Origin of the sequence: Marinicrinis lubricantis, from assembly GCF_042658665.1 — a bacterium.
Taxonomy (GTDB): domain Bacteria; phylum Bacillota; class Bacilli; order Paenibacillales; family KCTC-33676; genus Marinicrinis; species Marinicrinis lubricantis.
This window is the reverse complement of sequence record NZ_JBHSQV010000001.1, coordinates 1-47,048: the sequence shown is the minus strand read 5'-3', so window position 1 is coordinate 47,048 and position 47,048 is coordinate 1. Positions and strand designations below refer to the sequence as shown.

The following is a 47,048-nucleotide window of genomic DNA, read 5'->3' as shown; positions in this document are numbered from 1 at the left end:
AACTCTCCAATAAAGTTTGTCTTGCTCATTTCGATGCTAAGCATCATTTGTTCCGAATGGTATTCGGGGTTCCCTTAAGGGAACGTAATAGACTTATTCGCTCGCTGTTCAGTTTTCAAGGATCAATTCGCATCATTCATCGCATCATTCAATGCTCATGACGCTTCTTTTTTTATCATCGCTTTAGGTTATTGCCCTTGAGCGACTTTATTAATATATCACATCTTAGTATTTCTTTGCAAGTACTGATTTTTTCCAATTCAATCTATACCGATGTGATTCAGAACCTGTCTGCACTATACAAAAAAAATCCCGCCTGCTTCGCAATTGCCTCTCGAAGCGGCGAGAAATAATATATCACGAATGATTTGTTTATGTCAACCTTTTTTAATCACTTCTTCAATATGCAGATGACTTTCTTGGATGAGATTAATGACTTCCCCATTTACTTTTACCCATGGCAGCGTCAGACTTGAACGATCTGTAAAAACAATTTCACCGATAGCTCCATTACTCAAACGAACTAAAGTTCCGTTGTGGAATTGCGTTACTTTTTGAATAAATGTCTGTACGATCGCCGGATCCAGTTTACCAAAAGAATCGTTCAACAGCTGCTCTAAAACTAAATAAGGTGATGAGGCCTTCTTATAAAATCGATTGCTGGACATTGCATGATAAATATCAGCAACAGCAACCACTTTGGCATAGGGATGTATTTTAGAGGCATCCAACTTGAGCGGATATCCGCTGCCATCCTCTCGCTCATGATGCTGAAGAGCAGTGAGCTTTACTCCTTCGTTGATTCCTGGGACTGCTTTCAGCAAATTATACCCCTCAATCGTGTGTTTTCGAACCTCGGCGTTTTCCTCTTCCGTCAGCTTCGCTTTCTTTTGCAAAAGTGCAGGGTCTATTTTTACATTGCCTATATCATGAAATAGTCCTGCGATCCCGATCGGAATCCAGTCCTTTTCCGGAAAGCCATGCCATTTGGCTAATTGATATGACGTTAGTCCAATCGTAATGCTGCTATGAACTAAGTAATTCTCTAATTGATCTTTCGGAGGGACGAACGTTAAAATATTGTACTCTTTGATATAATCGATAAGCTTTTTGAATTGCTGTCTAATGACGATTAGCGGTATGGGCAGCGCATGAATATTATTCAGCGTATTTTGAATCAAGAAGAACATTGCTTCATACTCTTCTTGGAAAGGTGTCTTTTCCAAGACTCCTTCTTGATTATCCACGTTTTTCCGATCATCATCCTGCTTACTCGCTGCTGTTTTCATATCTTCAATCTTGGCTTTTTGAATTAAAAAGGAATGCATAATTTCCAGATCATGCTCGGTTAACATTTTTCCTTTTTTAAAAAGTACATTGCCCAATCCCGTTTGCAAGTCTTCTTCTAGTATGTAGCCTGGTTTTATGCGGCCTATCGTCATTTCCGGCATAATCAATCACCTATACCTATCGTATTGGAATTCCTTAAGTACCATTTCGTTCTTATTCATCATGTTTTTTTATATTGTAAAACAAAAAGGGTTGGGGTAAAAGCCCAACCCTTCGATATTATTCATCGACTTCTTCCGTAAATTCTTCGTCAACCAATTCATCTTCCACATGCTTCTTCACACGGGCAACCGTTGCTACGCCGTCTTCTTCACGGATATTGATAATTCTTACACCTTGAGCGTAACGGCCCATGGTAGATATACCATCCATACTTGTACGGATTAATGTTCCCGATGTCGTAATGACCATCAGATCCTCATCATCTTTCACAACTTTTAGTCCCGCCACATAGCCGTTTTTCTCCGTGACGTTGATCGTCTTAATTCCCTTCCCTCCGCGGGATTGGATGCGATATTCAGACATTGGCGTACGTTTTCCGTAACCCTTGTTCGTAATGATCAGCACGTCATCCTGCTCGTCGACCACGTCCATATCGATTACGATATCGTCATCTACCAGCGTGATTCCTTTCACGCCTGTTGCGGAACGCCCCATCGTACGTACATCATCCTCAGGGAAACGAATGGACAAGCCATGACTTGTTCCCATAATGATCTGCTTGTTGCCGTCCGTCAGCTTCACACCGACCAACTCGTCATCATCACGCAGGTTGACTGCGATGAGTCCACCCTTGCGAATATTGACGAAATCCTGAAGCGGAGTTTTCTTCACAATACCGTGTTTGGTTGCAAAGAACAGGTTCAGGTTTTCATCAAAGGCTTCAACCTCAATGACCGCATTGATGTTTTCCCCTTGTTCAATCTGAATCAGATTGATGATCGGAGTACCCCGTGCAGCACGCCCCAATTCGGGGATTTCATATGCCTTCAGTCGGTAAGCCTTTCCTTTGTTCGTAAAGAACAGCAGGTAATGATGCGTATTGGTAACGAACAGATGCTCGACGAAATCATCATCCTTCGTATCCATTCCAATGACGCCTTTCCCTCCGCGTCTTTGGCTGCGGTACGTGTTAACAGGCAGACGCTTGATATACCCCGTGTGGGTAATCGTCACGACCACGTCTTCTCTCGGAATGAGATCTTCATCAAGAATATGATCATCGCCGATCGTAATCTCTGTTCTGCGCTCATCGCCGTACTTCTCTTTAATCTCTGTCAACTCTTCGCCGATGATGTTCAGAACAAGCTGTTCGTCTGCGAGAATGGCTTTATATTCCGCAATTTTCTTTTGCAGCTCAGCATATTCATTTTCAATCTTCTCCCGCTCTAATGCGGTTAAACGCTGCAGACGCATGTCCAAAATCGCCTGAGCTTGATCAAAGCTGAGGTTGAAATTGTTCATTAATCCTTCACGCGCAGCTTCCGTATTCGGGGAAGAACGAATAAGCGCGATCACCTCATCCAGGTGATCCAAGGCGATGCGCAAGCCTTCCAAAATATGCGCTCTCGCTTCTGCTTTGCGCAGATCAAATTCGGTTCTGCGTCGAATGACTTCGATTTGATGCTGAATGTAATAGTGCAATACATCTTTAATATTCAGGATCTTCGGCTCTTTGTCGACGATCGCCAGTGTATTGATACCAAACGTCGTTTGCAGCGCAGTATGCTTATATAAATTGTTCAACACGACATTCGGATTGACATCCCGTCTCAGTTCAATAACGATGCGCATGCCTGTGCGATCCGATTCATCCCTTAAATCGGTAATCCCGTCCAGCCTTTTCTCTCTTACCAGCTCGGCAATTTTTTCGATAAGACGGGCTTTAATGACTTGGTAAGGGAGCTCCGTAACAATAATTCTTGCCTTATTGCCAGTTTCCTCAATTTCCGCCTTAGCACGAACAGTAATACTGCCCCGTCCGGTCGCATAGGCCTGCTTAATTCCTTCTCTGCCTAAAATATAACCTCCAGTAGGGAAATCAGGACCTTTAATATATTGCATTAATTCCATCGAGGTAATTTCCGGATTGGCAATCAATGCCAGCGTTCCGTCGATGACCTCACCTAAATTGTGAGGTGGAATATTCGTTGCCATCCCTACCGCGATCCCGGATACCCCGTTGACCAATAAGTTCGGAAAACGAGCAGGCAGAACGGCCGGTTCCTTTTCTTCACCGTCATAGTTTGGCACGAAATCGATCGTTTCTTTGTTTATATCACGCAGCAGCTCCATTGCAATTTTCGATAACCTTGCTTCGGTGTAACGCATCGCTGCCGCTGAGTCCCCGTCGATCGAACCGAAGTTACCATGTCCATCAACCAGCATATAGCGCAGGGAGAAATCCTGTGCCATCCGGACCATCGTTTCATAAACGGCGGAGTCCCCGTGGGGATGATACTTACCGATCACTTCCCCTACGATTCTCGCCGATTTCTTAAAAGGCTTGTCCGGTGACATGCCCAATTCCGACATGGCATACAATATTCTACGATGCACCGGCTTTAAGCCGTCTCTAACATCTGGCAGGGCGCGGCTTACGATGATGCTCATGGCATAGTCCATAAACGAGCTTCGCATCTCAGCACTGATGTCGCGGCCTTCCACACTTGGACGTATTTCTTCCGCCATGCTCTACCTCCTCAAATTCAAAATTCCCTTTATCCTTGATTGTTCTAACGAGATTCGTTCTATGTCCATGCGTTATCGTTAATATAACTGCAGCCGCCGCCTATTCAAGCTGAAGCTCCATTTCCGAATGGATGATTACAGCTGCGGCGGCTATTTCTGTTAAATATCTAAATTTTCTACGTAACGAGCATGCTCTTGGATAAAATCGCGTCTCGGTTCTACGTTATCTCCCATCAAGGTATCGAAGATCATATCCGCTTCGATCGCATCTTGTATGGTGACCTGCAGCAGCGTTCTGCTCTCCGGATCCATTGTTGTCTCCCACAGCTGTCCCGGATTCATCTCGCCAAGACCCTTATAACGCTGTACATTTGCCTTCTGGCCAGCGTCTCCCATCTCGGCGATGATACTGTCACGCTGCTTTTCGTTGTATGCGTAGCGAATCGTTTTATTCTTCTCGATCTTATAGAGCGGCGGCTGTGCAATATAAATATAACCCGCATCGATAATTTTGCGCATATAACGATAAAAGAAGGTTAACAATAAGGTTCGAATGTGGGCGCCGTCAACGTCCGCATCGGTCATAATAATGACCTTGTGGTATCGGGCCTTTTCCAAATCGAAATCTTCACCAATGCCTGTACCGAGCGCGGTAATAATCGCCCGAATTTCGGCATTCCCCAAAATTCGGTCCAGACGCGCCTTCTCCACGTTCAAAATCTTACCACGCAATGGCAAAATAGCTTGAAAGTGCCGGTCTCTTCCCTGCTTCGCCGACCCGCCTGCGGAGTCCCCCTCAACGATATACAATTCGCTGATGGTCGCATCCTTGGAGGAACAATCGGCTAGTTTCCCTGGCAGCGAGCTGACTTCGAGAGCGCTCTTTCTACGGGTCAATTCCCTTGCCTTACGTGCTGCCTCTCGCGCGCGCTGCGCCTGCAGTGCCTTCTCCATGATCCGTTTGGAGACGGACGGGTTCTCGATCAAAAATTCCTGCAGCTTATCCGAGAAAAGCGATTCAACAATCCCTCTCACTTCACTGTTGCCTAGCTTCGTCTTCGTTTGACCTTCGAATTGCGGCTCCGGTATTTTGACAGAAATGACGGCCGTCAAGCCTTCTCTTACGTCTTCACCCGAAAGATTCGAATCATTGTCCTTTAGAAAATTCAATCTTCTCGCATATTCATTAATAATTCTCGTCAAAGCGCTTTTGAAGCCGGACTCATGCGTACCGCCTTCATGTGTATTGATGTTATTGGCAAACGAATGAATATTCTCTGTATAGCTGTCATTGTACTGAATGGCTATCTCTACGGTAATTTGTTCCTTCTCCCCCTCTACATAGATCGGGGATTCATGAACGACTTCTTTGTTTTTATTCAAATACTCAACGAACGACTTGATGCCGCCCTCGTAATGATATTCCTTCGAAGTTCCAGTCCGTTCGTCCAATAGTGAAATATGGATTCCTTTATTGAGGAATGCAAGCTCCCGAATCCGGGTTTGAAGTGTATCGAAATCGTACTCTACGGTTTCCGTGAAGATCTCGCGATCCGGTCTAAATGTGACGGTCGTACCCGTCTTTTCCGTTGTTCCCACTTCTCTAACAGCGAATTGCGGTACACCTCTGCGGTATTCCTGCTCATAAACGGTTCCGTCACGATGAACGCGTACCTGCACCCATTCGGATAATGCGTTGACAACGGAAACCCCTACACCGTGCAAGCCGCCCGATACTTTATAGCCTTCTCCGCCGAATTTACCGCCTGCGTGAAGCACCGTTAAGACGACTTCCAGTGTTGGCTTTTGCAGCTTCGGGTGAATCCCGACAGGAATTCCCCTCCCGTTATCGACAACGGTCACACTATTATCCTCATGAACAATCACTTGAATATGTGAACAGTATCCGGCCAACGCCTCATCGATACTGTTGTCTACAACTTCCCATACCAAATGATGCAAGCCTTTGGCACTCGTCGAGCCGATGTACATGCCTGGACGTTTTCTTACGGCTTCTAAGCCTTCCAGTACCTGTATCTGACTCTCATCATAGGTATGTTGTTGATTCTCAGACATCCCTTTCACCCGCTTCTACATGATCTGACACTAGTTGTTGGATCATCTGTTACGACGATAAGTTCGTTAACAGATTTTTAGCTCTTTTCTTCAACGTGGTAGAAGAGATTGGAGAGTAATAGACTTTATCCAAGGCAACAACCAGTGACTTCGGCTCTTCTTCCCCAATCGTTTCCACGAATTGATTTGCATGGGCATACTCAACAAACTGTTTCGAGATTTTCGAAATCTCCTCAATCGACACATCGAAAATGCCAATCAGCTCTGTCGCCCGAATCACTTTTTCTCCGCCCAAATGAATGAACATTCGTCCACCACTCCCGTTTATGAATTTGCAAATCCGCTGCTGACAATACTTCCAGATTCCACGTTGAAAATTTTAGCTTCCTGCAGTTTCTGCAAATTTACACTTTCCAGCCCCGTTGTCGTAATGAAGGTCTGGACTTTGCTTTGAAACGTTTCTATGAGTTGCGTTTGACGATTCCGATCTAATTCAGACAAAACATCATCGAGCAGAAGTATCGGATATTCCCCTACTTCCTGATGAATCAATTCAATTTCAGCCAGCTTAACGGATAAGGCTGTTGTCCTTTGCTGTCCTTGGGAACCGTACGTATGAGCTTCTTTGTCATTGATGAAAAATTCAATATCGTCCCGATGGGGTCCAACTAAGGTCGTCCCTCTTCTGATCTCCTGTTCCTTCATCTGTGTTAACTTTACCATAAATTGCTCAAAAACCATAGATTCATCATCAAAGGATTCTACGCTAAACGACGGACGATAAACGATATCAAGCTTTTCCGCCCCTGCTGTGATTCCGGAATGAATATGATCCGCCCATTTCTGGAGTTTATATATGAATTGTTGACGTTTTTGCATGATTTTAGTACCGCTTGCAGCGATTTGCTGATTCCATATGTCCAGCATCGCATCAGAACTCGCATTCGATTTGCCGAATTGCTGCTTTAAATATTGGTTTCGTTGAGCGAGTATTTTCTGAAATTGCCCCAGTTGGTGGACATACCCCGGATAAACCTGAGCGATTTCCATATCCAAAAAGCGGCGTCTCGTACTTGGCGAACCTTTAACAATTTCTAAATCTTCCGGAGCAAACATCACGACGTTCAGCGAACCGATATAGTTGCTCAGCTTTTTCTGCTCTAATCCATTGAGCTTTGCTTTCTTCCCGTGATTTGTAATCATCAGGTCAAGCCGGCATGCGCCGTATCTTCGTTCAAGCTCTCCCTGGATGATCGCCCTCTCTTCATTCCACTGTACGAGTTCCTTATCTTTATGCGTACGGTGAGACTTGGTCAAGGCCAACACATAAATCGATTCCAGCAGATTCGTCTTGCCTTGCGCATTCGGTCCAATGAAAATGTTGACCTGCGGAGAAGCTTCCAGTTCGATATGACCATAGTTTCGGTAATGCTGCAATTTCATCTGTTTTAAATACAAGGCGGTTTCCCCCTAGCTAAATAAACCGCGTAAGGTTCCAGTAGGCGTTGAGATGAAGCAGCATGCCGTTCATTGTGGCCGCTGCTGCACAATATCACGCTTAAGACCGAATGCTGATGTGATTTCACTTTTCAATTTTGATCGTTTCATATCCTTCAATTTCGATTTCGTCACCAGGAAACAGCTTTTTCCCTCTGCGGTTCTCAGGAGATTTGTTCACAAGAATGCTCGTTTCCTCTAAAAAAAATTTAACTTGGCCTCCTGTAGAAACCAAGTCCAACTTTTTAGCTAATTGACCGAGCGTTATATATTCGTCTTTGATCGTTACGTTCTTCATTCCTATACTCCTTTGTTCTTATTCGGCATACCGGCAGCATGCTCGAAGGGAACACTCGCCTTTATCCGGTTGTCCGATAAGGAAGAATGACATAGACGAGCTCGACATGGTCTGAAGGTTTGAGAACAATTGGACTCATTGCTCCGGTAAAACCTATATGAATTTTTTCACAATCCATCGCTTTCAATGCATCCAGCATATATTTCGAGTTGAAAGAGATTTTAAAAGCTTCTCCGCTGTAAGATTCCGTTTCAATTTCCTCTTTAATTTTACCTAGTTCTGTTTGACTGGAGGAAATTTCAACAAGTCCGCTTTCTTCTGCAACTAAGCGTACGATGTTGGTTTTTTCTTCTCTCGAAAGCAGATAAGCTCGATCGACAGCATTCAATAACGATTTAGTTGAAATGACCATTTCCGTTTTGAATGACTGCGGGATAATTTTGGATGTATCAGGATACAGTCCATCCAAAATACGTGTATAGAATAAATTCGTATCAATTTTGAACAGCACTTGGCTTTCGGCAACGACAATTTGCACGGGTTCATTTTGATCCGGCAAAATTTTGTTTAACTCGTTCAAATTTTTACCGGAAATAACGATGTTTTTGAATTGAAGCTGCTCTACATCCGGAATTTGAGCTTGTCTTGTGGCTAAGCGGTGGCGGTCTGTAGCGATCAGCTTTAGCTTGCCTTCAGCCATCTGCCATTGAACTCCGGTTAATATCGGAGTGCTCTCATTCGTCGATACGCAGAAAAGAGTTTGTCGAATCATCGATTTCAATAAATCGCTTTGAACCGTAAAGGTTTCGTTTTGTTCTAATTGAGGCAGCAGAGGATATTCCTCAGGATCGAGCCCGATCATATGAATTTCTGATTTCCCTGAGCGAATCCAAGTTTGGAATTGATCCTTTACTTCAATTTCCACTTCATCGTCAGGCAGCTTCTTAATGATTTCCACGAAAAATTTAGCCGGTAAAACAACACTGCCTTGTGTCTCCAACTGAATGATATGGCTGCCATCCTTTTCGGTTGGAATAAAGCTTTGAATTGAAATATCCGTATCGCTTGCCGTTAATGTAATTCCGCTGGCGTTAGCGTCAATTTTTATACCGCTTAGAATCGGAATCGTCGTGCGGCTGGAGACCGCTTTGGATACGTGCTGTATAGACTCATTCAATTCATTTTTTAATATTTTTAATTTCATGGGCTCCTCCTTCGTTACATCTTGCTATACATGCTGGCCTGATATCAGAAATTTTTAGTCATATATGATGCATATGCTGAATAGCTTTAAAGTAAGACGATGAAAAGGTAGAGGATTATTGTCTTTTCGAATCCTATTAATATTATATCTTTTATTTAGTAATAGTAGTAGGGGCCGTGAATATGTGAATAAGTATAGAAATGACGGAAAGATTCAGCCTATCCACATGTGAATAAATTGTGCATAGGCTGAGTGTAATTACGAATGATTTTTGATCTTGTTGATAAGCGTATTGATTGCTTTATATAACTCTTGATCCTCCTTCAATGCGGTGGAGATTTTGTCATGCGCGTGAATAACCGTCGTATGGTCTCTTCCGCCGAAGGCTTCACCGATTTTAGGAAGTGAGAAATCCGTCAATTCTCTGGACAAATACATGGCGACTTGTCTAGGGAAGGCGACGGCTTTGGTGCGTTTGCGCGCTTTAAATTCATCGAGCCGAATTCCGTAATATTCTCCGACCTTCTCCTGAATGTCCTGGATCGTAATGACCTTCGGACGGCTGGACGGAATAATATCCTTTAGAGCTTCTGCAGCCAGATGTGCCGTAATATCTTGGTTCGTTAACGATGAATAGGCAACGACACGAATGAGCGCACCTTCCAATTCTCTGATGTTCGTATCGATTTGTCCCGCGATGTACATCATCGCTTCGTTTGGAATGTCCAACTGATCGGCTTTTGCCTTTTTGCGGAGAATCGCAATTCGGGTTTCTAGATCAGGGGGCTGAATATCCGTAATTAATCCCCATTCGAAGCGGGAACGAAGCCGCTCTTCCAGCGTAGGTATTTCTTTCGGTGGACGGTCACTGGATATAATAATCTGCTTTCGTTCTTCATGCAGTGCATTGAACGTATGGAAAAATTCCTCCTGCGTCGATTCTTTTCCGGCGATGAATTGGATATCGTCGATGAGCAGAATATCGACATTACGATATTTGTTGCGGAAGTTTTCACCGCGGTTATCTCGAATAGAGTTAATGAATTCGTTCGTGAATTTTTCCGAGGAAATGTAAACGACTTTTGCAGACGGATTATGTTCCAGAATATAGTGGCCAATCGCATGCATAAGATGGGTTTTGCCTAATCCTACACCCCCGTATAAAAACAAAGGATTATAGGCTTTGGCCGGTGCTTCAGCGACGGCCAGCGAAGCTGCATGCGCGAAACGGTTTCCTGAACCGATAACGAATGTTTCGAACGTATATTTTGGGTTTAACATGTGGGACAGCGGTTCTTCGGCAATGATCGCTTTTTCGTCCGGTACGCTCTCCGGTACAATTTGTTCGATCTCCTCTCGATCCTCGTCCTCTTCGCTTATGATCTTCAGCTGCAGCGATTTCCCCATAAACTCGGAAACCGTTGTGCTGATCAGCTTGGTATAGCGGCTTTCAAGCCAATCCCTGGCAAAAACGGTAGGAGCGCTGATGACAAGCATCGTGTCATTCAAAACGACAGCCTTTGTCGATTTAAGCCAAGTGTCAAAGCTGGGTTTACTAACTTTCGTTTGAATGATATCCAATACTTGCTGCCAGAGCTGCTGCTTATGGCTTTCCAAAAAGGTCACTCCTTTAACAACAAAAAGCTGCGAGAAACAATATTGACACTTCGGTTTTTGGCCGAAAAAAAATTATGTCGGAAAAAGGGAATGAAAGGCTCAGCTTTTCCTGACATAAGATCGAAGAAAAAAAGATCTTGTCGAAATTTATCCACACAACTAATATATAGTGAATAAACATATACAAGATATAAAACAGTTGTTCACATTATTATCCACAGGCTGTGTATAATATTTATGATTGAATTCTTATATCCACATTGAAAACAACATAATCATATCAGATTAACGCTTGTATTTCAATGGATTCCGGCAATTTATCCACAACCACTAGAAATTGTGAATAAAAGTTATCTACAACACTACATATTGTTTATATTTTGTTGAGAATTCGACAGAAGCTTTGGAGTCCCGTCAAAATTATACACATGTGAATAATGAAATGGTGCTAAAAATGTTGTATGTTGCAATTGTGGATAGGATGACAGGTGCGCCCGGTTTAGAAATTCATCCACAAGTGGATTGGAAAATAGATGCGCCATGTCAAAATGAGGAATAGGATAGGCTGTGGATGAATCAGAGGATGATATATATGAGGGGAAATATGGTCGGGACAAAGGGATGGAGAAAAAGAGAGAGGGATGCAGAAAAAGAGGAAGAGTCCTGGTACGGATTGTCATATTGACTTTTTTGCAGGATGATGATTTAATTAAAAAAGGTGTTTTTTTGGCAAGCCGACTTTGTAGTGGTAAGATCAGCCTCGCAATTGAAGCTGCTCAAGCCCATGAAATACGGCAAGGAAATAAGCCGCATTAGGGGGTGCAAATCAATGAAACCAACATTCAAACCGAATGTGAGCAAGCGTAAGAAGGTTCACGGGTTCCGTAAGAGAATGAGCACGAAGAACGGTCGTAAAGTTTTGGCTGCGCGCCGTCAAAAAGGAAGAAAAGTATTATCTGCTTAATAAGACCACTGCACGTGGTCTTTTTGTCATTTAGGCAGCTGTTTGTCCAATTGTAAACGGGTATATCCTGATGCGGTTTGGAGAGAATGTTTGAAAATTGCTTTGGTGCTGGAGAGAACATTGTGCAAAAGAAGTATAGATTAGCGAAAAGAGAACATTTTCATATCGTTTTTAAATACGGAAAATCGGTAGTGAACCATCAGTTTGTGCTGTACTACCGATCTAGCCGGCATATTGAACACTTTCGATTGGGTGTTTCCGTGAGCAAAAAAATTGGAAATGCCGTTGTGCGAAATCGAATCCGCCGTAAAATGAAGGAGATTGTGCGACTGCATAAGGATGAGGTCGCCCGCGGGTATGATTTGATCATGATTGCAAGAAAGCCTGTGACCGAGATGGATTATCATCAGATGGAGAAGAGTATCCTTCATATATTAAGGAAGGCTTCTATTATTAATATCGGTAAAAAAAACACGCATCGAAAGTCGTCAACTTTATCTGCTGATGAGACGACTACATAGCATCTTTATCCGATGGCCTGAAGATTCACTTTGATCCCTGAGAGCGTTATGGGTATGCAGCTCATATGTTAGGTACGATTATTCAGAATATGTAGCTTTGCAGAGTGCCTGCAGGGATTGGTTTTCTTATAGATAGAAAAGTTTTTTTTGCACCTCAAGTATGTTATATTTTATGTTGGCGGCAACGTTTTAGCTGTGACCCGAATGATAGGAGGAATATTGTTGTCTCGTAGAAAAAAGTGGTACATACTATCGGCTATGCTCCTGATCGTAATGGTGCTGTCAGGCTGCAGTCCGACGGGTACTCAAACAACGACGGAGGATATGCTGGAGGGCGGATTCTGGTCGAAGTTCTTTGTGTATCCGATTTCATATTTGTTAGATTTGTTCGCAGACCTGTTCGGCAATCAGTACGGATTGTCCATCTTACTGTTAACGCTGATTATTCGCTTCTTGGTGCTGCCTCTTAATATTAAGCAGTATCGGAGTTCAAAAGCGATGCAGGCACTACAGCCTGAAGTGAAGGAAATTCAAGCGAAATATAAGGATGATCCGAGAAAACAGCAAGAAGAGACGATGAAGCTGTTCCAAAAGCATGGGGTGAATCCTCTAGCTGGATGTTTCCCGATCTTGATTCAAATGCCGATTCTCTTTGCTTTGTTCCATGCCATCAGCTGGAATAGTGAAATTGCTGAGCATACATTCCTTTGGCTCCAATTAGGGGAGAAAGATCCATACTTTGTTCTGCCTTTGTTAGCGGCGCTGGCGACTTATGTTCAACAGAAGGTTATGCAGGCTAGCATGCCTACAACACAAAAAAATCCAATGCAGAACATTATGTTCATCTTCCCGATATTGATTTTCGTCATGGGGATGTCTTTACCTTCTGCATTACCGTTATACTGGTTCTACAGTAACCTATTCACCATTGTACAGACTTACTTTTTATATGGCAGACCTGCTAAACAGGAGGAGGTTCCCCAAACTCAGCCGCAAGGCAAGAAAGGGCCGAAGAAATCAAAATCTCCTGGACGCAAGAAAAAGTAAGGGGGGTTTGACCTCATGAAAACAATGACAGTATCCGGAAAAACGATTGAGGAAGCCATTCGTTCGGGCTTGTCTCGGTGGAATGTTTCAGAGGATCGAGTGAAGGTCCAAGTCTTGGAGCATCCTTCGAAAGGATTGTTCGGTTTTATTGGTTCGAAGGAAGCGAAGGTGCAGCTTGAATTGCTTCCAGATCCGATTGAAGAAGCGCTTCAATTTGTTCAAGATATTATTCGTTCGATTTCGCTCCATGTTCAAGTCGTCCGGGAGGAACGGGGAGGTCAGACGGTTCTCCATTTGACTGGACCAGAACTGGGCATTTTAATCGGACGCCGCGGACAAACTTTGGATTCTCTGCAATATTTAGTGAATATCGTGGCAAACCGTTACTCGGACAAGCATCTTCGAATCGTGGTGGATGCAGAGCATTTTCGTGAGCGTCGAACTCAAACTTTGATAGAGCTGTCTCAAAGACTGGCGGATAAAGTGATTCGAACGGGCAGGGATGTGGTTCTTGAGCCGATGACTCCTCAAGAACGCCGCATTATTCATACGCATCTGCAAAACCATCCGCAGGTCAGAACGTTCAGCAAAGGTGAAGAACCTAATCGGAGAATTGTCATTACATTAAAATAGAGGTTTCCATGGTCCGTTCACATCAACGGAATGCAATGACTAAGGTGTATTTTATAGTCATTGCATTTTTTCTTTTTTTGCGGGCCATTTGTGTTATACAATATTGAAATAAGAAACAATAATGATAATGAATTCATGGTTATTGTAAACATAACCTGTGTGTTTCAAAATAGAATGGATAACGTCCCGTGAAGAGGGCTGGAGATTGTTTTTTAACGATCTCATTGGAGGTGTGGTTATGGTATCCGATACGATCGCAGCCGTTGCTACTGCTGTAGGAGAAGGAAGCATCGCGGTCATTCGGGTCAGCGGTCCTGATTCGATAGATGTAGTAGATCGGGTGTTCAAGACGAAACGGTCTTTGAAAGACGCCGATACGCATACGATTCATTATGGACATATCTGGGATCCGGATACGAATGAATCGATAGATGAAGTGTTAGTCAGTGTCATGAGAGCACCTCGTTCGTTTACGATGGAGGATGTGGTTGAAATCAGCTGTCATGGCGGTATTGTATCCATGAAAAAAGTGCTTGATGTTGTGCTTCAACATGGAGCCCGTCTTGCGGAGCCCGGAGAATTTACAAAACGGGCATTTTTGAATGGCCGCATTGACCTGACACAAGCGGAAGCTGTCATGGATTTGATTCGCTCAAAATCGGATCGGGCGTTTGGTATTGCACGTAAGCAATCGGAGGGATCGCTCTCCAAGCAAATTCAAGCTCTCAGACATGTACTCGTAGAAACGATGGCACATATTGAGGTCAATATTGATTATCCGGAGCACGATGTCGAAGAATTGACCAATGCATTTATTCGGGATAAATGTACGGAGGCGCAGGCTGAGATTGAACGATTGCTAAAGACGGCTGGCCAAGGGAAAATGCTGAGGGAAGGGATCACGACTGCGATTGTTGGACGTCCTAACGTAGGAAAATCGTCGTTGTTAAATGCACTGACACAGGAGAATCGGGCGATCGTAACAGATATTCCCGGAACGACAAGAGATGTCATTGAGGAATTTATTACTATAAATGGAATTCCCTTGAAGTTATTAGACACTGCCGGTATCCGTGAAACTTCGGATGTGGTCGAGAAAATTGGGGTTGAACGCTCCAAGAGCGCATTATCAGAAGCGGATTTGATTTTATTCGTACTGAATCATAATGAGCCTCTCAGTTCTGAAGAGCTTGAATTAATGGAGCAAATCCGCCATCGTCCGGTGATCGTTATTGTGAATAAATCGGATTTGCCTCGCCGCCTCGGTCTAGAACAGATTCAGAATACGTTAGGCGAGCATCAGATGGTTCTGATGTCGATGAAGGAACAGAAGGGAATGGAGCAGCTGGAGATGGCTATATCGGATCTGTTCTTCAGCGGTCAGCTTGAAAGCAACGATTTGACATATGTCACTAATTCTAGACATATAGCGCTCTTGAAACAGGCTTATCAGTCTTTATCGGATGCGATTCATGGTGTGGATATGATGGTACCGATTGATATGATTCAAATCGATGTCAGAAATGCATGGGAACAACTAGGTGAAATTACAGGAGATACGGCAGCTGAATCCCTGCTGGATCAAATTTTTACGCAATTTTGTTTGGGAAAATAGATGTTGGGAGGTATTTCGGATGGAACAATATGTAGCCGGTCAATATGATGTCATCGTTATCGGCGCGGGTCATGCGGGGTGTGAAGCCGCGCTCGCCGCTGCCCGAATGGGCTGTGAAACATTGCTGCTCACCATAAATCTGGATATGTTGGCTTTCATGCCTTGTAATCCGTCTATTGGCGGTCCGGCCAAAGGTCATGTTGTGCGGGAAATTGACGCGTTAGGCGGAGAAATGGGTAAAAATATCGATAAAACCTTTATTCAGATGCGAATGCTGAATACGGGCAAAGGGCCTGCTGTACATGCACTGCGTGCTCAGGCGGACAAGTTTTTGTATCAACACATGATGAAAGAAACCATTGAACGGACAGAGCATCTGACGCTGCGCCAAGGAATGGTTGAAGAGCTCATCGTAGAGGATGGCTCGTGCAAAGGGGTTGTCACGAAGACCGGAGCACAATACTTGGGTAAAGCAATCGTATTGACGACTGGGACGTATTTACGCGGTAAAGTAATTATGGGTGAATTAATGTATGAAAGCGGTCCGAACAATCAGCAGCCCTCCGTTAAACTGTCCGAAAATTTGAAAGAGCTCGGATTTGAGCTGGTTCGATTCAAAACAGGAACGCCGCCAAGAGTGCATAAAGATTCGATTGATTTCTCGAAGACGGAAATTCAACCAGGTGATGACAAACCGAGATTTTTCTCTTTCGAAACGAAGGAAGGTCCGAAGGCAGAACAGCTGCCTTGCTGGTTAACTTATACTTCAGCGGAAACACACCAAATTATTAATGATAATTTGCATCGTGCGCCGATGTTTTCTGGTGCTATTGAAGGGACGGGCCCGAGGTATTGTCCTTCCATAGAGGATAAAATCGTTCGCTTCGCAGATAAGCCGAAGCATCAGATTTTCTTAGAGCCAGAAGGTCGGAACACGTCGGAATATTATGTACAAGGATTATCGACAAGTATGCCGGAAGATGTGCAGCTGCGCATTCTTCGTTCGATTCCCGGTTTAGAGAAAGTAGAAATGATGCGTACCGGATATGCGATCGAGTATGATGCGATGGTTCCTACACAGTTGAAGCCTTCGCTTGAGACCAAACGTATTGACGGCTTGTTTACAGCAGGGCAAATCAATGGCACATCGGGGTATGAAGAGGCCGCAGGCCAAGGAATTATGGCGGGGATTAATGCTGCACGTAAAGTACAGGGGAAAGATCCTGTCATTCTTGAACGTTCTCAAGGGTATATTGGTGTATTAATAGACGACTTAGTCACGAAAGGGACGAATGAACCTTATCGACTACTGACCTCAAGGGCGGAATACCGTCTTTTACTTAGAAATGACAATGCCGATCTGCGGTTGACACCAACCGGATATGAAATCGGTCTGATCTCAGAGGAAAGATATCAGCGATTCTTGAAGAAAAAAGAAGCGATTGAAAATGAGATAGAGCGATTACGAACAACGAAAGTTAGACCTGAACCGGAAGTACAACAGCTGCTTGAATCGGTTGGTACGGTTACATTAAATAATGCCGTTGAATTGATTACGCTGCTCAGAAGGCCAGAAATTACGTATGAGCATATTGAACAGATGTCTCCACCTGATCAAGTGCTGGACGAGGAAGTGAAGGAACAGGTAGAAATCCAAGTGAAATATGCGGGCTACATTGAGAAGCAGCTGCAGCAGGTGGAACGTCTGAGGAAGATGGAGAAGAAGCGGATTCCTGAAGGGATGGATTACACTCAAATCCATGGGATTGCAATGGAAGCTAGACAAAAACTCCAACAAATCCAACCGATTTCAATCGGTCAAGCTTCACGCATTTCGGGCGTAACTCCTGCGGATATCTCCATTCTGCTCGTTTATCTAGAAAATTATCATAAAACGTTAGCTGCTAAAGGTTCGTAACATGACGGATATGATTCAGCAGCAGTTTGTTGGATGGCTCCATGAGAAGGGGCTGGATGTATCGGCAGAGCAGTTGGAACAGTTCGAGCTTTATTATCGGATATTGGTAGAGTGGAATGAGAAAATGAACTTGACGGGGATTACAGAGAGAGCAGAGGTATATGAAAAACACTTTTTCGACTCTCTGACCCCCGCATTTGAAATGGATTTTACAGGTGAAATGAAAGTGATTGATATCGGATCCGGCGCAGGATTTCCAGGTATCCCATTGAAGATCATGTTTCCTCAGCTTAGCTTGACGATTCTTGATTCATTGAATAAACGCATCCAATTTCTCCATCATGTTGTTTCAGAGCTGCGGCTGACAGATGTTCAATGTGTTCATGGCAGAGCGGAGGAATATGGTCGCAACATTGCATTTCGTGACCGTTATGACGTCGCTTTTGCACGAGCGGTTGCGAGACTATCCGTACTCAATGAATTTTGTTTGCCCTTTGTAAGAGAAGGGGGGACCTTTATCTCGATGAAGGGTTCACAGGCGGACGAGGAAATATCCGAAGCGGAGTTTAGTATCAAGGTTTTAGGTGCCAAGTTAGATAGAACAATCACTCTTACACTTCCAATTGAGAAATCAGTAAGATCGATTATTTTGATTCGAAAAGTAAAAGGCACGCCTGGAAAATATCCTCGCAAGCCTGGTCTTCCTTTAAAACAACCTCTAACAGCTAAGTAAATGTTTCACGTGGAACATATTACTGGAAAAGAAGAAACAGCTGTAGCCGTCAAATCGTAATAATATAGATTGGCAAGCAGGATTTTATATAGGCGACGGAGAAAAAGTATATTATATTCACCCGTGTGATATTCAAATAAAGCCCCTGATGTAGGGGCTTTATTCAAGCAATAAATTTTGCGTTTCTGCGATCATATTGTCATGTCATATTCTAAGCGCAATTAAAGAAATTCTTCAGCACACTAGAGGGATAGTGGAGAATGACTGTGCGTTGGATCAACACATACATAAGTACCTTGCCATAATGGGATGGGGCGAAGAAACGTATAGATTAGATTCAGATTGAATTGGGATGAAGATAGGTGGTATGGGGAAATGAAAGAACAGTTCTCAAGAATTTTCGGTTTTGGAGAGAAAGGACAAACGCAAGAGGAGCAGAAGGATGAAGTTAGACAGCTTCCGATCGATGACATCGTACCTAGTCCTTATCAACCTAGAACGATTTTTGATGATGAAAAAATTGATGAGCTTTGCCAAACTATCAAAACCCACGGTGTCATTCAGCCTATTGTCGTTCGAATTCGTCAAAATCATTATGAAATTATTGCTGGTGAACGGCGTTATCGAGCGGTAAAAAAATTAGGAATGGATCATATTCCAGCGATTATTCGAGAGTTTAATGATTCTCAAGCCGCATCAATCGCTCTGATTGAGAACTTGCAAAGGGAAAATTTGACCTCCATCGAAGAAGCAGCAGCATACCAGCAGTTAATTGAATTACATAGCTTAACGCAGGAAAGTTTGGCCCAGCGGCTGGGGAAAAGCCAATCAACGATTGCGAATAAGATTCGCTTGCTTCAGCTTAGTGATCCCGTTAAGGAAGCGCTGTTGGAACGCAAAATCACAGAGCGCCACGCAAGAGCTTTGCTATCCTTACCTGAAGAAGAATTACAGTTGAAGGTTCTTGAAGATATTATTACAAAGGAGCTCAATGTAAAGCAGACCGAAGCGAGGATACAATTCTTAAAAATGGCGAAGCAGAGTTCGAAATCAAAACGAATTTCTTTCTCTAAGGATGTTAGATTGGCTTTGAACACGATTCGTCAATCGGTTGATATGATTGTGGGAACGGGTATGAAGGTGGAAAAGGACGAGAAGGATACTGAGGAATATTATGAGATTACAATAAAAATTCCTAAAAATAAAGCTTGATCCACGTTATTTTGCGGCAACTATTGCCGCTTTTTTGTCTTATGGGGGTGTTATGAAATTTTTGAAATGATGAGCATAATGTCCTTCGTGGACATATGTTTATTGTTTTCCATGTTTTTAGGAGCATGACCTGTGTTAGTTTTAATTGATAAAGCTTCCTAGCATCTGATAAAATACTATAGTGCGCTATTTTGTAAGGAAATAAGTTTTTTGGGGTGAGCATTTTGTGTAAAACCATAGCCATAACCAACCAGAAAGGTGGAGTTGGGAAGACGACAACCTCTGTCAACCTAGGCGCATCATTGGCTACCTTGGGAAAAAGAGTTCTGCTCGTCGACATTGATCCGCAGGGGAATACAACAAGTGGAATCGGGATAAATAAAGCGGATGTGAACCATTGTATTTATGATATTATCATAAACGATGTTCACCCTAAAGATGCGATCGTAGAAACTAACATTGATAACCTGAAGGTCATTCCAGCGACAATACAATTGGCTGGCGCAGAAATTGAATTAGTTCCTACCATTTCACGTGAAGTTAGACTGAAAAAATCACTCCAACTCGTGAAGCACATGTTTGATTATATATTAATCGATTGTCCACCATCCCTCGGTATTCTTACCATTAATTCATTAACGGCTGCTGATTCTGTCATTATTCCAATACAATGTGAGTATTATGCTCTAGAAGGATTAAGTCAATTACTGAATACCGTTCGATTGGTACAAAAACATCTCAACACTTCACTTCAAATTGAAGGGGTGCTGTTGACCATGTTAGATGCCAGAACGAATTTGGGCATTCAGGTGATAGAAGAAGTGAAGAAATATTTCCAGCAAAAGGTGTATCAAACGATTATCCCGAGAAATGTTCGTTTGAGTGAAGCGCCCAGCCATGGTCAGTCCATCGTTACGTATGACCCTAAATCTAAAGGGGCGGAAGTGTACTTGGAATTAGCGAAGGAAGTGATCCTAAGTGAATAGCAAGCGTTTAGGAAGAGGCTTAGATGCGCTCATCCCGTCATTAAATGTGAATGTTGATGATAAGGTAGTGGAAATCCCGCTTAGTCAATTAAGGGCGAATCCATATCAGCCTCGAAAGCAGTTTAATGAAGAAGCGATTAAGGAATTAGCTGAATCTATAAAAGAACACGGTGTTATCCAGCCAATCATCGTACGTGCCGTTTTGAAAGGGCATGAGATTATAGCCGGTGAACGCAGGTGGCGTGCTGCTCAACAAAGTGGTTTAGCAACCATACCTGCGGTTGTCAGAGATTTTTCCGATCGTCAAGTCATGGAAATTGCCCTCATCGAGAACATTCAGCGTGAGGATTTGAATGCGCTGGAGATTGCTCAAGCTTATCAAGGAATAATGGATTCCTTTTCTTTAACACAAGAAGAACTTTCGGCCAAAGTGGGGAAGTCCCGTTCGCATGTAGCTAATTTTTTGCGATTGCTGCATCTGCCTGAAGAAGTGAAGGATTATGTTTCACGTGGAACAATTTCGATGGGTCATGCGCGTGCCATTGCAGGCGTCGATGATAAACAAGCGAAAGTACAACTAGCTAGAAAAGTGGTTCAGGATGGATGGAGCGTACGTCAGCTTGAAGAAGCGATTCAACAGCTGCAGCAGAACGAGAAAAAGCCTGCGAAGACGAAGCCGAAAAAGGCAGACCCATATCTGAACTTTGCTGAGGATCAATTGCGGACAAGATTTAAAACAACGGTAAAAATTAAGCAGCAAAAGGACAAGGGGAAGATCGAATTCAGCTATTATTCCAAGGAAGACTTGGAAAGGCTGCTTGAATTGCTCGAGGTTCAAATGGAAGCCTAATTTCATATTCTGGTCTTAATAGCATGCCTCATCGTTGACAGATTTCATACAACAGGAGGTGTGCTATTATTTGTAAGGAGAGAACATCATCATGATTTATTTGGATAATGCAGCCTCCTCCTGGCCGAAGCCGGCGGGTGTTACAGAAGCGATGGTGCGAGTGATGAACGAATGCGGTGCGAACCCCGGACGTGGAAGCCACCAAATGGCTGTGCAGGCTAGCCGCATATTATTTGAGACAAGAAGAAAGGCAGCGAGGTTGTTTGGAGTGCATAATCCGAATGACATTTCGTTCACATTAAATACAACGATGGCGCTCAATATTGCAATTCAAGGTTTTGTACGGGAAGGCGATCATGTCCTTTGCACAGGGATCGAACATAATTCTGTACGTAGACCGCTTGAAATGTTAAAACGAAACAGAAGAGTTCAGATCACTTATGTTCAAACGGATTCAACCGGTCAAATTCGGTTGGAGGATGTTGAAAAAGTCATACAGAAAAATACAACATTAATCGTGTGCAGCCACAGCTCCAATTTATTAGGGACTATTTTACCTGTAGATAAAATTGCGGCCATCGCAAAAAAACATGGAATTCGGCTTTTAGTGGACGCAGCTCAAACTGCTGGCTGCTGCTCTATCGATGTGGAGGGGATGGGGATTGATATGCTGGCGTTCCCCGGGCATAAAGCGCTGCTCGGTCCACAAGGGACGGGGGGATTATATATTCACCCGGACATTGAACTGAATCCACTCCTTTACGGCGGAACAGGAGGAGATTCGGAAAACATCGACCAGCCACATATTCGCCCAGATCGTTTAGAAGCGGGTACGCAAAACACACCCGGTATTGCCGGACTTGGTGCGGGAATCGATTATGTGCTGCAAGAAACGGTGGACAAAATCTATGAGAAGGAATGGATGTTAACACAGTTTCTCATGGATGGTCTGCAGGGGATTAATGGAATACAAATCATTGGCCCGAAAATGGGGGAAGCTAAGACAGGTATTGTTACCTTTCGGATGCATGGAGCCTCGAGCTCTGAAATCGCCTTTATGCTGGATCGGAATTATCAAATCGCCGTTCGTTCCGGCTTTCACTGTACGCCACTCGCGCACGAAGCGGCAGGGACGAAGGATACGGGAGCTGTCAGAGCGAGTTTCGGATGCTTTAATACAAAGGAAGATGCACAAGCGTTGGTGGACGCTATGAAAGAGATTAGACATCATTTCGTGAAGTAGATGGGGGAGCAGCCAAGAGATGGATCATATGATGGAACAAAATGCGGAGTGGATTTTACTTGCTGTTGCAGCAGCACTATGTATCTTATTTATCATCATCGTTCTTACGCTATGGGTAAAGCTGGGTAAGCTTAGAAAGTTATATATGAAGATGCTGGGCGGTGAACCATCGTCAAACTTAGAGGAATTATTGATACGCATTCAAGAACAATTGAAAGTCGATTCGGAGCGGTTAAAGGAACACGATCAAGCAATAGAACGCATCAATCAGAAATTGAGAAAAATGAAAGGCAACGCCGCGGTCATACGCTACAGTGCTTTTTCGCAGCAAGGAAATAATTTAAGTTTTTCCATGGCGATCGTAGACGAAGAAAGCAGCGGCGTCGTCCTCAGTGGAATTCATACAAGGGAAGAATCGTATGTATATGCGAAACCGGTTGTCAACGGCCAGTCTGAATATGCCTTGTCCCCTGAGGAAAAAGAGGCGCTTCATCAAGCATTGATAAAGAAGGATTAACAGCGGCGTATCGCTGCTTCATTGAGGCGGAGAGTCCATCAGCGATGACATCCGCCATTCTCATGACGAGACTGAGTCGTGTGTTCTGCAATACGAAATATTCCATGAAGCCGCCCACATTGACGATGCCTGTAATGTGAATGTCCCCAACAGGTGGAAGCTCTTTATTCACGCCCGCACCTGGTTTTACAGCTCCTTCTGCGATTTGCACACACCCGATACTGCTGACTTGTCCAAGACAAGCGTCAATGGCAATAATAAAGGGTTGAGTGTAAGATTGTTTAATGTGCTCGATAGTTTCTCGCAAATTCATGGCATGTACGGGTTCATCCAACGTACCATAAATAGAAGTATGTCCATTAAGCAACCCTTTAAGCTTTGTGCCGATCATGGGCCCCAAGCAGTCACCCGTAGAGCGATCCGTACCTACACATACGATGACGATGTTTCGATCAAGGTGTACATGGCTTAAAAGGGCGTTCAACGTTTGGATAATCGTGTTCAGGCAATCAGAATCGGTATGGAGAATTTTGCACGCTGCTTGTTTGCTTTTTTTATTAGATAGAGGTAAATTCATGTTTGTAACCTCCTGGACCGTTAAACATGGTAAAATAGTGTGGACGAGTTGCGGCGTCGAGACAGGGGCAACAGCAATCGTAATGATGAAGCCCCAAGTTTTTACTAGTATACGGTTCAATTAAGAGATTTATACCCTGCAGGCTGGAAGAAGTTAATTGGTTTTTTTTAATGAGGGATGCCTTTTCTCTGAAAGGATGAGGATACATATGGAGCTGATTATCGCATTTGATTCGACGCAGCAGGCACTGCGGGCGGAGATGCTGTTAGAGTATGCGGACATCGAAATAGACATTCGGCCGACACCCAAAGAGATCACTGCAGGATGCGCGTTGTCGATCGGCTTCTATGAAGCGGATGAAGCGAAGGTAAAGACCATTCTAGACGATGAAAAGGTAGAAATAAAAGGCATCTTTAAATATACGGAATCCGGCTATCAACCTATCAAGGCATCTTAAAAAGCAAATCAAAGAGAAGGAAGGGATGAACAGATGTTGGAGAAGCAAAGCAGCTTTGAACAGTTTAAAGATCGAGTAATCGATTATTTTACAAATCCGGAAACGTGGCTCACATTCGGGGCGGTACTGTTTAAAATCATCATTATTCTTGTATTAGCTAGAATCGTCGTTAAAGTAAGTCATCGTGCCGTAAACCATATGATGCAGGAGAGAGAGCGGAATCCGCTTAAATTCAGCGCCAGAAGATCGCAAACGATCGGCAGACTAATAAATAACGTAATCAGCTATATCGTTAATTTTATTGCTTTGATGCTGGTGCTCAGCCAACTCGGATTTGAACTGATGCCATTGCTAGCGGGAGCAGGTGTTCTTGGCTTAGCGATCGGCTTTGGCGCGCAGAATTTGGTCAAAGATGTGATCACGGGTTTCTTTATAATTTTTGAGGATCAGTTTGGTGTAGGAGACACGGTGCAAGTCGGAAACTTTAAAGGGACGGTAGAGGAGATCGGTCTACGGGTTACGAAAATAAAAAATTGGACGGGTGAGGTTCATATTATTCCGAATGGATCGATAACAGAAGTGACTAATTTCTCGATCCATAATTCGATTGCTGTGGTTGATGTCAGCGTCGCATACGAGGCAGATATGGATCTGGCCATGCAGACGATCAGGGAAACAGCTGCTAAAGTGTGTGCTGCAGAAGACAGCGCCGTCAAGGAACCCGAGGTGCTGGGTGTGCAGTCGCTGGGGGCATCTGAAGTCATTATCCGCGTGACCGTCGAATGTTTGCCGAATACGCATTTTGCGGTGGGCAGGAAGCTGAATGCTGAACTGAAAAAGGCGTTAGAGGATAAAGGAGTAGAAATTCCGTATCCGAAAATGGTGATGATCAGTAGAAGAGAAAATGAAACAGCTTAAGGCGGAAAGGGAGAAGGATGTCTATGGAAAAAAAGTCGTTTGCACTAGGGGATCGTGTTCAAATGAAAAAAACGCACCCTTGCGGAACGAATGAGATGGAAATCATCCGAATGGGAATGGATATCCGAATTAAATGCACTGGCTGCGGACACAGCGTGCTTATGCCTCGATCACAGTTCGAGAAAAAACTGAAAAAGGTATTGAAAACGGCCGAGCAAATCGAGGCGGAAAAGCAGGCAGAATAACCTTAAAACGAATTGTTGTTTTGGCAAAAATAGACGTTGCACATGCTGATTTGGATGTGGTACAATAGGCATTGTCCCTCGGTTGAAGAGCAGGACAAAGAGGAAAGGTACCCAAGTGGTCCAAGGGGGCTGACTCGAAATCAGCTAGGCGTCATCAGGCGTGCGTGGGTTCGAATCCCACCCTTTCCGTACCTAATATCATCAGTACAGCGACTCCACAAGGGGTCGCTTTTTTGTGTTTCAAAGTATTTTTTTTGAATGGCATGATAATGCCCTTGCTCTGCAGAAGGTGAAAATCCTTAATGAGAAGCTGGCTGCGCCTTGGGCCCGACGAATGATTCGATTGTTTCGATGGGATAGGAATCGAAGAATCAATATCGGTTTATATTTGACAAATTGTATTATCTAAATGCGTTTCTTAAAAGTATGTAAAATCGCTATTTCGTCCCGGAAATCATATTCACGGCAGTCCATCGTATGCTAAACTGGAAAATATGGCTTTATCTGACTTGGAGGTAACGAACGTGATGAACCCATCACATAAAATCGTCATTATCGGAGGAACGGGAAGAGCAGGACGACATATCGCGGCAGAGGCGCTGGACAAAGGGTATCAGGTTCGAATGCTAATACGGAATCCAGATAAACTATCAAATAAAGATCCGCGCATCGAAATCATTCGAGGAACGATCGAAGATACTGATATAAAACAGCTGCTGAAAGGGTGCGAGACGGTAATCAATACATTCGGTCAGCCGGCAAAAAGCAAGCCGATTTACAGTAGACTTACGCAGAGCATTCTTCAAACGATGCAGGAGCTACATATCAAGAGGTATATTGGCGTAACGGGCGGTTCATTAACGCTAGAAGGGGATCAGAAAGGATTCATCAATAAAATAGGGGCTAAAATATTTCAGCTCTTATACGGCGAATTGCTAAAGGATAGGCTCCAGGAATGGAGAATATTGAATGAGTACAAGCAGATCGAATGGTCGATGGTCCGCCTTCCCTTCATAGTAGAAGGAAGCAAGGGAGGCGTGATAAAGGAACATTTGACGGATATGCCGGGTACGAGGATTACAAGCGGGGACATTGCTGAATTTCTTGTCAGGCAAATACATGATAAAACGTATGTTCATCGTTCTCCTTTTATCGCAAATAAACGAAGAGACAAGCTGTAATCACGCAGTATCTCATTAAAAAGAACGGTAGGGGAAAGATGGTTTTAAAAGATCATTGAACATGATAAACTGGAATAAATATGAAGTAAATAACGGTAGGAGAAACGACAGAAGCCGATAACAACTTGCGCATGCGGTCATTGCATCCGATGTGCGTGGGATGTTGTTGGCTTTTTTAGCTGAATGGAAGCTTCTGAGGGCAAAGCTGTTCTAATGGAATCGACGGGGAGGGGTAACGATGAGCATGACTTTTTCAGGAAGAAGAAGGACAGAAACATTAACGTGGATGCAGGAGAACAAGCATGACGTGTTGATCATTGGAGGAGGAATTACAGGGGCGGGGATTGCGCTTGACGCCGCTTCAAGAGGCTTTAAGACTGCGCTGGTTGATATGCAGGACTTCGCCGCGGGAACCTCTAGCCGTTCGACCAAGCTGATTCATGGAGGGCTGAGATATCTAAAAAATTTAGAGTTCGGCGTAGTAGCAGAAGTGGGAAAAGAGCGGGCGATCGTATATGAGAATGGACCGCACGTGACAACACCGGAGAGGATGCTGCTTCCTTTTTACCGGGGAGGGACATTTGGGAAATTTCAGGCTTCGCTGGGCCTTAGATTATATGATTTTTTGGCAGGGGTAAAGAGGCAGGAGCGGCGGGTAATGCTGTCCGCAGAGCAAACGCTTGAGAAGGAGCCGCTGCTGAGGAAAGAAGGCCTGCTTGGCGGAGGATCGTACGTCGAATATCGGACGGATGATGCCCGCTTGACATTGGAGGTGCTCAAGAAAGCTGTGGAATGCGGAGCACGGGCGGTCAATTATGCAGAGGTTGAACAATTGCTGTATGACCCCAATGGCACATTGATTGGCGTACAGGTGAGGGATAGGTTAAGCGGTAAGCCTTATCACATACACGCGCGCTATATCGTGAACGCGGCAGGCCCTTGGGTCGATCAGCTGCGCGAGAAGGATCAATCGAAGCAGGGGAAGACACTGCACCTTACGAAGGGGGTGCATCTTGTTATCGATGGCAGGCGGTTTCCACTTCGGCAGGCGGTCTATTTTGATACGCCGGATGGGAGAATGGTGTTCGCCATTCCTCGGGAGGGGAAGACGTATATCGGTACGACAGATACGAATTATAAGGGGGATTTGTCTGACCCTCGGATTTCGGATGACGATGTGATGTATTTGCTGCGAGCAGCAAATGATATGTTTCCTCGTTTAGAGCTTACAAGAGCCGACATTGAATCAGGATGGAGCGGACTTCGGCCGCTCATTCATCAGGAAGGAAAAGATCCCTCCGAAATTTCACGGAAGGATGAGATTTTCGAATCTCCCTCGGGACTCATTTCGATTGCCGGTGGGAAGCTGACCGGTTACCGTAAGATGGCGGAAACGATTGTTGATTTGATCTGCAGGCGGGAGCGAGGCCAAGGAAGGGAAGTGCGCGAATCGATGACGAGAACGCTGCCGATCTCCGGCGGCGATGTCGGGGGATCTGCTGGATGGATGGCATATGTAAAGCAAGCGGCTATGGACGGGGAACAAGCCGGGTTGGATGCGGAATCGGCCTGCAGGTTGGCGCGAAAATACGGTTCTAACGCGAGGCAAGTATTTCAGCAGCTCCGGGATCATAAGGAGACAGCGGCGAAATACGGGCTGCCTAACTCGCTTTTTGCTGAAGTGATGTATGCGATCGCGCATGAGATGGCTGTGAAGCCGGTTGATTTCTTTATTCGCAGGAGCGGCGCACTGCTGTTTGACATCGAGACGGTTCGGATGAATAAGATGCCGGTGATCCGCTTGATGAGCCGCCAGCTCGGCTACACCGAAGCCGAGGAAAAGGCGTATATAGAAGAACTGGAGCGGGAACTTATCTATATCGATCAATTGAGAGCGAATTAAATGAAGAAATGTCACAGGCGGATCTCCACCCGCAGTTACCCCAAAATTTCAATCACCCATGACACCTGAGCTGAATATACTATGAGCAGCAGCTCCGTCAGGTTGAAAGGAAGTGAGGTCATTGCAGCGGCATGAGCGTAATGTTACCGTAAAGCCCACAAAGGTGTATTTACGGAAAGTGCTGTTTTATTGGATTGGGGTCGGATTAGGCGCGATCGCTGAATGGCTGGGATACATGTAAGCCCAAACGTTCATCTTCGGATGAGGGTTGGGCTTTTTTTTATTGCTGCCTGTTAGGCAGCGAAAAAATTTCAACCTGAGATCGAAAGAATGCCTCCTCAAAAAACATTCTTATTTCCTTTACATTAAAAAAGAAAAAAGAATGAAATGAGGGGTGTATGTATGAAGAAGATAAAGCGTTGGACCATCACCATGCTGTGTGTGATGCTGGCCTTATTTGCAGCGGCATGCGGCAACAACGGCAATAGCAACAATGGAAACAGCGGGAATAACGGGAATGGATCGGAAACCGTAAGCGGTATGGAAGGAGGCAGTAATCAAGGAGAGGAGAAGGAATCCACTGAGCTGACCTTCTGGTCTTTAGGCAATAACGGATACGAGGCGTTGGTCGAGGAGTGGAATCAGGCGCATCCGGACATTCAAGTGAAGGTGCAAAACACAGGAGACCAAACGGCACACCATAACAATATGTTGACTGCACTTTCCGCAGGGTCAGGAGCGCCGGACATCTTTATGCTGGAAATTGCATTCGTTGACAAGTTCCTTGAAGCAACGGATAAGTTTTACAATTTGTATGATTTAGGGGCTAAAGATATCGAAGGCGACTATTTGGAATGGAAGTGGCTGCAGGCCAGCTCGAAGGATGGCAGCTTCCAGCTTGGAGTTCCGACGGATATTGGCCCTACAGTGGCTTATTATCGGGCAGATTTAATGGAGCAGGCGGGACTGCCGACAGAGCCTGAGGCATTCTCGGAAGCGATCAATACTTGGGACAAATTCGCGGAGGTAGGCAAGCAGTTTACGGAGAAAACAGGCGTTCCATTCACCGATTTAACGGACTTGCTGTACAATGCGGTGCGCGATCAAAGCGACGGTGAGATTTATTTCAGCAAGGAGGATGGCTCGTTCATCGGGGAAGATAATCCACAGGTGAAGAAGGCGTTTGATTATACGGTCCAGGCCATTCAGGAAGGCTGGATCAGCAACTATGTCTTATGGTCTCCGGAATGGTATGAAGCGACTAATCAAGGCGGATTTGGCGTGATGCTGGCTCCGTCATGGATGATTGGAACGATCAAAGGGAATGCACCGGATGCAGCAGGAAAATGGCGCATTGCTCAGCTGCCGGAGGGATCTGGAAACTGGGGAGGTTCGTTCCTGACGATACCGAAGGAAGGAGACCATCCGGAAGAGGCTTATGAATTCATCACATGGCTTGCAGGTAAAGAAAATCAGCTCAAATCGTTCCAAGCTGCCGGATTGATGTCATCCATCCCTGAATTGTACGAGGATCCCGAATTTTCCGGATATCAAGATGAGTATTTTGGAAATCAGACTATCGCAGAGCAGTTCGCAGAGGCTGCTTCCCGTATTAACCCGATGTATTACGGAGGACTTCACGATACGGTGGACACTTACTTCAAGAATGCCCTGCGAAATGTCATCGAAAAACAGGCCGATCCGCAGGAGGAGTGGGAGGAAGCAATCCGTCAAGCGGAGCAGCTGGCTAAAAGGGGATAACGGATCTGCGAAAGGATCCGGGCAGACCGTAAAAGGCTGCCCGGACCTTTTGCGCGATCACAGTGCAAATACAATGAACAAGGAGGTCTTGAATCAATGAAACCACAGCCAGCGGCAAGCTCCGCAGTCATGGCGAAACGCTCTTTCTGGACGGAGAGGAGAAGAAGCAGCGGCGCCGCATATTTATTCATTTCTCCATTTTTCATCCTATTTGCCATATTTGGGGTATATCCGATTTTCTTTACAATCTATTTATCGTTCTTTAAATGGAACGCTCTTGGACCTATGGAATATGTAGGATTGCAAAACTATCAGTTCATCTTGGAGGATCCAACCTTCTGGACGTCATTCTACAATACGATATTGATCGGCCTGATGGGCACGGTGCCGCAGCTGATCATCGCGCTGCTGCTGGCGGTGCTGCTCAACTCCGCCGTTACAAAGTTTAGACAGGCCTTTCGAATGCTGTATTTTATGCCGAATATTACGTCGATCGTCGCGGTTACGCTGGTTTTCAGCACGTTCTTCGGAAATAACGGCATGATCAATCATTTTTTTGAATGGCTTGGCTTTTCTGCGGTGCCTTGGAATTCCGGATGGTGGGGGGTCAAAATCGCTATCGCCGTCATGGTGCTGTGGAGATGGATCGGATACAATACGATCATTTATTTAGCGGGGATGCAGAGCATCTCCGGTGACTTGTATGAAGCGGCGAAGATGGACGGGGCCAATCGCAGGCAGCGGCTCTTTTATTTAACACTGCCGCTCTTAAAGCCGTTTGTCCTCTTTACCGTGCTGACTTCGACGATCGGAAGTCTGCAGCTGTTTACCGAGCCGTATGTCTTTCTCGGTCAATCCGGGACGGGCTCAACGAGACAGGAAGGCATTACGATGGTCATTTATTTGTACAGCGAAGCATTCCGCAATTCGTTCTTCGGCACAGCAGCGGCAACGGCAGTTATTTTATTTCTTATTACGATTCTATTCTCCATCTTGAACATGTGGCTGTCTAATCGGCTCGGTTCTGGAACGAAGGGGGCTTGATACCCATGCAAACTACGACTGCAGGTGAAAGAAAATCAGCTTTCTCCAAGCTGACTTATCATATCGTTCTATTGCTCGGGGCATTGCTGTCTATCTTTCCGTTCTACTGGATGCTTGTCATTAGCACGAACGACCGCAGCGCAGCCTTTCATGTCCCGCCGATCCTGTCTGTGGGAGATCAATTTTTCCAGAACTTTGATCGTGTACTGGAGCGCATAGAATTTTTTGAGGCATTAGGTAATTCGGCTTTTGTCTCGTTTGCCACGACGATCTCCGTACTGTTCTTCTGCAGCTTGGCCGGCTTTGCATTTGCTAAATTCCAATTTCCAGGCAAGAAGTGGCTGTTTCTGATCGTTCTCGGGACGCTGCTCGTTCCACAGCAGCTTAGCGTACTGCCCAATTATGTCCTCATGTCCAAGCTGGGCTGGATTGATTCCTTTAAAGCCATTATCGTTCCAGGGATGGTGAATGCGTTCGGGATCTTCTGGATGCGGCAATATATCGAATCTGCGGTGCATGATGAAATGATCGAAGCGGCTAGGGTGGATGGAAGCGGATATTTTGGCATCTTCCTGCGTATGGTGCTTCCGGTGATTACACCTGCACTTGCAACACTCGGGATCTTAACGTTCATGAACGTCTGGAATGATTTTTTCTGGCCGCTGGTCGTGCTGAAGAATGAATCTAATTTCACGATACAAATTGCGCTGCAGCAGCTATCCTCCAATCGCGATGGTTTGGATTACGGAATGATCATGTCAGCAACTTTTGCCGCAACCGTTCCACTCATTATCGTGTTTCTCATATTTAACCGCTGGTTTATCAGCGGGCTGACCTCCGGAGCCGTAAAAAGCTGAAATTGCTTCTGTTTTTGGGTGAAAAAGGAAATCCGGTGAAAAGGTAGAAATTGTATCCATAGTATTCGCGCCAAGAGGGGGAGCATGGATGAAGCTGCGAAAAAAGTTTATGTTTGCTTTTATTTTGCTGGTGCTTCTCCCCGTCGCATCTATGGGAATGATATCGTACTGGCTGTACTCGAATTCGATGGAGAAGAAAACGAGTGATTTTTATTGGATCTCTCTGCAGGAGACAGACCGCAAGCTAGCTTATGCCTTTAGTGAAATTAATGCGATCTCCGATCTGGCGGTGACGCAGCCCGTACTGCAGCGTACGCTCAAAAACGGGGCCAGTGAATTATCGGAAAAGACGGTGCAGGAGCTTGTGAAGCTCATTATGATTCATCCTAAAATTACATCATTTACGCTGCTTGCTGAGGATCAGGTGATCTACAGCACATTATCCGATCCGTATGATGCCGCCATCCGCAATGAAGACAGGATGGAACAGGTGCGTCAGATGAAAGGAAAGCCGCTTTGGCTAGGTCCGGGGGAGGGAGGGGAGCAGGAACAGGGCGATGTCCAGCCGCTGCTTCATATTCGAACGGTGAAGGATTATTATTCGCTGGAGGATATCGGTGTCCTGCTGCTAACCGTCAAGCCGGAAATATTGGATCAAGTGCTTTGGGATGCATCCACCTTGGATCAGGGAGATATTCTGCTGGTCAACGAGACGGGTCAGGTGCTGTTCAGCAAGTCCGGACAGCAGATCGGCGAGAAGGTCTCGTTCCCGTTCATTCATGAACCGACAAAGGATAAATACATGGTCGAAACGTTTCGCGGAGAGGAGAGCCTGATTACTCATTTGCCGTCTCATCGTGAGGGCTGGCATGTGGTGGCGTCGACACCGATGGAAGTCATTCAAGGGGAGACGAGATGGATTCGAAATACGGCCGCGTTGCTCATTCTATTATCGCTGTTTACCGCCCTGCTGTTCGATGAATTGTTCGTAGCTAAGCTGGTGGGGACGATGATTCGTACGGTCAACGGGATGAAGAGAGTGGAGCAGGGTCATTTTATGCAGGTACAGAGCGAAGGGAAGATTCGCGACGAAGCATCGATGCTGACAGCAGGCTTCAACCGGATGAGCATGCAAATTAAAGAATTGCTGGAGCAGGTGAAGGAAGAGCAGAGAAAGAAGAAGGAGGCGGAAATGCAGGCGCTCGTCTCCCAAATTAATCCCCATTTCATCTATAATTCGCTGGAATCGATCAACTCCTTGGCTGTACTTCATGATAATAAGGATATTAGCAAGATGGTCATTTCTCTAGGCAAGCTGCTTCGCATCAGCATCAGTGAGAATCAGGAGCTCATTCCTTTGACGATGGAGCTGGAGCATGTGAAGCATTACTTGAACATTCAAAAATTTCGCTTTGGCGATAAATTCGATTACACTATTACGATACCGCCAGAGATGAAAGCGCTTCTATCGCAAAAGCTGATTGTCCAGCCGATTGTGGAAAATGCACTATATCATGGAATTGAGCCGATCGGCGGAAAAGGGATGATACACATTGAAGTGAAGGAAGCGGGAGAGGATGTGCAGATCTTGGTTGCGGATAATGGCCCCGGCATGCCGCTTCAGCAGCTGGAAACGAATTTTCTGGATAACGCAACGGCTAAAGTGCGACACAAGGATGGGGGAGTCGGTCTGAAAAATGTGCATGAAAGAACACGGATCCGGTTTGGCTCGCCATACGGCATTGTCGTCTGTTCTGCACCCGAATTCGGGACGACGATCAGTATTCGCATTCCAAAGATTGTATCTTAATTTTCTTTCGCAGCCGCCTTGGCAGGAGAAGCAGTCTATTATTGCATAGCTTAGGGTAGGAGGGAATCCGTGTTGAAGCTTCCTTTAAAACGAATCATGATGACCATCTACGCCATATGCATATTGGTCATCCTGTATCAATACAGCCAGGGAGACGAGGGAGGCCCTGCCGCAGAGCGTAAAATGACATTAACGTTTCGCCATTTTTGGATACAAGAGCACGACCAGCCGATCGAAACCATTATTGAGGATGTGGTTGAGAGGTTCGAAGCGGATTATCCCCATGTGAATATTGACTTCGAAGGACTGGATCAGACGATTCATCGAGAACAAAAATTAAAAAGCGAGATGGTCACAGGCAATCCCCCGGATCTTTTCGCACTGTTCGGCGGAACGGAAATCGAACCGTATGTGCATGCGGGGAGACTGCTTGATTTGACTGAATTCGTACAAGAGAATGGGCTGCAGGAGAAATTTAAAGATCTACAGCTTTGGACATTTGATGGACATATTTACGGATTGCCTCTGGAGGGGAATGCCGAACCGCTGTTTTACAATAAGCGAATATTCGATCAGCTGGGTATAGCCCCGCCGGAAACCATCTCCCAGCTAACGGAGGCCATTGCTGTTTTGAAGGAGAACGGATACATTCCTTTTGCACTGGGTAACGAGGATCGCTGGCAGGCAGGGGTATACGCACACTATGTGCTGCAGCGGTTTGCTGGAGATGAACCTATGAATGATATTATCAGCGGACAAGGAACGTTCATTACGCCGCCCTATGAGCTTGCCATGCAGCAATTGGAACAGTGGGCCCGAATGGGGGCTTTTCCGGATGAAACGAATACGATGGACGGGAATGCTGCCATTAGACTGTTTACAAACGGCGAGGCCGCGATGTACTTGAATGGCAACTGGGATATTACGCTGTTTCAAAATGAGATGGCACCGCGTTCTTTTGCTTATGACGTAGGCGTGATTCCGTTTCCTTCTGCGGAGGACGCGAAAGAAGGTGCTGCAGGGAAGCTTGCTGGTGGATATACGTTCGGCATCGGTCTCTCCGCTGATTTGCAGGGAGAAGAGAAGGAGGCAGCTCTAGAACTGTTGTCTCGAATTTATACGGCAGACGTTCAGAAGAGGTTCGTGTATGAAGGGCTTCGGCTTCCGTCTATGGAGATGGAGATTGATGCGAACCAAACGGGACCTGTATTCCCTCAAGTGGTGCAATTGATTGAATCGAGCTCCGGCACATTCGTTCCTTATGACAATATGTTGCAGCCGGAATTGAAAGAAGTGTTTCTAGATTCCATTTCCCAGCTGCTCGGCAATCGTTGGAGCGCATTGGCTGTATTAAGCGAATTGCAAAAAGGATATGAGGAATATTGGAGGCGCAGAGGAGATTTCTCCTATAACGTACAGGTGACGGGAGGTCAATTCCATGAACAGAACATTCCGCGTGCTGTTGGCAGATGATGAGTACATCATTATCCAAAGCCTAAAGAAAGCCATTCCATGGGAGGCGCTTCAGATGGAGGTCGTTGCGGAAGCGAAAGACGGAGAAGAAGCATACCGTCTCATACAGGAGACGCGGCCGGACATCATCTTGACCGATATTCGCATGCCGATTGTGGATGGGCTGATGTTGATGGAACGGGTTCGAAAGGAGCATCCGAACACCTTGTTTATTGTCATCAGCGGCTATGGCGAGTTCGAGTATGCGAGAGAGGCGCTCCGAATGGGGGCGTTCGATTATGTGCTGAAGCCGATTGATCATGAGGAGCTGCTGGAAACCGTTCGGAAGGCAGGGGAAAAGCTGCATCGGCATTATGAGGAGCTGGAGCTGCAGGAGCGGCTTAAGCATTCCCTTGGCACACTGTCGGCGGTAGCGAGAGAAAGGCTGTATTTGCAGCTGATTGAAGGCAATCAACAACCGTTTAACCAGATGTATTGGCTGGAGCAGGATCAGCTGAACGAAGCGTATTATGTACTGCTGGTGCAGCTGGATCAATATCCATCCTTAGCCCGTAAATGGCGGCAGGAGGAGAGAAGGCTGTGGCTGTTCGCGGTAAGGAACATCTTGCAAGAGTATGGCGAAACGAGCGGAGCCAGATCGGTGTTCCCCTTTCACAGCGGGGAGTGGCTGCTCGTGTTTGCCGATGAGCCTGATGTGCGGAAGCGGGAGCGGGGGGAAGAGATCGTTTCCATCGTCAAAAGACACACCAAGCTCTCTTGCTCTGTCGGGGTCAGCACGGTGTGTCAAGGCATGGAGAAGCTGGGTGAATGCTATCAAAGCGCACAGGACGCACTCATGGAGCGGTTTTATCAAGGGCACGAAGGCGTATACTTGTTTCAGCCGCGGGGACAGCAGGTTCTTGGCAGCGTTTACCCGCTAGATTTGGAAGGGAAACTGATTCAAAGCGCGAAGACCCTGGATGAGCAGCGGATTTACCAAATCATGGATGAACTGAAGTCTCGCTGGCATGCAGCGAGCTATGACAAGGAGCAAATTCAAAGCTGTATGATTCAGTTGATTGTCGTGCTTTACCGGGAGTTAGAACATCTGTATTCATTTCAGGAGCCGGTAGACACGCTGATAACCGGCATATATGAATCGGAGACGCTGGATGAAATGCTTTCTTTCGTTTCCTCTTCGCTGTTGACGTCGATTCAAGGGTTGAAGCAAAGGCAGTCGCGGTACGATAACGGTCAGCTGATCGATAAAGTGAAGAAATATATTGAGGATCATTATAATCAAGATTTAAGCGTGGATGAGGCAGCCGAGGTGGCAGGCTTAAGCTGCAGCCATTTCTGCACGTGGTTTAAGAAGGAGACGGGACAGACCTTTCTCGAATATTTGACGGGATATCGAATGAACAAGGCGTGCTATATTTTAGCCCATTCCGATGTGAAGGTATATCAAACCGCGCCGCTCGTAGGCTACCAGGATTCCAAATATTTTACACAGGTATTTAAGCGAATGATCGGCATGACGCCAACGGAATATCGAGAAACGGCTGCGTCAAGCGGCGAGTGATTAGATCAGAGGATAATGAATGAAAGGGGCAGTGATCGCCCCTTGATGCGCGGTTACGTTGCGGGCATGTCCCAGATCGCAGGATCCCCGCCAAAAGAACCCAGCGATTCGTAATGCAGCTCCCATGTCCCCTCTTGAGCAGGAACATCGAAAAAGAGAGAGCCCTGAATTTTCTTGCCGGCAGGAATTTCACCGGACAGCTCCATCTCGTCGGAAGGCAGTGCATGCTGCACTTCAAATCCATCGGCATCGTACAGCTTGAATTCTAAAGCATCTACGAAGAACTGCTCTTCATTCGTATTTTCCACAATCACATCGATTTTGACGGCATGGTCTTGTTCAAGGGGAGAAAATTCATTGATTGTGCCGGTGAACTTTTCGATACCTGTGATCGTAATTTTGGCCCCATCTACATTTAACGTATCGCCCACCTGTGCATTCCCAGCGCCTTCTTCGCCCGCTTGATCTTCTGCATTTTGATTGCCATTGCCCGGACTTTCTTCATTTTGATCTGTATTCTGTTCTTGATCTGCACCGTCGGTATCTTCTATTCGTTCTTCAACCTCTGGACTCGGATTGTTTTCTTCAACGTCTTGACCTCCGCAGGCTCCAAACAACCCTGCAATGATGACTATTGCCGCCAATACGCTTGTCAGCTTTCTCATGGTTATACCTCCAATGCCGGTAGGGTAGAGTTGGAGCCGATGCAAAGACGCTGCTATGCAGCACGGCAGCAGCGCCTCGCTTAAGCTATGCCTCGTTTTCTCTTTTCTTCAGCTTCCATTTGCGGTCTTTGTTCGTCGTTTCAGGAAACTTGTCCCCTTTGGACAGTGTTACTTTCTTCGGGTTCTCGATGCCCATATGAAAAGCTGTTTCCCCGATCTCGATGTACGTGCCGTTGTTCGGTGCCTTGTCCCCAGGCTCGAATTCTGTTCTTTCACCCATCGCACTATAGCCTCCTTTTCCTAGATATTGAAGCCACATCTATCGTTAGTTTGATCAGGACATCTGAAAAACATGTATAGCTATGAAAAATAGTTTGCCTAGGCGAGGTATATTTGGTATAGTGTATAGATGCGAGTAAAAATATTTTCCTCGCTCCTTGCTCCAAATTCAGATGGAGGACAAGAATCTACCGTCTGAAGCGTGGGGCCGTTTAGTCCAAAAGGAGGTGAATCGAATGCGCAAATATGAAATGATGTACATCATTCGTACGGATATCGAACAAGAAGTGATCGATGCGACGGTTGAGAAGTTCAAAGGCATCATTGAAGCGAATGGCGGCGAAATCCAAAAGCAAGACGTGATGGGTAAACGTCGTTTGGCGTATGAGATCAATAAATTCCGCGATGGAGTATATGTTCTTGTGAACTTTACTGCTCCTAAAGAAGTCGTAGCGGAATTGGATCGCGTACTGCGTATCACAGACCAAGTGATTCGTCACTTGATCGTAAGTGATGTTGTAGCGTAAATGGCCGGAAACTATCGCTGGAGGGGATTTCATTGTTAAACCGCGTAATTTTAATCGGAAGATTGACTCGGGATCCTGAGCTTCGTTATACACCTTCCGGTGTCGCTGTAACTCAGTTTACGCTGGCTGTAGATCGCAATTTCACCAGTCAACAAGGGCAGCGTGAAGCGGATTTCATCCCGATCGTCACTTGGAGACAGCTGGCTGAGACGTGTGCCAATTACTTGCGTAAAGGCAGACTGACAGCGGTGGAAGGACGAATTCAAGTTCGCAGCTACGACAACAACGAAGGTCGACGCGTATATGTGACGGAAGTTGTCGCTGACAACGTTCGTTTCCTTGAATCGAATCGCAGCGAAGGCGGCGGTAGCTATGGCGGTCAAGGCGATGGTTATTCCCGTTCCGAAGGTCAACGCGCTGGAAACAATGACGATCCGTTTTCCGATGACGGAAGACCGATTGATATATCGGACGATGATCTTCCGTTTTAGAGAGCGTAACATCTGAGAGCAAGAAAATGCTTTAAGACCTCAGTAAAATCAAGGGGTTTTAAAGCATTTTAACTGTGTAATGGTAATCTTCATTTACGACCAGCATCCACGGTTTATTAAGATCGCACGATGTTGAGTAAAATGTGTAATATGTTATGACAGTCAATGTAGTCTAGTGATGATGACCATCCTTATTTCAAGATGTGGGTACAGCCCCGTAGTGAGAAGTTGGGGATAGCCAGAGAAAGCTTATTACGTTTGACCAATATGCATAATGAAAGGAACGAGAGTATAACAATGGCATTTGCACAAAGAAATGACGAAGAACGTGGCGAAAGAAAGTTTGCTCCACGTAGAGGTGGCAAAGGTAAACGTAGAAAAGTTTGCTACTTTACAGTCAATAAAATTACTCATATTGATTACAAAAATACGGAAGTTCTTAAAAAGTTCATTAGTGAACGGGGGAAGATTCTTCCTCGCCGTGTGACTGGAACAAGCGCAAAATATCAACGTGCTTTAACAGTTGCAATTAAACGTGCTAGGGCGGTAGCGTTGCTTCCGTACACAACGGATAATATCTAGGAAAAAGGTGTGTTGGCCTTATGGCAACACACCTTTTTCTATGGCAGCACAAAAGAGTTCATTGTACCCGCGGCGGAAGAGCATTGCATATGCGAATCGTTCCTTTTGTTTCTTGAGTTTAGTCCGGAACTCAACTATGATAATTGACAATTAGCTCCATAATAATAGATGATGGATGATATATACACTCAAGTTCGGTTAAAGTGGGAAAACATTGGCTGAACATCATATAGTATTGATCTTGGTGGTGATGAATATGGGTAATCTGAAAATTGAAAAAACTCTCAATGAGGCCGGAAAACGAAATGTAGTAGTTGTGGATGAGGACTACAACATTGTCGAGGAAATAACATTGTTTCTTCACTATTTAGAAGAGAAGGGGCACTCTGAGAACACAATCGAAGGTTATAGTAGAGACTTAAAGGAATATTTCACTTGGTTAAACGAAGTGGGGCTTAAATTTTACGAGGTTAGGAAAGCGGATATGTTTTCTTGGCTTGAGTATTTGAAAACGAAAGTCGGAAAGACGGACAAAGAAAAATCTGCAAAGACAAAGAATAAGTATATGGCAACAATAGCCTCATTTTATCGATATTATGAAGTGATTGGGGGCTTTGTGACGGAGAACCCATTAACTTATAAAGATGATTCAAAAAACAGACATTTCCTAGTTCAGAAAGTTAGTCGTAAAGATATGGGTTTTAATTTCTTCCGAGTTAAAGAGAAAAAATCAGTTAAGGGTAAGCGTTTGACTCGGGAACAGGTTGAAAAGCTCTATCAAGGACTTGAGATGTTACAGTCAGATGAGAGCTTGAATGCCCGAAATCGGTTATTGTTCAGATTTCTTTATGAAACGGGTTGCCGGATTAGTGAGGCATTAGGTCTTCGTATAGGTGATTATGAGATTCAAACAAAAGTTGGGGTTATAAAGGTAAAAGAGCATGATTCACTATACCATAAAGACCACAACATCAAATCACTAGAAAGGGAAATACCCGTCAGCAGAGATATTGTCTTTGCCATAGAGGATTATATCTTGTATCATCGCCCTGATGATGGAAAACATCTTACGATATTTGTGAATCATGAAACCAGCCCTGGCCAATATATGATCCGCGATACGATAACAAAGCTCTTTAATAAGCTATCTGAACAAGTGGGTATTAAATGCACTCCTCACATGCTTAGGCACACCCATGGAACCGAACTCACCGAATCGGGATTTGATATGCGTTATGTCCAAGATAGGTTAGGTCATAATGATGTTAAGTCTACGAGTAAGTATCAACATTTGTCGCTTGAAGCGAAAACAACGGCATATGAAAGCTTCATGCGTCAGAGAAGGAGCGCGGAGTTGAATTGAGTAGAGCGTATATTTCAACAGTTGATACAAAAACTGATAGATGGGAGGTTCCGTATCAATCGAGTTATGGTGATAAATTATCTTTTGAATTTTCATATTTGCCAAATAAATGGTTCAAGAAAATACATAAGCAAATAACAATTGAATGCATGAGTCTAGGGAAGCCGAGCGTCGAAACACTGTATCGATATAATTATTCATTGAAACGGTTCTTTGAATTCCTGAAAGAATACAACTTGAAAATTATGGATTATGCCGATTTATCGCACCAAATCACTCAAATGTATATTTATTATTTACAACAGATTCATTTAGCAAACTCTACAAGATCGGTTGCTATGTCTGCACTAAAATGGGTAGTAGAACATGGGCAGTTTTTTGAGTATGATGGTTTTCCGGAGGGACAGGTTTTTGATGGAGATGAGTACCAAGCACTGAAGCAAGATGATGTTTTAAGGACAAGGTATATACCCGATAATGTAATGGAACAGATTGAAATAGCTTTAAAAAAGGAGAATAACATCCTCTTGAAGTCTATTGTGGAGATCGGCATCGATTCGGGAATAAGGCTTTCAGAGGTTTTGGACCTAACCGAGGGTTGTATAACTGAAGATTTTACAGGAAAACCCGTATTGTATGTTTTCTCTCCGAAAAATAAGGCTGACAGATATATCCCCGTATCAAATCGAGTCAAACGGGCAGTTCAACTACTTGAACAATACTCAGAAGTGGCCAGGAAAGAACTTGCAACAAACTACATTTGTCTTTACTGGCAAAAACGGAATATACGGTACGCCAGACTGCTCCAAAAAATATTTCGAGATAAACTTTATCGGTTTGTCAAAAAGCATGATATCAGAGATAACAATGGCGAATTATACCCATTAACCTTTCACGCATTTAGGCATACGCTTGGAACGGACATGCTAAATAAGGGCATGAGCATGTTTGAAATTCAAGAATATCTAGGTCACGAATCATTGCACTCCACAAGCTTATATGCAAAAGTCCAAAATCCAAAAGTTGAAAGCGAATATAAAAAGCTTGGATTTATCGGCATGATAGTCAAGGAAATCAGTGATAAGGAACTTGGTCAAGGAAAGAATCTCGACACGGAAACGCTATTGTCTGCTTCATTGCCTGATGGGGCTTGTCAGAAGCCGATAAATAATGAGGGCAAGATATGCTCTAAATTTAATATGTGCGTGATCTGTCCTAAGTTTATCACGACTCCCGAACACTTACCAATTCATAAAGACCATTTGGATCGTCTCAGAGCCAACAGAGAGGCATATATGGCTCAGGAGTATATCGGGACGACACATCATCTTGAGACTGTTGAATACGCCTTAGAAACGATTATAGAGCGTTTGGAGGCGATGCAGAGTGGTCGAGAGAATAAAACTTAAATTATTTGATTACGATCCCTTGACCCCCCAATCAGATTTCCGTTGCGGTAATAGTAAATTCTCAGACAATGTATGGGATTTTAACGGATTTATTAATGTAGAGCATTTGTCTGGCAAGAGGCTTATGATTGATTTTGAATTTGTTGTTGATAAGCCCAAAATGCTAGAAGTAATAAAATGGTTTATGCACCATGAGTTAACCACGGGCAAGTTTTCAACTGCCAAACGAAATTTAGACGGTGTTGTTCGATTTTCTAAATTTATAAAAGAATATGCGCCGGAAGTGGAGTCGTTTTCAGAAATTGATCAGATTTTATTGGAGATGTATTTTACGTATTTGCCTGAAGCGAAAAGCGAGACAAGCGGTCAGTTAATAAGTTCTGTTTCAATCAAGAAAAGTGCATTGGCGTTAAAAGAAATCTTATTAAAGGGAAATATTAAAGGCTGGGATGTTCCAAAAGATGTTCGATTTGTTCAGGGTATGTACAATGAGCTCATTATTAATAACAAAGCGTTAAAGAAGGATGCCAAGCAAGCAGAGCAAGTAAACATTGATAAAATTTCGGACGAACAGTTGATCGATCAGATATTGCGTAAAGCAGTAAGTGATTTAGATATGGACGAAAATATACTTGTTGCAGCTAGCGTAGTAGTTGGATTGCAGCTTGGACTTCGCATTAGCGAAATCATTACGATGTATAATGCCTCCATTGAGCCAATTGGCGGAGAAACTAAATTGGTGTATAACACCGGTAAATTGCAAGCCGAACCTACGAGGGTGTATAAACCAGCGAATGCCCTTGTCGTACAAGCCATTACGAAAGTAGAAAAATACACGGCTCCGTTAAGAAAAGAATCGGGCTTACCGTATTTATTTCTTAATCGAATACGTAATGTCAAAGGATATCCCGTGGGTATAGTTTCCCATGCAAATTGGTCAAAGAATTTTTTAAGACCCTGGCTTCAAAAACACAATCTCCGATATAAAAATGGAGATATTGCTGATTTTTCATCTCATACATTCCGCCACGCTTGCGCTACGTATGCTTTAAAAGGCGGGGCCTCTCTGGAAACCATACGGGAATTGTTAAATCACAAGTCCATTAGAGGTACACAGCACTATACACACCTGCTTCAAGAGGATGTAAGGAACAAGTTCGCGAAAGTATTCAATGAAGGCGCAGTTCTTGTTGGTAAGCAGGCTCTTCAAATAAAAGAAAAACTTAAAGTAAAAAACCCATTCAAAGGAAAGACCATCGAACAAGTTGATAAATTGCGTAAAGCGCATAAGATTCAAATTTTGTCACATGGACTTTGTCTTCACCATCCAATGCGAAATGAACCTTGTGAAGGCGACGGGGTATGTTTAGGATGCCGCAATTTTTTGACTACTCCGGACTTTCTTGAAGTTCATAAAGGCCGGTTGAAAAAAATTCGTGGCGAATTGGCATCTGCACCTGCTGGAGGTCCTTATGAGAACAAGTTAAAGACAATTGAAAAATACCTCGTAGGAATTATTGATGAGTTGGAAACCCAGGTGAATTATTCCGGAATTGATAATCATTCAGATTATAATATCACACCAAGCGAATGGGAGGGAATGGCATGAGTGACCCTTCTAAAGAAAATAAACTCGTTACGCTGGAGCGTATCGAACAAGCGATAACCAATCTTCGAAAAGGAAAGAAAAAACTGTCCATATCAGCGATTGCTAAAAAAGCTGGCATTGAGCGAAAGACGATCTATAATCGTCCTGATCTTAAGGAACGCTGTGATCAAGCCATTTTGCTGCAGATGGAAATTGAAAAAGGGGCAGAAGAAATTGCAGCTACTGCAATCGAAACGTCAACCAGACCAAGCAGTAAAAGATTGCTTGAGAATCGGTATGAAAAAGTTAAGCAGGCGCTTCAGAATGAGAAGGAAAAGAACGAGAAACTTCTGGAAATATGCAGAAAACATGTCATAGAGAAAGCACAACTAAAATCTCGTATCGAATATTTAGAAAATAAAATTCAAGAACTAAGGGAGAGACAATTGAAACCATTCCAATAAAGGCTTGTGCTTGACCGCCACCATGTGACGAGCCGCACGCTGGGAGTCGCGCGCGGCCAATAGAANGCTATCCCCGATTTCATTTCAACAAGGGGAAAGCATTCCTTGTATCGCTCATGCCGTATCCATAGAGGCAGGGAGGGAGATATTATGATTTTTCTTTGGGCTTTTTTGGTGGGAGGTGCAATCTGTGTTTTCGGACAATTTTGTTTTGATGTCTTGAAACTTACACCGGCCCACACCATGACCCTGCTTGTTGTATTGGGCGCGATTGTCGACGGAATTGGATGGTATGATCCGCTGATTGAATTTGCCGGGGCAGGAGCATCGGTCCCGATTACAAGCTTTGGTAACGCGCTTGTCCATGGTGCGCTTCAAGAACTAAAGAGCAATGGCTGGATTGGGATCATCACCGGAATTTTCGAAGTGACCAGTGCCGGAATATCCGCAGCGATTATTTTTTCGTTTCTCGCTGCATTGTTTGTAAAACCCAAAGGATAATACGGGGCTCAATCCGAATTTCGTTGGCTAAAATACACTGTAACGGCCGGTCAGGGCGATCCCTAACCGGCCGGTTTTGATTATGAGAAACATTTACTTGTTCCAATCTGTATGGAATGTCCCCATCGATAATCTCAAAGGTTACGTTGACCAAGCTATAAAAGCCATATACTGTCAGACGCTATTTATTTCGGTTCCTATATTCTCCATCGCTTCTTTGGTTCTCTCCATCAAACTCGGCTCGGTTGGAACTTTTTTACTTGCCTTGCCATCCAATACTATTGGAGATTTATTACTTGCCGTTTTGATTCGGTGTTTAAATTGTGATTTAAGTTCGCTTTTTTCCATATTTTCTCCTTTCCATTTGCCATTTTCAGAATATGTAACTGATATTATTCCGATATTCATATCCTTTATACATCATCGGAGTCAGTAGACGGTCGGCGCTTCGGTTGGTGAACCATCGATCTTACCCTTTTGGTCCAAAGCATATCAAGGAAATGGCCGAACTGTGGAATGTAAGCGAAGAAGATCTTCCGATCGGATCAGAAACTTCTCGTAGGTGATGCCGGACATATCGGCTGGCCTGCCTTTGGACACCCTCTTCCATTCCTCAAAACACTCCTCTGGTATACGGTAAGAAATCAAGATACCAAAATCGGATTTTACGCCTACCGAAGGATCAACTTTGGGACATCATCGGATTCGTGTAAATGTTCAAAAAGACGCCGATTCTCCCTGCTCCATCAACTCAGTAATTTCCTCAATGCCTTGGAGAAGTACAATGAGTTGTGTTGGCTGGTCAATAAAGAACTGATTGGCCGGTTGGTACTGGCATTGGCATACACGAACCAAAACTGGAAGATCCCCATACCTGCAAAGTATTACTCCAAACGGTTATGCAGAGATTTGCGCTTAATACATATAAGACGCTGACCGGATTAGGCCTGCGTCTTATATGTTTAAAAAGTATTGTAAATATTTTCGCATTCTACACCTGTCGGTTCGTAAAAGCAGTGGCTTTTGTATCTTCCGACAAAAGGCTGATTGTACCATGTCGAAGGGCAATTTGCGGGGGGTTTGAAATACCACAAAGCGAATTTAGCAGGCCATGGTCGCTCACCGTTAATTGACTTTCGTGCAAGGCGTCTATCTTTGTCCCTTGCCTTTTGATAAAAGTAACCGTGTATGGTTGCTTCAAACGCATGCGGCTGAAATACCATTTGCGGAATCGTACGAATGCCTTTAAAATCGGAGCAGTTTGCCCGAATCCGATTAATTCCTACAGCCCCGACGAGCAGCATTCCTTGTTCGCCTTCCCCTTCCGCTTCGGCTCGAAGCAATCTTGCCAACAGATCTATATCACTTGCCCTGGCTTTGACAACGGCCATTGTATCACCTCATTTTAGTATTCAATATATTCCCATTGTTCTATTTAGCCGCACGCTGGGAGTCGCGCACGGCTAATAGAAATAAACATAAATAAAGGTTTCGTATACATGCCATATAAGCAGCAACCCTTACCCGTATAGGAACGCAACACCTTACAATCCGGCGAGCTTTTGCAGCCGTTGGGCAATCTGCATAAAATCCTCATTCGAGATGCCAGGGGCAAATTCTTCCGGCACTTCTTCAAGATCGGGCACTTCCCCTCCTTGGGGAACTCCTCTGACGACTTCCAATCGCTCTCCGTCGGAAGGGTGGGATCCTTTCCAGATTTGAGCGATATCTTCATAGTCTGAATCGCTAAACGTATATAACTTTCGATGAATTCCCTGTTCTTCGTATTTGCGGGTCGCATCAAATGCCCGATTCTCTAGATTGGGAATAGGGAGCATTTTTTTGACGTCGACTCCGGTCATGATTTCGAGCGCCTTCGCGTAAGCAAGCACATGAACTCCCCCGCGGACCAGCAAGTAACCCGTCATTTCGCGGGCGACAGGATGATCTGTCATCTCGTACACGCGCATCTTATGGGTGCGGGCGCCGCATTCGAGAAAAAAGTTATGCAGCAGATCAAGTACCAGATTGCCACTGTTAAAGACATAATCACCGTTCCATGCTTTGCCCATCGAATCGCCGGGCAACGAGGTTTGAGCCGTTGCAATAAAATGGTAGGTATTGCGTTTGTCAAGCCCGTTGCGCAGAGGAGCCGCATCCGGATCTGCCGGAAATGTGGAACCGGACAGGCATAAATTAATGGAATTCATCACCAATTCCACATGGCCAACCTCCTCCGCCGTAATGCTGGCCACAAGTTCATAAAAGGGCTTCAGCTTTTTTTTGCTGCGAAAATTCGAAGATTGGACCAAATAATTATTCAACGTAGACATCTCCCCGAAACGGCCGCCTAATAGTTCCTGCACAGCCGCCGCGGCGTTGGCGTCCGGATGTTTGGGAACAGGCAATGCAATGGGCAA

At 44.7% G+C, this 47,048-nt stretch carries 46 protein-coding genes, 1 tRNA gene and 1 pseudogene; 34 read left to right on the top strand and 14 right to left on the bottom strand.

Features of this window, described 5'->3' with window-relative positions:
* Positions 1-377 precede the first annotated feature (377 nt).
* From ACFPXP_RS00240 to dnaA, 8 genes are all read right to left on the bottom strand, one after another.
* A complete protein-coding gene (locus ACFPXP_RS00240; RefSeq protein ID WP_379891293.1) occupies positions 378-1,451 on the bottom strand; it encodes an HD-GYP domain-containing protein in 1,074 nt (357 codons plus the stop codon).
* Positions 1,452-1,569: 118 nt separating this feature from the next.
* On the bottom strand, positions 1,570-4,041 hold the full coding sequence (gyrA, locus tag ACFPXP_RS00235) for a DNA gyrase subunit A (RefSeq protein WP_379891291.1): 2,472 nt from the start codon (positions 4,039-4,041) through the stop codon (positions 1,570-1,572).
* A gap of 159 nt (positions 4,042-4,200) precedes the next feature.
* Positions 4,201-6,117, bottom strand: a complete 1,917-nt coding sequence (gene gyrB / locus ACFPXP_RS00230) for a DNA topoisomerase (ATP-hydrolyzing) subunit B (protein ID WP_379891289.1) — start codon at positions 6,115-6,117, stop codon at positions 4,201-4,203.
* A gap of 49 nt (positions 6,118-6,166) precedes the next feature.
* Positions 6,167-6,424 (bottom strand): extracellular matrix regulator RemB, encoded by a 258-nt coding sequence (gene remB, locus ACFPXP_RS00225; protein ID WP_379891287.1) that lies wholly within the window; start codon positions 6,422-6,424, stop codon positions 6,167-6,169.
* 17 nt (positions 6,425-6,441) lie between these two features.
* Positions 6,442-7,575, bottom strand: coding sequence for a DNA replication/repair protein RecF (gene recF, locus ACFPXP_RS00220; protein ID WP_379891285.1), 1,134 nt, complete (start codon positions 7,573-7,575; stop codon positions 6,442-6,444).
* Positions 7,576-7,699: 124 nt separating this feature from the next.
* Entirely contained in the window at positions 7,700-7,912 is a 213-nt protein-coding gene (gene yaaA / locus ACFPXP_RS00215) for a S4 domain-containing protein YaaA (RefSeq protein WP_379891283.1), read from the bottom strand.
* A gap of 61 nt (positions 7,913-7,973) precedes the next feature.
* The gene (gene dnaN / locus ACFPXP_RS00210; RefSeq protein WP_379891281.1) at positions 7,974-9,116 is read right to left on the bottom strand and encodes a DNA polymerase III subunit beta; all 1,143 of its coding nucleotides are present in this window, start codon (positions 9,114-9,116) and stop codon (positions 7,974-7,976) included.
* A gap of 258 nt (positions 9,117-9,374) precedes the next feature.
* The gene (dnaA, locus tag ACFPXP_RS00205) at positions 9,375-10,733 is read right to left on the bottom strand and encodes a chromosomal replication initiator protein DnaA (RefSeq protein WP_379891279.1); all 1,359 of its coding nucleotides are present in this window, start codon (positions 10,731-10,733) and stop codon (positions 9,375-9,377) included.
* A gap of 567 nt (positions 10,734-11,300) precedes the next feature.
* Here dnaA and ACFPXP_RS00200 point away from each other — a divergent pair.
* The 13 genes from ACFPXP_RS00200 to ACFPXP_RS00140 all read left to right on the top strand — a co-directional run bounded on the left by ACFPXP_RS00200 (position 11,301) and on the right by ACFPXP_RS00140 (position 22,972).
* On the top strand, positions 11,301-11,549 hold the full coding sequence (locus tag ACFPXP_RS00200) for a hypothetical protein (protein ID WP_379891277.1): 249 nt from the start codon (positions 11,301-11,303) through the stop codon (positions 11,547-11,549).
* 13 nt (positions 11,550-11,562) lie between these two features.
* Positions 11,563-11,697, top strand: a complete 135-nt coding sequence (gene rpmH / locus ACFPXP_RS00195) for a 50S ribosomal protein L34 (RefSeq protein WP_040735642.1) — start codon at positions 11,563-11,565, stop codon at positions 11,695-11,697.
* A gap of 122 nt (positions 11,698-11,819) precedes the next feature.
* Positions 11,820-12,218 carry a ribonuclease P protein component gene (gene rnpA, locus ACFPXP_RS00190; RefSeq protein WP_379891274.1) on the top strand — a complete coding sequence of 133 codons (399 nt, stop codon included), beginning with the start codon at positions 11,820-11,822 and terminating at the stop codon, positions 12,216-12,218.
* 204 nt (positions 12,219-12,422) lie between these two features.
* The gene (gene yidC / locus ACFPXP_RS00185) at positions 12,423-13,265 is read left to right on the top strand and encodes a membrane protein insertase YidC (protein ID WP_379891272.1); all 843 of its coding nucleotides are present in this window, start codon (positions 12,423-12,425) and stop codon (positions 13,263-13,265) included.
* A 15-nt stretch (positions 13,266-13,280) separates the two neighbouring features.
* Positions 13,281-13,898: an RNA-binding cell elongation regulator Jag/EloR gene (gene jag, locus ACFPXP_RS00180; RefSeq protein ID WP_379891270.1), complete on the top strand. Its 618-nt coding sequence runs from the start codon at positions 13,281-13,283 to the stop codon at positions 13,896-13,898.
* 238 nt (positions 13,899-14,136) lie between these two features.
* The gene (gene mnmE, locus ACFPXP_RS00175) at positions 14,137-15,513 is read left to right on the top strand and encodes a tRNA uridine-5-carboxymethylaminomethyl(34) synthesis GTPase MnmE (protein WP_379891299.1); all 1,377 of its coding nucleotides are present in this window, start codon (positions 14,137-14,139) and stop codon (positions 15,511-15,513) included.
* 19 nt (positions 15,514-15,532) lie between these two features.
* The gene (gene mnmG / locus ACFPXP_RS00170) at positions 15,533-17,431 is read left to right on the top strand and encodes a tRNA uridine-5-carboxymethylaminomethyl(34) synthesis enzyme MnmG (protein ID WP_379891268.1); all 1,899 of its coding nucleotides are present in this window, start codon (positions 15,533-15,535) and stop codon (positions 17,429-17,431) included.
* 1 nt (position 17,432) lies between these two features.
* On the top strand, positions 17,433-18,164 hold the full coding sequence (rsmG, locus tag ACFPXP_RS00165) for a 16S rRNA (guanine(527)-N(7))-methyltransferase RsmG (protein ID WP_379891266.1): 732 nt from the start codon (positions 17,433-17,435) through the stop codon (positions 18,162-18,164).
* A gap of 375 nt (positions 18,165-18,539) precedes the next feature.
* Entirely contained in the window at positions 18,540-19,376 is an 837-nt protein-coding gene (gene noc / locus ACFPXP_RS00160) for a nucleoid occlusion protein (RefSeq protein ID WP_379891264.1), read from the top strand.
* 224 nt (positions 19,377-19,600) lie between these two features.
* The gene (locus ACFPXP_RS00155) at positions 19,601-20,362 is read left to right on the top strand and encodes a ParA family protein (protein WP_379891262.1); all 762 of its coding nucleotides are present in this window, start codon (positions 19,601-19,603) and stop codon (positions 20,360-20,362) included.
* Positions 20,355-21,212 carry a ParB/RepB/Spo0J family partition protein gene (locus ACFPXP_RS00150; protein WP_379891260.1) on the top strand — a complete coding sequence of 286 codons (858 nt, stop codon included), beginning with the start codon at positions 20,355-20,357 and terminating at the stop codon, positions 21,210-21,212. The genes ACFPXP_RS00155 and ACFPXP_RS00150 overlap by 8 nt, the downstream gene beginning before the upstream one ends.
* Positions 21,213-21,303: 91 nt before the next feature.
* Complete coding sequence (locus ACFPXP_RS00145; protein ID WP_379891258.1) at positions 21,304-22,455, top strand: aminotransferase class V-fold PLP-dependent enzyme; 1,152 nt, start codon at positions 21,304-21,306, stop codon at positions 22,453-22,455.
* 19 nt (positions 22,456-22,474) lie between these two features.
* Complete coding sequence (locus tag ACFPXP_RS00140; RefSeq protein WP_379891256.1) at positions 22,475-22,972, top strand: DUF4446 family protein; 498 nt, start codon at positions 22,475-22,477, stop codon at positions 22,970-22,972.
* Here the strand turns inward: ACFPXP_RS00140 and yyaC are convergent.
* Positions 22,896-23,549, bottom strand: a complete 654-nt coding sequence (yyaC, locus tag ACFPXP_RS00135; RefSeq protein ID WP_379891254.1) for a spore protease YyaC — start codon at positions 23,547-23,549, stop codon at positions 22,896-22,898. The two genes, ACFPXP_RS00140 and yyaC, sit on opposite strands and share 77 nt — an antisense overlap.
* Before the next feature lie 208 nt (positions 23,550-23,757).
* On the opposite strand from yyaC, the gene ACFPXP_RS00130 reads away from it, so the two are divergent.
* From ACFPXP_RS00130 to ACFPXP_RS00075, 12 genes are all read left to right on the top strand, one after another.
* Positions 23,758-24,006 (top strand): DUF3343 domain-containing protein, encoded by a 249-nt coding sequence (locus ACFPXP_RS00130; protein WP_379891252.1) that lies wholly within the window; start codon positions 23,758-23,760, stop codon positions 24,004-24,006.
* Between the two features lie 33 nt (positions 24,007-24,039).
* Positions 24,040-24,924, top strand: coding sequence for a mechanosensitive ion channel family protein (locus tag ACFPXP_RS00125; RefSeq protein ID WP_379891250.1), 885 nt, complete (start codon positions 24,040-24,042; stop codon positions 24,922-24,924).
* Between the two features lie 23 nt (positions 24,925-24,947).
* Positions 24,948-25,169, top strand: coding sequence for a DUF951 domain-containing protein (locus tag ACFPXP_RS00120; protein ID WP_379891248.1), 222 nt, complete (start codon positions 24,948-24,950; stop codon positions 25,167-25,169).
* A gap of 101 nt (positions 25,170-25,270) precedes the next feature.
* Positions 25,271-25,358: transfer RNA gene (locus tag ACFPXP_RS00115), tRNA-Ser, on the top strand.
* 338 nt (positions 25,359-25,696) lie between these two features.
* Complete coding sequence (locus tag ACFPXP_RS00110) at positions 25,697-26,350, top strand: NAD(P)-dependent oxidoreductase (protein ID WP_379891297.1); 654 nt, start codon at positions 25,697-25,699, stop codon at positions 26,348-26,350.
* Positions 26,351-26,594: 244 nt separating this feature from the next.
* Positions 26,595-28,253, top strand: a complete 1,659-nt coding sequence (locus ACFPXP_RS00105) for a glycerol-3-phosphate dehydrogenase/oxidase (protein ID WP_379891295.1) — start codon at positions 26,595-26,597, stop codon at positions 28,251-28,253.
* Positions 28,254-28,655: 402 nt separating this feature from the next.
* Positions 28,656-30,014: an extracellular solute-binding protein gene (locus ACFPXP_RS00100; protein ID WP_379891246.1), complete on the top strand. Its 1,359-nt coding sequence runs from the start codon at positions 28,656-28,658 to the stop codon at positions 30,012-30,014.
* 96 nt (positions 30,015-30,110) lie between these two features.
* Entirely contained in the window at positions 30,111-31,058 is a 948-nt protein-coding gene (locus tag ACFPXP_RS00095; protein ID WP_379891244.1) for a carbohydrate ABC transporter permease, read from the top strand.
* A gap of 5 nt (positions 31,059-31,063) precedes the next feature.
* Positions 31,064-31,915 carry a carbohydrate ABC transporter permease gene (locus tag ACFPXP_RS00090; RefSeq protein ID WP_379891242.1) on the top strand — a complete coding sequence of 284 codons (852 nt, stop codon included), beginning with the start codon at positions 31,064-31,066 and terminating at the stop codon, positions 31,913-31,915.
* An 88-nt stretch (positions 31,916-32,003) separates the two neighbouring features.
* A complete protein-coding gene (locus ACFPXP_RS00085) occupies positions 32,004-33,725 on the top strand; it encodes a cache domain-containing sensor histidine kinase (protein WP_379891240.1) in 1,722 nt (573 codons plus the stop codon).
* A 72-nt stretch (positions 33,726-33,797) separates the two neighbouring features.
* Positions 33,798-35,198 (top strand): ABC transporter substrate-binding protein, encoded by a 1,401-nt coding sequence (locus ACFPXP_RS00080; RefSeq protein WP_379891238.1) that lies wholly within the window; start codon positions 33,798-33,800, stop codon positions 35,196-35,198.
* A complete protein-coding gene (locus ACFPXP_RS00075; protein ID WP_379891236.1) occupies positions 35,164-36,759 on the top strand; it encodes a response regulator in 1,596 nt (531 codons plus the stop codon). Before ACFPXP_RS00080 ends, ACFPXP_RS00075 begins: the two co-directional genes overlap by 35 nt.
* A 53-nt stretch (positions 36,760-36,812) precedes the next feature.
* On the opposite strand, the gene ACFPXP_RS00070 is transcribed toward ACFPXP_RS00075, so the two are convergent.
* Both ACFPXP_RS00070 and ACFPXP_RS00065 read right to left on the bottom strand, forming a co-directional pair.
* On the bottom strand, positions 36,813-37,424 hold the full coding sequence (locus ACFPXP_RS00070; protein ID WP_379891234.1) for a DUF4352 domain-containing protein: 612 nt from the start codon (positions 37,422-37,424) through the stop codon (positions 36,813-36,815).
* 85 nt (positions 37,425-37,509) lie between these two features.
* Positions 37,510-37,704, bottom strand: coding sequence for a YjzC family protein (locus ACFPXP_RS00065; RefSeq protein ID WP_379891232.1), 195 nt, complete (start codon positions 37,702-37,704; stop codon positions 37,510-37,512).
* A gap of 235 nt (positions 37,705-37,939) precedes the next feature.
* Here ACFPXP_RS00065 and rpsF point away from each other — a divergent pair, with 235 nt between their 5' ends.
* From rpsF to spoVAE, 9 genes and pseudogenes are all read left to right on the top strand, one after another.
* Positions 37,940-38,230, top strand: coding sequence for a 30S ribosomal protein S6 (rpsF, locus tag ACFPXP_RS00060; RefSeq protein WP_379891230.1), 291 nt, complete (start codon positions 37,940-37,942; stop codon positions 38,228-38,230).
* A 32-nt stretch (positions 38,231-38,262) separates the two neighbouring features.
* Positions 38,263-38,721 (top strand): single-stranded DNA-binding protein, encoded by a 459-nt coding sequence (gene ssb, locus ACFPXP_RS00055; RefSeq protein ID WP_379891228.1) that lies wholly within the window; start codon positions 38,263-38,265, stop codon positions 38,719-38,721.
* 297 nt (positions 38,722-39,018) lie between these two features.
* A complete protein-coding gene (gene rpsR, locus ACFPXP_RS00050) occupies positions 39,019-39,303 on the top strand; it encodes a 30S ribosomal protein S18 (RefSeq protein ID WP_023559051.1) in 285 nt (94 codons plus the stop codon).
* 214 nt (positions 39,304-39,517) lie between these two features.
* Positions 39,518-40,666 carry a tyrosine-type recombinase/integrase gene (locus ACFPXP_RS00045; RefSeq protein ID WP_379891225.1) on the top strand — a complete coding sequence of 383 codons (1,149 nt, stop codon included), beginning with the start codon at positions 39,518-39,520 and terminating at the stop codon, positions 40,664-40,666.
* Positions 40,663-42,075 carry a tyrosine-type recombinase/integrase gene (locus ACFPXP_RS00040; RefSeq protein WP_379891223.1) on the top strand — a complete coding sequence of 471 codons (1,413 nt, stop codon included), beginning with the start codon at positions 40,663-40,665 and terminating at the stop codon, positions 42,073-42,075. The genes ACFPXP_RS00045 and ACFPXP_RS00040 overlap by 4 nt, the downstream gene beginning before the upstream one ends.
* Positions 42,053-43,684, top strand: a complete 1,632-nt coding sequence (locus ACFPXP_RS00035) for a tyrosine-type recombinase/integrase (RefSeq protein WP_379891221.1) — start codon at positions 42,053-42,055, stop codon at positions 43,682-43,684. Before ACFPXP_RS00040 ends, ACFPXP_RS00035 begins: the two co-directional genes overlap by 23 nt.
* Positions 43,681-44,127 (top strand): hypothetical protein, encoded by a 447-nt coding sequence (locus ACFPXP_RS00030; RefSeq protein ID WP_379891219.1) that lies wholly within the window; start codon positions 43,681-43,683, stop codon positions 44,125-44,127. Before ACFPXP_RS00035 ends, ACFPXP_RS00030 begins: the two co-directional genes overlap by 4 nt.
* A gap of 52 nt (positions 44,128-44,179) precedes the next feature.
* Positions 44,180-44,281: pseudogene (locus ACFPXP_RS00025) on the top strand (hypothetical protein); the annotation flags it as partial.
* Positions 44,278-44,628, top strand: a complete 351-nt coding sequence (gene spoVAE, locus ACFPXP_RS00020) for a stage V sporulation protein AE (RefSeq protein ID WP_005832063.1) — start codon at positions 44,278-44,280, stop codon at positions 44,626-44,628. The pseudogene ACFPXP_RS00025 and the gene spoVAE, both read left to right, overlap by 4 nt.
* Before the next feature lie 174 nt (positions 44,629-44,802).
* On the opposite strand, the gene ACFPXP_RS00015 is transcribed toward spoVAE, so the two are convergent.
* The 3 genes from ACFPXP_RS00015 to ACFPXP_RS00005 all read right to left on the bottom strand — a co-directional run.
* Positions 44,803-45,036, bottom strand: coding sequence for a hypothetical protein (locus tag ACFPXP_RS00015; RefSeq protein WP_143767919.1), 234 nt, complete (start codon positions 45,034-45,036; stop codon positions 44,803-44,805).
* A gap of 554 nt (positions 45,037-45,590) precedes the next feature.
* Positions 45,591-46,019, bottom strand: a complete 429-nt coding sequence (locus tag ACFPXP_RS00010) for a cell wall hydrolase (RefSeq protein ID WP_005832064.1) — start codon at positions 46,017-46,019, stop codon at positions 45,591-45,593.
* A gap of 153 nt (positions 46,020-46,172) precedes the next feature.
* On the bottom strand, positions 46,173-47,048 hold an 876-nt coding region (locus tag ACFPXP_RS00005), incomplete at its 5' end, for a manganese catalase family protein (RefSeq protein WP_379891216.1).

What these genes read in the sequence shown, in the direction of transcription:
- dnaN (WP_379891281.1), bottom strand. Translation starts at nt 9,116, where the DNA reads ATGAAATTAAAAATATTAAAAAATGAATTGAATGAGTCTATACAGCAC.
- yyaC (WP_379891254.1), bottom strand. Translation starts at nt 23,549, where the DNA reads ATGAATTTACCTCTATCTAATAAAAAAAGCAAACAAGCAGCGTGCAAA.
- ACFPXP_RS00240 (WP_379891293.1), bottom strand. Translation starts at nt 1,451, where the DNA reads ATGCCGGAAATGACGATAGGCCGCATAAAACCAGGCTACATACTAGAA.
- yidC (WP_379891272.1), top strand. Translation starts at nt 12,423, where the DNA reads ATGATAGGAGGAATATTGTTGTCTCGTAGAAAAAAGTGGTACATACTA.
- rpsF (WP_379891230.1), top strand. Translation starts at nt 37,940, where the DNA reads ATGCGCAAATATGAAATGATGTACATCATTCGTACGGATATCGAACAA.
- ACFPXP_RS00110 (WP_379891297.1), top strand. Translation starts at nt 25,697, where the DNA reads ATGAACCCATCACATAAAATCGTCATTATCGGAGGAACGGGAAGAGCA.
- yaaA (WP_379891283.1), bottom strand. Translation starts at nt 7,912, where the DNA reads ATGAAGAACGTAACGATCAAAGACGAATATATAACGCTCGGTCAATTA.
- ACFPXP_RS00030 (WP_379891219.1), top strand. Translation starts at nt 43,681, where the DNA reads ATGAGTGACCCTTCTAAAGAAAATAAACTCGTTACGCTGGAGCGTATC.
- noc (WP_379891264.1), top strand. Translation starts at nt 18,540, where the DNA reads ATGAAAGAACAGTTCTCAAGAATTTTCGGTTTTGGAGAGAAAGGACAA.
- ACFPXP_RS00070 (WP_379891234.1), bottom strand. Translation starts at nt 37,424, where the DNA reads ATGAGAAAGCTGACAAGCGTATTGGCGGCAATAGTCATCATTGCAGGG.
- ACFPXP_RS00105 (WP_379891295.1), top strand. Translation starts at nt 26,595, where the DNA reads ATGACTTTTTCAGGAAGAAGAAGGACAGAAACATTAACGTGGATGCAG.
- ACFPXP_RS00140 (WP_379891256.1), top strand. Translation starts at nt 22,475, where the DNA reads ATGGATCATATGATGGAACAAAATGCGGAGTGGATTTTACTTGCTGTT.
- ACFPXP_RS00010 (WP_005832064.1), bottom strand. Translation starts at nt 46,019, where the DNA reads ATGGCCGTTGTCAAAGCCAGGGCAAGTGATATAGATCTGTTGGCAAGA.
- gyrB (WP_379891289.1), bottom strand. Translation starts at nt 6,117, where the DNA reads ATGTCTGAGAATCAACAACATACCTATGATGAGAGTCAGATACAGGTA.
- mnmE (WP_379891299.1), top strand. Translation starts at nt 14,137, where the DNA reads ATGGTATCCGATACGATCGCAGCCGTTGCTACTGCTGTAGGAGAAGGA.
- mnmG (WP_379891268.1), top strand. Translation starts at nt 15,533, where the DNA reads ATGGAACAATATGTAGCCGGTCAATATGATGTCATCGTTATCGGCGCG.
- ACFPXP_RS00085 (WP_379891240.1), top strand. Translation starts at nt 32,004, where the DNA reads ATGAAGCTGCGAAAAAAGTTTATGTTTGCTTTTATTTTGCTGGTGCTT.
- gyrA (WP_379891291.1), bottom strand. Translation starts at nt 4,041, where the DNA reads ATGGCGGAAGAAATACGTCCAAGTGTGGAAGGCCGCGACATCAGTGCT.
- rpsR (WP_023559051.1), top strand. Translation starts at nt 39,019, where the DNA reads ATGGCATTTGCACAAAGAAATGACGAAGAACGTGGCGAAAGAAAGTTT.
- ACFPXP_RS00130 (WP_379891252.1), top strand. Translation starts at nt 23,758, where the DNA reads ATGGAGCTGATTATCGCATTTGATTCGACGCAGCAGGCACTGCGGGCG.
- jag (WP_379891270.1), top strand. Translation starts at nt 13,281, where the DNA reads ATGAAAACAATGACAGTATCCGGAAAAACGATTGAGGAAGCCATTCGT.
- ACFPXP_RS00100 (WP_379891246.1), top strand. Translation starts at nt 28,656, where the DNA reads ATGAAGAAGATAAAGCGTTGGACCATCACCATGCTGTGTGTGATGCTG.
- spoVAE (WP_005832063.1), top strand. Translation starts at nt 44,278, where the DNA reads ATGATTTTTCTTTGGGCTTTTTTGGTGGGAGGTGCAATCTGTGTTTTC.
- remB (WP_379891287.1), bottom strand. Translation starts at nt 6,424, where the DNA reads ATGTTCATTCATTTGGGCGGAGAAAAAGTGATTCGGGCGACAGAGCTG.
- ACFPXP_RS00065 (WP_379891232.1), bottom strand. Translation starts at nt 37,704, where the DNA reads ATGGGTGAAAGAACAGAATTCGAGCCTGGGGACAAGGCACCGAACAAC.
- ACFPXP_RS00120 (WP_379891248.1), top strand. Translation starts at nt 24,948, where the DNA reads ATGGAAAAAAAGTCGTTTGCACTAGGGGATCGTGTTCAAATGAAAAAA.
- ACFPXP_RS00090 (WP_379891242.1), top strand. Translation starts at nt 31,064, where the DNA reads ATGCAAACTACGACTGCAGGTGAAAGAAAATCAGCTTTCTCCAAGCTG.
- rpmH (WP_040735642.1), top strand. Translation starts at nt 11,563, where the DNA reads ATGAAACCAACATTCAAACCGAATGTGAGCAAGCGTAAGAAGGTTCAC.
- ACFPXP_RS00145 (WP_379891258.1), top strand. Translation starts at nt 21,304, where the DNA reads ATGATTTATTTGGATAATGCAGCCTCCTCCTGGCCGAAGCCGGCGGGT.
- ACFPXP_RS00075 (WP_379891236.1), top strand. Translation starts at nt 35,164, where the DNA reads ATGAACAGAACATTCCGCGTGCTGTTGGCAGATGATGAGTACATCATT.
- ACFPXP_RS00095 (WP_379891244.1), top strand. Translation starts at nt 30,111, where the DNA reads ATGAAACCACAGCCAGCGGCAAGCTCCGCAGTCATGGCGAAACGCTCT.
- ACFPXP_RS00125 (WP_379891250.1), top strand. Translation starts at nt 24,040, where the DNA reads ATGTTGGAGAAGCAAAGCAGCTTTGAACAGTTTAAAGATCGAGTAATC.
- ACFPXP_RS00015 (WP_143767919.1), bottom strand. Translation starts at nt 45,036, where the DNA reads ATGAATATCGGAATAATATCAGTTACATATTCTGAAAATGGCAAATGG.
- rsmG (WP_379891266.1), top strand. Translation starts at nt 17,433, where the DNA reads ATGACGGATATGATTCAGCAGCAGTTTGTTGGATGGCTCCATGAGAAG.